General features: G+C 62.9%; 52 protein-coding genes (1 of these 52 running past the window's edge). 22 read left to right on the top strand and 30 right to left on the bottom strand.

The window, feature by feature from the left end:
- The 3 genes from nagZ to NHH88_26305 all read left to right on the top strand — a co-directional run.
- Positions 1 to 714 carry the final stretch of a beta-N-acetylhexosaminidase gene (gene nagZ, locus NHH88_26295; GenBank protein USX13136.1) on the top strand. Its footprint begins 780 nt before the window's first position, so 714 of the gene's 1,494 nt are visible here — the last part of the coding sequence; the start codon falls outside the window, past its left edge; the stop codon is at positions 712 to 714.
- A gap of 18 nt (positions 715 to 732) precedes the next feature.
- Positions 733 to 2,040, top strand: coding sequence for an MFS transporter (locus NHH88_26300; protein USX13137.1), 1,308 nt, complete (start codon positions 733 to 735; stop codon positions 2,038 to 2,040).
- Positions 2,041 to 2,241: 201 nt separating this feature from the next.
- Positions 2,242 to 3,561 carry a hypothetical protein gene (locus NHH88_26305; GenBank protein USX13138.1) on the top strand — a complete coding sequence of 440 codons (1,320 nt, stop codon included), beginning with the start codon at positions 2,242 to 2,244 and terminating at the stop codon, positions 3,559 to 3,561.
- Between the two features lie 62 nt (positions 3,562 to 3,623).
- Here NHH88_26305 and NHH88_26310 read toward each other — a convergent pair whose 3' ends face one another.
- From NHH88_26310 to NHH88_26325, 4 genes are all read right to left on the bottom strand, one after another.
- Entirely contained in the window at positions 3,624 to 4,337 is a 714-nt protein-coding gene (locus tag NHH88_26310; protein USX13139.1) for a PEP-CTERM sorting domain-containing protein, read from the bottom strand.
- A gap of 140 nt (positions 4,338 to 4,477) precedes the next feature.
- The gene (locus NHH88_26315) at positions 4,478 to 5,770 is read right to left on the bottom strand and encodes a glycoside hydrolase family 18 protein (protein USX13140.1); all 1,293 of its coding nucleotides are present in this window, start codon (positions 5,768 to 5,770) and stop codon (positions 4,478 to 4,480) included.
- Between the two features lie 16 nt (positions 5,771 to 5,786).
- The gene (locus tag NHH88_26320; GenBank protein ID USX13141.1) at positions 5,787 to 6,812 is read right to left on the bottom strand and encodes a cupin-like domain-containing protein; all 1,026 of its coding nucleotides are present in this window, start codon (positions 6,810 to 6,812) and stop codon (positions 5,787 to 5,789) included.
- A gap of 65 nt (positions 6,813 to 6,877) precedes the next feature.
- Complete coding sequence (locus NHH88_26325; GenBank protein ID USX13142.1) at positions 6,878 to 9,772, bottom strand: TonB-dependent receptor; 2,895 nt, start codon at positions 9,770 to 9,772, stop codon at positions 6,878 to 6,880.
- A 381-nt stretch (positions 9,773 to 10,153) separates the two neighbouring features.
- Between NHH88_26325 and NHH88_26330 the strand changes: the two genes are divergently transcribed.
- Complete coding sequence (locus NHH88_26330; protein USX13143.1) at positions 10,154 to 10,894, top strand: GntR family transcriptional regulator; 741 nt, start codon at positions 10,154 to 10,156, stop codon at positions 10,892 to 10,894.
- A 189-nt stretch (positions 10,895 to 11,083) separates the two neighbouring features.
- Here NHH88_26330 and NHH88_26335 read toward each other — a convergent pair whose 3' ends face one another.
- The 10 genes from NHH88_26335 to rpsP form a co-directional block, all read right to left on the bottom strand.
- Positions 11,084 to 12,007, bottom strand: coding sequence for an NAD(P)/FAD-dependent oxidoreductase (locus NHH88_26335; GenBank protein USX13144.1), 924 nt, complete (start codon positions 12,005 to 12,007; stop codon positions 11,084 to 11,086).
- On the bottom strand, positions 11,982 to 12,446 hold the full coding sequence (locus NHH88_26340) for an Rrf2 family transcriptional regulator (protein USX13145.1): 465 nt from the start codon (positions 12,444 to 12,446) through the stop codon (positions 11,982 to 11,984). Before NHH88_26340 ends, NHH88_26335 begins: the two co-directional genes overlap by 26 nt.
- A gap of 44 nt (positions 12,447 to 12,490) precedes the next feature.
- Positions 12,491 to 15,268, bottom strand: coding sequence for an insulinase family protein (locus NHH88_26345; protein ID USX13146.1), 2,778 nt, complete (start codon positions 15,266 to 15,268; stop codon positions 12,491 to 12,493).
- 284 nt (positions 15,269 to 15,552) lie between these two features.
- Positions 15,553 to 15,885 carry a DUF3579 domain-containing protein gene (locus NHH88_26350; protein ID USX13147.1) on the bottom strand — a complete coding sequence of 111 codons (333 nt, stop codon included), beginning with the start codon at positions 15,883 to 15,885 and terminating at the stop codon, positions 15,553 to 15,555.
- 236 nt (positions 15,886 to 16,121) lie between these two features.
- Positions 16,122 to 17,090: a CobD/CbiB family protein gene (locus tag NHH88_26355; protein ID USX13148.1), complete on the bottom strand. Its 969-nt coding sequence runs from the start codon at positions 17,088 to 17,090 to the stop codon at positions 16,122 to 16,124.
- 86 nt (positions 17,091 to 17,176) lie between these two features.
- On the bottom strand, positions 17,177 to 17,845 hold the full coding sequence (locus tag NHH88_26360) for a CoA pyrophosphatase (GenBank protein ID USX13149.1): 669 nt from the start codon (positions 17,843 to 17,845) through the stop codon (positions 17,177 to 17,179).
- A 69-nt stretch (positions 17,846 to 17,914) separates the two neighbouring features.
- Positions 17,915 to 18,301, bottom strand: a complete 387-nt coding sequence (rplS, locus tag NHH88_26365) for a 50S ribosomal protein L19 (GenBank protein ID USX13150.1) — start codon at positions 18,299 to 18,301, stop codon at positions 17,915 to 17,917.
- A 120-nt stretch (positions 18,302 to 18,421) separates the two neighbouring features.
- A complete protein-coding gene (gene trmD, locus NHH88_26370) occupies positions 18,422 to 19,168 on the bottom strand; it encodes a tRNA (guanosine(37)-N1)-methyltransferase TrmD (protein ID USX13151.1) in 747 nt (248 codons plus the stop codon).
- 21 nt (positions 19,169 to 19,189) lie between these two features.
- Positions 19,190 to 19,750 (bottom strand): ribosome maturation factor RimM, encoded by a 561-nt coding sequence (rimM, locus tag NHH88_26375; GenBank protein USX13152.1) that lies wholly within the window; start codon positions 19,748 to 19,750, stop codon positions 19,190 to 19,192.
- 14 nt (positions 19,751 to 19,764) lie between these two features.
- Positions 19,765 to 20,010: a 30S ribosomal protein S16 gene (gene rpsP, locus NHH88_26380; GenBank protein USX13153.1), complete on the bottom strand. Its 246-nt coding sequence runs from the start codon at positions 20,008 to 20,010 to the stop codon at positions 19,765 to 19,767.
- A gap of 217 nt (positions 20,011 to 20,227) precedes the next feature.
- Between rpsP and NHH88_26385 the strand changes: the two genes are divergently transcribed.
- The 4 genes from NHH88_26385 to NHH88_26400 all read left to right on the top strand — a co-directional run bounded on the left by NHH88_26385 (position 20,228) and on the right by NHH88_26400 (position 22,600).
- Complete coding sequence (locus NHH88_26385) at positions 20,228 to 20,680, top strand: TM2 domain-containing protein (protein USX13154.1); 453 nt, start codon at positions 20,228 to 20,230, stop codon at positions 20,678 to 20,680.
- A gap of 22 nt (positions 20,681 to 20,702) precedes the next feature.
- Complete coding sequence (locus NHH88_26390; GenBank protein USX13155.1) at positions 20,703 to 21,299, top strand: glycine zipper 2TM domain-containing protein; 597 nt, start codon at positions 20,703 to 20,705, stop codon at positions 21,297 to 21,299.
- 78 nt (positions 21,300 to 21,377) lie between these two features.
- Entirely contained in the window at positions 21,378 to 21,737 is a 360-nt protein-coding gene (locus tag NHH88_26395; GenBank protein USX13156.1) for a transposase, read from the top strand.
- Entirely contained in the window at positions 21,734 to 22,600 is an 867-nt protein-coding gene (locus NHH88_26400; GenBank protein ID USX13157.1) for an IS3 family transposase, read from the top strand. Before NHH88_26395 ends, NHH88_26400 begins: the two co-directional genes overlap by 4 nt.
- 104 nt (positions 22,601 to 22,704) lie before the next feature.
- Here NHH88_26400 and NHH88_26405 read toward each other — a convergent pair whose 3' ends face one another.
- Positions 22,705 to 24,831: a glycoside hydrolase 43 family protein gene (locus NHH88_26405; GenBank protein USX13158.1), complete on the bottom strand. Its 2,127-nt coding sequence runs from the start codon at positions 24,829 to 24,831 to the stop codon at positions 22,705 to 22,707.
- Positions 24,831 to 28,028, bottom strand: coding sequence for a TonB-dependent receptor (locus NHH88_26410; protein ID USX13159.1), 3,198 nt, complete (start codon positions 28,026 to 28,028; stop codon positions 24,831 to 24,833). Before NHH88_26410 ends, NHH88_26405 begins: the two co-directional genes overlap by 1 nt.
- A gap of 354 nt (positions 28,029 to 28,382) precedes the next feature.
- Between NHH88_26410 and NHH88_26415 the strand changes: the two genes are divergently transcribed.
- Positions 28,383 to 29,366, top strand: a complete 984-nt coding sequence (locus NHH88_26415; GenBank protein ID USX13160.1) for a proline dehydrogenase family protein — start codon at positions 28,383 to 28,385, stop codon at positions 29,364 to 29,366.
- A gap of 47 nt (positions 29,367 to 29,413) precedes the next feature.
- Here NHH88_26415 and NHH88_26420 read toward each other — a convergent pair whose 3' ends face one another.
- The 7 genes from NHH88_26420 to ugpQ all read right to left on the bottom strand — a co-directional run bounded on the left by NHH88_26420 (position 29,414) and on the right by ugpQ (position 37,610).
- Positions 29,414 to 29,644 (bottom strand): hypothetical protein, encoded by a 231-nt coding sequence (locus NHH88_26420; GenBank protein USX13161.1) that lies wholly within the window; start codon positions 29,642 to 29,644, stop codon positions 29,414 to 29,416.
- Positions 29,645 to 29,866: 222 nt separating this feature from the next.
- Positions 29,867 to 31,657, bottom strand: coding sequence for an acyl-CoA dehydrogenase (locus NHH88_26425; GenBank protein ID USX13162.1), 1,791 nt, complete (start codon positions 31,655 to 31,657; stop codon positions 29,867 to 29,869).
- 75 nt (positions 31,658 to 31,732) lie between these two features.
- Positions 31,733 to 32,665, bottom strand: coding sequence for an FAD-binding protein (locus NHH88_26430; GenBank protein ID USX13163.1), 933 nt, complete (start codon positions 32,663 to 32,665; stop codon positions 31,733 to 31,735).
- Positions 32,666 to 32,750: 85 nt separating this feature from the next.
- The gene (locus NHH88_26435) at positions 32,751 to 33,500 is read right to left on the bottom strand and encodes an electron transfer flavoprotein subunit beta/FixA family protein (protein USX13164.1); all 750 of its coding nucleotides are present in this window, start codon (positions 33,498 to 33,500) and stop codon (positions 32,751 to 32,753) included.
- Positions 33,501 to 33,685: 185 nt separating this feature from the next.
- Positions 33,686 to 33,913: a sulfurtransferase TusA family protein gene (locus NHH88_26440; protein USX17442.1), complete on the bottom strand. Its 228-nt coding sequence runs from the start codon at positions 33,911 to 33,913 to the stop codon at positions 33,686 to 33,688.
- 246 nt (positions 33,914 to 34,159) lie between these two features.
- Positions 34,160 to 36,778 (bottom strand): alanine--tRNA ligase, encoded by a 2,619-nt coding sequence (gene alaS, locus NHH88_26445; GenBank protein USX13165.1) that lies wholly within the window; start codon positions 36,776 to 36,778, stop codon positions 34,160 to 34,162.
- Positions 36,779 to 36,857: 79 nt separating this feature from the next.
- The gene (gene ugpQ, locus NHH88_26450; protein USX13166.1) at positions 36,858 to 37,610 is read right to left on the bottom strand and encodes a glycerophosphodiester phosphodiesterase; all 753 of its coding nucleotides are present in this window, start codon (positions 37,608 to 37,610) and stop codon (positions 36,858 to 36,860) included.
- 115 nt (positions 37,611 to 37,725) lie between these two features.
- Between ugpQ and NHH88_26455 the strand changes: the two genes are divergently transcribed.
- Both NHH88_26455 and NHH88_26460 read left to right on the top strand, forming a co-directional pair.
- Positions 37,726 to 38,961, top strand: coding sequence for a CoA transferase (locus tag NHH88_26455; GenBank protein USX13167.1), 1,236 nt, complete (start codon positions 37,726 to 37,728; stop codon positions 38,959 to 38,961).
- A 2-nt stretch (positions 38,962 to 38,963) separates the two neighbouring features.
- On the top strand, positions 38,964 to 39,416 hold the full coding sequence (locus NHH88_26460; GenBank protein USX13168.1) for a GNAT family N-acetyltransferase: 453 nt from the start codon (positions 38,964 to 38,966) through the stop codon (positions 39,414 to 39,416).
- A gap of 141 nt (positions 39,417 to 39,557) precedes the next feature.
- Here NHH88_26460 and NHH88_26465 read toward each other — a convergent pair whose 3' ends face one another.
- On the bottom strand, positions 39,558 to 39,887 hold the full coding sequence (locus tag NHH88_26465) for a hypothetical protein (protein USX13169.1): 330 nt from the start codon (positions 39,885 to 39,887) through the stop codon (positions 39,558 to 39,560).
- A gap of 211 nt (positions 39,888 to 40,098) precedes the next feature.
- Between NHH88_26465 and NHH88_26470 the strand changes: the two genes are divergently transcribed.
- From NHH88_26470 to NHH88_26485, 4 genes are all read left to right on the top strand, one after another.
- Complete coding sequence (locus NHH88_26470) at positions 40,099 to 43,335, top strand: EAL domain-containing protein (protein ID USX13170.1); 3,237 nt, start codon at positions 40,099 to 40,101, stop codon at positions 43,333 to 43,335.
- A gap of 39 nt (positions 43,336 to 43,374) precedes the next feature.
- Positions 43,375 to 43,665 (top strand): CopG family ribbon-helix-helix protein, encoded by a 291-nt coding sequence (locus NHH88_26475; protein ID USX13171.1) that lies wholly within the window; start codon positions 43,375 to 43,377, stop codon positions 43,663 to 43,665.
- Positions 43,653 to 43,949 (top strand): type II toxin-antitoxin system RelE/ParE family toxin, encoded by a 297-nt coding sequence (locus tag NHH88_26480; GenBank protein ID USX13172.1) that lies wholly within the window; start codon positions 43,653 to 43,655, stop codon positions 43,947 to 43,949. The genes NHH88_26475 and NHH88_26480 overlap by 13 nt, the downstream gene beginning before the upstream one ends.
- A 375-nt stretch (positions 43,950 to 44,324) precedes the next feature.
- Complete coding sequence (locus tag NHH88_26485) at positions 44,325 to 44,711, top strand: hypothetical protein (protein ID USX13173.1); 387 nt, start codon at positions 44,325 to 44,327, stop codon at positions 44,709 to 44,711.
- Here the strand turns inward: NHH88_26485 and NHH88_26490 are convergent, their stop codons facing one another.
- Positions 44,712 to 45,971, bottom strand: a complete 1,260-nt coding sequence (locus tag NHH88_26490) for an MFS transporter (GenBank protein USX13174.1) — start codon at positions 45,969 to 45,971, stop codon at positions 44,712 to 44,714.
- A gap of 119 nt (positions 45,972 to 46,090) precedes the next feature.
- On the opposite strand from NHH88_26490, the gene NHH88_26495 reads away from it, so the two are divergent.
- The 3 genes from NHH88_26495 to NHH88_26505 all read left to right on the top strand — a co-directional run bounded on the left by NHH88_26495 (position 46,091) and on the right by NHH88_26505 (position 49,164).
- A complete protein-coding gene (locus NHH88_26495; protein ID USX13175.1) occupies positions 46,091 to 46,984 on the top strand; it encodes a LysR family transcriptional regulator in 894 nt (297 codons plus the stop codon).
- Between the two features lie 121 nt (positions 46,985 to 47,105).
- The gene (locus NHH88_26500) at positions 47,106 to 47,690 is read left to right on the top strand and encodes a LysE family translocator (protein ID USX13176.1); all 585 of its coding nucleotides are present in this window, start codon (positions 47,106 to 47,108) and stop codon (positions 47,688 to 47,690) included.
- Between the two features lie 10 nt (positions 47,691 to 47,700).
- Complete coding sequence (locus NHH88_26505; GenBank protein ID USX13177.1) at positions 47,701 to 49,164, top strand: PLP-dependent aminotransferase family protein; 1,464 nt, start codon at positions 47,701 to 47,703, stop codon at positions 49,162 to 49,164.
- Positions 49,165 to 49,167: 3 nt separating this feature from the next.
- On the opposite strand, the gene NHH88_26510 is transcribed toward NHH88_26505, so the two are convergent.
- The 4 genes from NHH88_26510 to NHH88_26525 all read right to left on the bottom strand — a co-directional run bounded on the left by NHH88_26510 (position 49,168) and on the right by NHH88_26525 (position 51,740).
- The gene (locus NHH88_26510; GenBank protein USX13178.1) at positions 49,168 to 50,040 is read right to left on the bottom strand and encodes a hypothetical protein; all 873 of its coding nucleotides are present in this window, start codon (positions 50,038 to 50,040) and stop codon (positions 49,168 to 49,170) included.
- 26 nt (positions 50,041 to 50,066) lie between these two features.
- Complete coding sequence (locus tag NHH88_26515; GenBank protein ID USX13179.1) at positions 50,067 to 50,846, bottom strand: hypothetical protein; 780 nt, start codon at positions 50,844 to 50,846, stop codon at positions 50,067 to 50,069.
- Between the two features lie 3 nt (positions 50,847 to 50,849).
- The gene (locus NHH88_26520; protein ID USX13180.1) at positions 50,850 to 51,347 is read right to left on the bottom strand and encodes a hypothetical protein; all 498 of its coding nucleotides are present in this window, start codon (positions 51,345 to 51,347) and stop codon (positions 50,850 to 50,852) included.
- A gap of 99 nt (positions 51,348 to 51,446) precedes the next feature.
- Positions 51,447 to 51,740, bottom strand: coding sequence for a J domain-containing protein (locus NHH88_26525; GenBank protein USX13181.1), 294 nt, complete (start codon positions 51,738 to 51,740; stop codon positions 51,447 to 51,449).
- Between the two features lie 166 nt (positions 51,741 to 51,906).
- Between NHH88_26525 and NHH88_26530 the strand changes: the two genes are divergently transcribed.
- The 4 genes from NHH88_26530 (at position 51,907) to NHH88_26545 (ending at position 57,202) form a co-directional block, all read left to right on the top strand.
- A complete protein-coding gene (locus NHH88_26530) occupies positions 51,907 to 53,673 on the top strand; it encodes a glutamine--tRNA ligase/YqeY domain fusion protein (protein ID USX13182.1) in 1,767 nt (588 codons plus the stop codon).
- Positions 53,674 to 53,855: 182 nt separating this feature from the next.
- Positions 53,856 to 55,712, top strand: coding sequence for a CHASE domain-containing protein (locus NHH88_26535; GenBank protein ID USX13183.1), 1,857 nt, complete (start codon positions 53,856 to 53,858; stop codon positions 55,710 to 55,712).
- Positions 55,713 to 55,871: 159 nt separating this feature from the next.
- Positions 55,872 to 56,822: a hypothetical protein gene (locus NHH88_26540; GenBank protein USX13184.1), complete on the top strand. Its 951-nt coding sequence runs from the start codon at positions 55,872 to 55,874 to the stop codon at positions 56,820 to 56,822.
- Between the two features lie 179 nt (positions 56,823 to 57,001).
- On the top strand, positions 57,002 to 57,202 hold the full coding sequence (locus NHH88_26545; protein USX13185.1) for a hypothetical protein: 201 nt from the start codon (positions 57,002 to 57,004) through the stop codon (positions 57,200 to 57,202).
- Between the two features lie 94 nt (positions 57,203 to 57,296).
- Here the strand turns inward: NHH88_26545 and NHH88_26550 are convergent, their stop codons facing one another.
- A complete protein-coding gene (locus tag NHH88_26550) occupies positions 57,297 to 57,536 on the bottom strand; it encodes a hypothetical protein (protein ID USX13186.1) in 240 nt (79 codons plus the stop codon).
- Positions 57,537 to 57,671: the final 135 nt, after the last annotated feature.

Below are 57,671 nucleotides of genomic sequence, written 5' to 3' on the forward strand. Positions count from 1 at the left end.
CACGCCATCGCCGGCCGCTACGGCGTGGGCAACGCGGCGGTGCGCGCGCTGACCGCCGGCGCCGACATGGTGATGGCCCTCGGCACGCCGGAAACGCAGGACGAAACGCTGAACTCCATCGCGGCGGCGCTAGCCTCCGGCGAGCTGACATCGCAAGACGTCCAGCAGCGCCTGGACCGCTTGTCGGCGCTGGCGCTGGCCTATCCGTGCAAACCGCGCTCGTACAAGGAAGACGCTGCCGACCGCGACGTCATGGCCGAAGGCTGGTGCCGCGCGCTGACGGCCTACGGCCAGCCGCGCCGCCCCGCCAAGGGCGCGCACGTCCGACTGGTGGTGCGCCAGGACGTCGTCAGCGACGGCGTATCGGAAGCCGGCGTGCCGGCCGAAACGGTGGCCGCCTCGCTGCGCCGCCTGTACGACGTCGAACTGGTGACCTTCGCCGACGCCGAGACCTTCGACTGGAGCGCCCTGCCCCGCGACGGCCGCTTCACGATGCTGGCCTCGACCTCGCGCCTGCGCTACGGCGAGCACGCGCGCGCCACCTGGCGTCCCGACCTGCATCTGGCGTTGTGGAACCCGTACCAGGCGCTCGACATCCAGGCGCCCGCGCTGATGACCTACGGCTTCGCCAAACCGGCGCTGGACGCGGTCAACCTGTGGCTGGCCGACGAACTGCCAGCCACCGGTCGCGCGCCGGTGCCGGGCTTCGAATAAAAATAATCCGGGGACGACGTGGACCACAACAATCAAAACATCCGCAATCCGAAGTTCTGGGTGCCCAGCCTCTATCTGGCGCAAGGCCTGCCGTTCTTCGCGGTGGCCATCGTCGCCAACCAGATGTTAAAGAGCATGGGCATGCCCAATAGCGACATCAATCGCTGGACCGCCTTGATCGGCTTCGCGTGGGTGTTTAAACCGTTGTGGAGTCCCTTCCTCGAACTGGCCAGCAGCAAAAAACTGATCGTGGTCACCTTCCAGATCTTCGGCGGCGTATGTCTCGGCGGCGTCGCGCTGGCGTTGCACGCGCCGTTCTGGTTCGCCGCGTGCATGGCGATGCTTGCGCTGGTGGCCATCTCGGCGGCCACGCACGATATCGCCTGCGATGGCCTGTATATCACCAGCCTCGATGAAAAAGGCCAGGCGCAATACGCCGGCTGGACCGGCACCTTCTTCAACGCCGGGAAGTTCCTCACCACCGGCGGGCTGCTGGTGCTGGCCGGGCACTTCGAGCAAACCATCGGCGTGGTGCCCGCGTGGACCATCTGCTTCCTCATCCTGGCTGCGGTCATGGTCGGCCTCGGGCTTTACAACAGTTGGGCGCTGCCCCAGTCGAAGAACGCGGTAAGCACCGGCACCAACGCCGCCGCCATCGCCCGCACGCTGTGGGAAGTGATCGTCGAGTTCTTCAAAAAGCCCGGCATCTGGGTCTCGATCCTGTTCATCATCCTGTTCCGCGCCGGCGAGGCGCAGGTGCAGTCGATCGGCCCCTTGTTCCTGCGCGAGGCGCGCCACCTTGGCGGCCTTGGCCTCAGCACGGCCGAAGTGGGCGCCGTCTACGGCACGGTGGGAACGGTGGCCTTCCTGGTGGGCAGCATCGCCGGCGGCTACTTCACCTCGTGGCTGAGCCTCAAGCGCGCCATCCTGTGGCTGATCCTCGCCGTCAACCTGCCCAACGCCGCCTTCTATTTGCTGTCTTACTTCCAGCCGACCGACCTGGCGGTGATCGGCGCGGCGCTTAGCATCGAGATGTTCGGCTACGGCTTCGGCTTCGTCGGCCTGATTCTGTACATGATGCAGGTGGTCGCGCCGGGCAAATACCAGACCGCGCACTACGCCTTCGCGACCGGCATCATGCAGCTCGGCTTTGTCCTGTTCAAATTATTCAGCGGCGACATCCAGATAGCGCTCGGCTACCAGCACTTCTTCATCTGGGTGATGCTGTGCGCGATCCCGGTGGCCATCCTGTCGCAGATCATTCCGATGACCGCGCGCGCGCAGCGCGAGCCGGAGCCGGTGGTTGCGCGACCAGCGCACGGTTGAAGCACCCTTGAATAATGCGCATCAACCATGATTTATGTAACAATACGTTGGTTTGGCCGGCAGGCTCTTTTACTTCCCGGAAAGGGATCGTAGAATGTGCGGTTTGCCGGATCGCGCGCAGCGCGGCCTTGAACACTAACTCCAATAGCGACGGCATGGCGCCTCGGCGCCGGCCATCCCATGTCTTTTGAAGGATTAAACATGTCCCATATTCGTCTCGCTCGTATTAGTCTGATCCTGGCCGCCATCGGCCTGAACGCGGTACCGGCCATGCTGGGCGTGACCGCCGCCCACGCGCAGGACAAGGAAAAGGAAAAAGCCGCCGCCGAAGCGCCGAAGGACACCGTACGTCCGGAGATCTTCAAGTTGATCGACCCGGCGCAAACCAAGCCGCTGCTCGACGCCAAGAACTACCAGGAATACCAGACCCGCATCGATAGCGCCGCCGCCGCGCCCAACCTGACCCCTTACGAAGCGTTTGTGCTGAACCAGATGCGCGTGCAACTGGGCCAGGCCTCCGGCAACAATGAGCTGACCCTGAAGGCGCTGGAAGCGATGATCGAGTCGGGCCGTCTGAAACAGGAAGACAAATTGCGCTTCATCGACGCCATCGCCGGCATCTACTACAGCTCCATCAAGGACTACGACAAGGCCATCACCTGGTTCAACCGCTACGGCACCGAATCGGGCGACAACGCCAAGCAGCGCCAGTACATCGTGCGTTCGTACTTCCTGAAGAACGACTTCGCCACCGCCAAGACCGAAGTGCTGAAGGATATCGAAGCGGCCAAAAAAGCCGGCACCGCGCCGACCAAGGACGAACTCAATTTGCTGGGCAACGTCGGCATCAAGCTGAAGGACACCGACCTGTATCTGACGGCGATCGAAGAGCTGGTGCGCTACTACCCGTCGGAAGACTACTGGTTCGACCTGCTGAACCGCACCCGCGGCAAGAAGACCTACGCCGCACGCCTGGACCTGGACATGGCGCGTCTGAAAGGCGTCGCCGCGCCGTCGAAGATGGAGCCTGAGGACTATCTGGAACAGGCCGAACTGGCCGTGCTGGGCGGCTTCTTCACCGAAGGTAAAATCGCGATGGACAAGGCCTACCCTGGCGCCATCCCGGCCGGCAAAGACAAAGCCGCGATCCAGAAGATCCGCGACAGCGCCAACAAGGGCGCCGCCGACGATGCGAAAAACATCGACGCAGGTGTCGCTTCCGCCCAGAAGTCGAAGGATGGTGTCGGCCTGGTCAACCTGGGCTACAACTTCATCACCCTGGGCCAGTTCGACAAGGGTATCGACCTGATGAAGCAAGGTATCGCCAAAGGCGTGTCGAAGAATCCGGAAGACGCGAAACTGCGTCTGGGCTACGCGCTGGCGATGGCCGGCAAGAAGGATGAATCGATCAAGGTGCTGGAAACCATCACCGGCAACGACGGCCGTGGCGACCTGGCGCGCTACTGGATCATGTATCAGAACAAACCAGCGGCAGCCGCACCTGCCGCCGCTGCCAAGTAAGCGCAGCGCGATGTCAAAATGCCGGCTTGAAGCCGGCATTTTTTTTGAGTCTGATCTTTTGCTTATGCCTTCCGGTTGCGTCGCTTCAGGGTAGCGCCGAGCATGAGCAAACCGGCCGCCATCGTCAGGTAACTCTCCGGCTCAGGGACCGGACCGGCATACTGCGTGCCAAGATCGAATCGCAGCTTGTCGAGAGTGACGTACGCGTCCCAGTTTTCGTAGGTGCTGATTTCAGCGACGTTGGTCAGGCCAAGCGTATGGTAAAGGCCAGAGGCGCCGGCGACGGCATAGCCGCTGTAGCTGCCGGAGGTGTTGAAATCCCCCCTTGGGTTGACCGAGGCTTCGACGTGGTTATCGAAACCGTTAACATCGGTAGGATAAAACCGATCATCCACGCCGGAAACGGTACCCGGGTACAAAAAGGTGTTGAGGCTGATTCTGGCAGTGGCGTCCGGCGCGCCGAACGTGCTGCTGCTCGGCCATTGCATCGTTCCCTCGACACCGATCGTCATGGCCCCGTTCAATAAATAGCCCGTTTGCGACACCGCGTAGATCTGGAAACGGTCGCTGCGGTAGGCAGAGGGATAGCCCACTTCCGAATGCATGATAATGTCGAACTCCACCTGGTTGCCAATCACCGTCGGCACGCTATACATCCCCGTGTCGTAGTAATAATCGACGCCCTGACCATGCGCGACCGCGTACTGCGCATGGGCCGATATCGCTACCCAAAACAGCATGCAAAACGCGAGCAATCTTGCTGACACACTTTTCATAATCCCTCCAAAGAAGTTTGACCTTCCAATGCGGCAAAATGCCAAGGGAATTATAAATAGAGTATTTTCAAAAAAGTATTATTGGCTTTATTAAAACCTATTTTAGCAACACCTTGCAGTATGCTCCCCGCCGCGCGCGTTCAACGTTTCATCGCCGACGACAGCGTTTGCAACAGCTGGTGCTCGCCATCGGCTGCCAACTCCCAGAACATCGCCCCGCGCAGTTTCTTCGACCGGATGTAGCTCGCCTTCCCTTTCAGCGATTCCTGGTCCTCGTAGGTGATCCAGATCTGCTCCTTGGCGTTGTACAGGTACGGCACCTTGGCCGACGCGTTCCAATACCGCTTGTAGCCGTTACCGCCCTCGAACGAAGGCGTCAATATCCCCTGCTTCAGCAAATGGCTGAAACCATAGGCGTTGCCGCCATCGGCGCCGCCGGTCGCGCCGCCTTCGCACAGCTGATACTGCCCATCGCCCGCCGGACCCGGCGCGCAACCCTTCCAGCCATACCCGTAAAACGGCACGCCCATCACCAGCTTGTCCGCCGGGATGCCGGCGTCCAGATAGCGCTGCACCGACGCCTGCGCGTACAACCCTTTGTCGACCACCGGATCTTTCGGGTCGCCGCTCAGCGCCGCCAAGTGGCCGGTGGTTTTCTCCCACGGCGCGTGGTAGTCGTAGGTCATGATGTTGATCCAGTCTAGGCTTTGCGCCAGCTCCTTCATCCATCCGCTGCCCGCCGCGCCGTCGTTGACGAAGTTGGCGTTGGCGCCCGACGCGATCGTGATGCTGTAATGCTTGCCGTCCTTCTTGCCGGCCGCGTCGAAGGCGGTACGCAGCTCGCGTACCAGCTTGATGTAGTTCGGCTTGTCCTGCGGCCGCGCGCACACCCTGCCCGCCACGCAGGGCACGCCAACCTCGGTTGGATATTCCCAGTCGATGTCGATGCCGTCCAGACCGAAGCGGCGCATCAGCTTCACCGACGAGGCGACGAAATTGGCGCGCGCGGCGGCCGAATCGGCGACATCGGAAAACCGGTTCGACCAATTCCAGCCCCCGACCGACACTACCACCTTGAACTTCGGATACTGCTTCTTCAACGCCACCAGCGCGCGCAGATTGGCGCCGTCCGAGACCGCGTTGCCGAACACCAGCGCGCCGTTGGCCGACACCGGATCGCCGGCGGCATCCTGGCAGGGCGCCTCGTCATTGATGGAAGGTTCCGGGTTGCCATGCTTGCCGTCCCAGCACATGTCGATGAACGCGTACAGCGCCATCGTCAACTTGTCGGCGCCGACGTTGACGGCGGTGACCGGATACGTCGCCGACTTCCAGCCGGGGTAATAGCCGATCACTTCATCGGCCATGGCGGACGATGACGAAAAAGCTGCGATGACAGTTGCCGCGAACACTGCGCCGGCGTGTAGTTTCATGGTGTCTCCATTCGGATTATTTTTGCAGCTGCGCGATCAAAACTTCTTTGAAGCGGCGCACCTCTTCGGGCGACATCGCGCCCAGCGCGCCGCGCCGCTGCTCGGGAATATGGTCCAACCGCTGCGGGTCGGAATTGAAAACAAAATGCTCGAACATCGCCCGCCAGGCCTGCAGCACCTGCGGCTCCAGATCCTTCATGTTCAACAGGCAGTGCATCAAGGCGTTCGATGGCGACATGCTGCGATCGCTGGCGGTGTGCGATCCGCCCCACCAGTAGTTGACCAGGATGTTCAACTGGCCGATCGACTCGACCTGGTGCCACCAGATCGCGGGAATGTAAATCGCGTCGCCCGGTTCCAGCTCGGCCACCTGCGCGGCCGCCAGCGCGTCGCGAAAGCGCGGGTACTTGTCGAAGTCCGGTTGCGCGCGCGAGGCCATGCTGATCGGCGCGCCGGCCGGCGTGTAGTCGAGCGGGCCGACATACAGGTTGCCGACCTGCTCGGGCGGGAACAAGGTGAAGCGCCGCCGGCCGCTGACGCAGGCCGCGATATTCTGCGCCTCGTCGAAGTGGGCCGGGACCGTGATGTGATTGCCCAGCCAGATGCGCGGTTGCACCTCGGGTCCCAGCAGCGGCAGCCGGTTCTCCGCCAAAAAGCCCGGCAGGCATTCGGCGATGACCGCGCTTTGCGCCGCCAGCGCGGGCGCGCGGACGCCGGCCGGCAGGTAGCGCATCAACTGGTCGATAATGTCGGACATCGGCAGTCGGTTGCGCACGAAGCTGAACGCGCTGACGTCGTCGCTATAGGTCACCAGCCCCTGCGCGGCGGGCGGCGTCATGATGGCGTTGACATCGACGCCGCTGTCGAAGGACTTGAGGTAGCCGCTGACCGCCGCCGGCGATGTCAGCGCGTGCGCGACGACAGGCCAGTCGCGCACCACGCCGCGCATCACGGCGGGACGGTGCAGCGGCAGGATCTGCTCATGGAAGACGCGGGCGTCGACATCGCGCCACTCGGGTATCGGTTGCGGAGTTGGGTGCATCGGCAAAGTATAGCGTTATCCAGGCCGCGCCCGCCCCTTCATGGCGGCGGACGCGGTTGGACTGGTTAGTACTTGACGCGCATCGTCAGGAAGAACTGGCGACCGTTTTTGTAGACCGAACGTGGCTGGTCTTCGTTCAACGCGTAGTACTTCAGCTTCGGATCGTTCAGGTTACGCATGTCCAGCGAGAAGCCGATCTTCTCGTTGTATTTATAACCCAGCGAGGCGTTCATGTAACCCATGCCGACCTGGTTGAACTCCGTGCCGCGATCCAGGCCCACATACGAATCCGAGCGGTAGCTGTACGTCAGGCGGGCGTTGAAACGCTCATCCTCGTAGAACGCGCTGGCGTTGTAGGTGCGCTTCGACGAACCGAGCACCTTGGCGCCGCTGCTGTCGCTGGCGTTGGTGAAGGTGGCGTTGCCGTCGATACCGAAGTAGCCGAACAGCGGCTGCTGGTACGACAGCTCGATGCCCTTGACCTTGCCCTTGCTGTTGATCGGCGAGGAGATCAGGTACTGCGCGTCGAAACCATCCGGATCGGTGATCTTGGTGGCCTCGGTGTAGGTGCGGTAGGTGCCCACACGCGTGCCCTGGCCGATGTAATTGGTCAGGTTCATGTAGTAGACACTGGCCGACACCAGCGAGCGCGGTGCGAAGTAGTATTCCAGCGAAGCGTCGAAGTTGTTCGACGTGATCGGCTTCAGATCCGGGTTACCGCCCGAGCCGGAACCGACGCCGCCCTTGGCCGCCGGCGGCGTCAAGGTGAAGGTGCCGACCAGCGACGAGAAGTCCGGACGCGTCATGGTGCGCGACAGCGCGAAGCGGGCCACCAGGTCCTTGCTCAACTCAAGACGCAGGTTGGCGCTTGGCAGATAGTCGTTGTAGGTGTGTTCGACGGCGGTCGGCTTGAAGATGCCGAATGCCGACGTGTAGATCACGCCCGGCTGGCCAAGCGGCGTATCGCCCGGCATGCCGACATTGCTGACGGCGCGCTCCTTGGTCTGCACATAGCGCACGCCGATGTTACCGCTCCAGCCTTCGCCTTCGAAGTTACCCTGCACGTAGGCGGCGCGGTTCTTTTCCTTCAGGTTGAACTCATTGCCGAAGTCTTCACGCGTGCCGTCGGTGGCGCGGTTGGCGAACAGCTTGGAGAACGCCGCCAGCTGTTCGGCGGTGTAGCGGAAGATCCCGCGCGGGAAATTGCCACCCAGGCCGCTGGCGTAGTTCGACGGATACGATCCGGCGGCCGCCGGCCAATTGGCCGGGTTGTACGGCGAGTTGGCGCCGTTGATGCAGCTGTACTGGCTAGGCAGCGGCGCGGCCCAGAAGAAGCCCGGGCCGCCGTTGGCGTCGGTGCGGGTCGAGCAGGTCGGGCCCTGGCCGACGACGTTGTCCGAATAGCGATCGTGGTCGGCGCCGCGCACGCCGAACTTCAGCAGCTTGAGCGGGCCGGCTTCGAGCTGGAAGTCGCTGTCCAGTTGCAGCCATTTTTCCTTGTCGGTGACGGTGACATTCTGGTCGCCGAACATCCAGCTGAAGCCACTGGTGGCGTCGGTGCCCGGGGTCGCGGCAGGGTTGTTATTGAAGGAGAAGTCGGCCGCCGTGCCGGTGCCGTTCAATTTGTACGAGGCGCCCGTGCCGGTGGCGCCGTTCCAGGCGATGACGTCCTGGACCGGGGTCTTGCCCTCGCCCTTCGAGCTGCCGACCTTGCCGTAGAAGGTCAGGTTTTCGGCGGCGCGCCATTTGCCGTCCAGCGCGATGAATTTGGCGGTCGCTTCCGCGCCCGGGCGCGAGATCTGGTCGTACTCGTTGTAGTTGGTGCCGGCCACCGGCGCGAAGTTCGCGCTGACCAGGGTCTTGACGCCGTTCTGGGTCTTGACCACGTAGCCCGGCAGCGGCGCCTGGCCGTTGCCCTGGTTGATGATGGCGCCGCCGTTGAGCAGGTAGTTGTCGTTGGTGTTCGACGCCTTCAACGTCGAGCTGAAACCGGTCAGGTCGAAGTTCAGGTCGCGGCTCGGCTTGAATTGCAGGTCGATCAAACCGCCCTGGCGCTTACGTTCCTGCTGGAACAGCGAGGCGCCCAGGAAGCCGGGATAGTAGGCGTTGGCCAGGTCCGGATTGGCGATCGCCATCGGGCTGTTGGCCAGGATCTTGTCGTAGGACAGCGCTTCCTGGCCGTCGCGGCGCAGGTGGCGTTCTTCCGAGAACACTTGCAGCAAGGCGCCGAAGGTCTTCTGCTCGTTCTTCCAGTTCAGCAAAGCGCTGAATTGCGGATCGGTCTTCTTCGGCAGATCGGCGTACACCGCGCCCAGCGACACTTCGCCGGTGAAGTTCTCTTTAAATTCCAGCGGCTTGCGGCTGATGATGTTGACCGAGCCGGCCACGCCGCCCTCGACCAGGCTCGCTTCCGAGCTCTTGTGCACAACCACCGAGCCGACCAGCTCCGACGGCACCAAGGTGTAGCTGACGCTGCGGCCGACCTGGGTGGTCTGGTTCAGGATGAACCAGTCGCCGGAAGCCACGTTGTGGCCGTTGAACAGGGTCTGGGTCAGGTTGGGATTGGTGCCGCGCATCGACACGCGGTCGTTCTCGTCGAAGCCGCCTTCGCTGGCGCCGGCGTTGCTGACGTTCACGCCAGGCACGCGCTGCAGGGAGTCGGCGACGTTTTTATCGGGCATCTTGCCGATGTCTTCAGCCGTGATCACCTCCAAGTGGGACTCGGCGTTTTTCTTTTGGTTCAGCGACTGTTGCAGGGCCGCACGAATACCCTGCACCTGGACGGTTTGCATTTCCTCGCCGTCCTTCTTGCCGGCATTGGCCGCTTGCTGAGCTTGGGCTTGCGCTTGCGCCGACCACGACATGCCCAGCACCATCAGGCCCACCGCCGCGGCGATCGGCGTCAATTGCTCGACCGCGCTGCGTGGCATGTTCGTCTTACCTGGCAGATTCTCTTTCATTTACTCCCCCTTGATTGCGGCCTGTTTGTTTTGGAAAGGCCCGTGCTGTTTTAACGTCGATCGATTCCCCGGTTCATCGCCGCCGCGATGTCGTGCAGATCCCTTTTTACAACCTCATACAAAACCAATTCAACGCCAATATACCGCAGTACCAATACCAGAATACTACCAATTGACATATTTTTTTCATATGTTGTGCGAAGTACACATACCAATTTCTGCTTCGTTGCAGGGGAGCATCTATAGAGCGGTGCGGTCCACAGTAAAACCAGTGTGATACCAGCACGGTGGTTCTTTTTGGTATTATCGAAACAGGTATGGCAACAACCGGGTAAAGACCAATTTATGGCGGCCCGGCCCCAGATGAGGGAGACGAAACGGATGACATCGCTTGCAGAGATCATGCACACCTTGGGGCAAGGCAGCAGCCAGCCGCTCTATCAGCGCCTCCAGCGCGCGCTGCGCACGGCCATCGACCAGCGGGTGTTCGGGCCGGACGAGGCCTTGCCGGCCGAGCGTCAACTGGCGGCCGATTTGTCGATCTCGCGCATCACGGTCAGGAAGGCGATCGACGGCTTGGTCGACGAGGGTTTGCTGGTGCGGCGGCCCGGGTCGGGCAATTTCATCAATACGCGGATCGAAAAGAATTTCGCCAAGCTGACGTCGTTTTCGGAAGACATGCGGGCGCGCGGGCGGACGCCGCGCAGCGTGTGGCTCAAGCGGTCGGAGGGGACGGTGACGCCGGAGGAGGCGCTGCGGTTGCGGCTTAGTCCAGGGGCGGCGGTGTACCGGTTTCACCGTATCCGCTACGCCGATGACATACCGATGTGCATCGAGTACGCCACCATTGTCGCGGCGTGTTTGCCGTCGCTGGAATCGGTGCAGGTGTCGATGTACGAGGCGCTGGAGCACGCGCACAACCGGCCGGTGCGCGCGCTGCAGCGACTGAGCGCGCTGCTGCTCGATGAGGAGCAGGCGGCGCTGCTGCAAGCGAAGGCGGGGGACGCCGGCTTGGCGGTGGAGCGCTTGGGCTTTTTGCGCGACGGCCGCGCGGTGGAATTCTGCCGGTCTTATTTTCGCGGGGACTTGTATGATTTCGTGGCGGAGCTGAATGCCGTGTAGGGCCGGAATATGGCCGCTGGCGGCGCGTGGCGGATTACGCTGCGCTAATCCGCCCTACGTGTCTCCGCGTGTGATCGTATTGCGGCGGCCAACGCGAAAGCCACGCCCCGGGACGTTGCATGACCACGGATCCACGTAGGGCGGATTAGCCGGAACGGCGTAATCCGCCATCTTTGAGCCGTCATGGAATCAAGCCGCTGCGGCGGTCGCGCCGAAAATCAGCGATTGATGCGCCGACACGCCCGCGAGCGTCCCATCGGCCGCCGCCAGCGCCACATTGCCAGCCATGCGCGCCGCGTCGCCGCACGCGTACACGCCGGCGACGCTGGTCGCCTTCATCGCGTCGGTGCGAACATACATGCCCATCGGGCCCTGCTCCAGCTCACACCCCAGCTGCTCGGCCATCGGACTGCCGCTATGCGTGCGGCTGACGACGAACAAGCCCGCCATCTCCAGCGACCGCCCATCCTGCAATTCAACCGTCGCCCGACCGGTGATCGCCTTGACCGGCGTACGCTCGATCGCCACGCCGCGCTTCTCCAGCGACGCCAACTGCTCCGCGTCGGGCTCGAAAGCCCCGTTCAGTATCAACGTCACCTGCCCCCAATCGGGCAGCATCATCGCGTGATGCATCGACAACGGCCCGGTGGCCAGCACGCCGATGCACCCCTCCATCAACTCATAGCCGTGGCAGTAAGGACAGTGGAACACCGTGCCGCCCCAGCGCTCGGCCAGGCCCGGCACCGGCGGCAGTTCGTCCACCACGCCGGTGGCCAGCACCAGGCGCAGCGCGTTGTAGGCGCCGCCGTCCTGCAAGGTCACGCGCAAGCCCTGCTCCACTTTCTCCGCCCGCTGCGCCGAGCCCTCGATCCAGCGCACGGTCGGATACTTCATCACCTGCGCGCGACCGTCGGTGGCGATGGCCGCCGCCTCGCGGCCGTCGTGGCCCAGGAAGCCATGCGAATGCGTGGCATAGCGGTTGCGGCGTTGGCCGGCGTCGATCACCAGCACCCGGCGGCGGGCGCGCGCCAGCTGCATCGCTGCGGACAGGCCGGCGTAGCTGCCGCCGATGACGATAACGTCGAATTCAGTGCTCGGATGAGGGATGTGCATGGGAGGCTCCTTTGTGCTTGGCGTATTCGTCGTTGAAGCGGGCCGACAAATCGGCCAGCGTGACGTCCTTGAAACGCTCGATCAGCAAAGCCTCGGCTTCGTCGAAGGCGCTGGAGAGCGCATCGTTGACGGCGCGCTCCACCAGGCACTCGGGTTGCTCGCTGCGGTTCCCCATCGCGAACACCGTGGGCGAACCGACCGCCTCGTAGATGTCGCGCAGGGTCACCTTGCCCAGGTCGCAGGTGATGGTCCAGCCGCCGCCGTGGCCCTTGTCGGAACCGACATAGCCGCGCTCGCGCAAGCCTGCCAGCACGCGGCGCACCAGCACCGGGTTGGTGCCGAGGAAGCCGGCCAGTTCGTCCGAGGTGAACGGCCGGCCGGCGTGCGCCATGTGCAGCAGCACGTGCAGGATGGAAGATAGTTTGCTGTCTCGTCTCATGTAACTAATGATAGTACATAATTCGGGATCGTGCAGGACTACCCTTATTTTTTGGCTTTGGACTCGTCGCCGGCCACCACCACCGTCAGCTTGGCCGGGTCGACGGCTTTGCGGAAGGCGGCGTTGACTTGCGCCAGAGTCGCGGCGCGCAGCTTGTCCTCGTATTCCTTGCTCCAGCTGTAGGTGCGGTTCAGGTACAGGTTGCGTGTCCAGCCGGCGGCCAATACCTCGTCCTTGGAGCGGTTCTGGATACGCTGCTGCAGCAGGCCGGATTTGGCGCCGGCCAGCTCGGCGGCCGTGAAGCCCTCTTTCACCGCCCGGTCCAGCTCTTCCCTGATCGCCGCCTGCAGTTTTTTCAGGTTCTGCGGCGCGGCGATGGCGTTGACGTCGAAGCTGCCGGCGCGGTCGATCTCGCCCGCCTGCAAGCCCGTGCCGCCGCCGTACGACAAGCCGTCCTTCTGGCGGATGCGGTCCATCAGCCTCGACTTCAACCCGCCGTCGCCGAAGATGTAGTTGGCCAGGTCCAGCAGCGGATAGTCAGGATCGTTGACGTTCAAATCGAGGTTCAGGCGCGCGGTGTAGAAGCCGTTTTCCTTTTCCGGCGCGTTGATCATTTTGACGATCGGCGCCTTGTCCACGTTGACGCTGGTGACCGGGGCGTACGAGACTTTGCTGTCCCAGCCCGAGAAACTGTCCTCGATGGTCTTGCTGATCAGGGCCTTGTCGAAATCGCCGACGACGGCGATCTCGCCATGGTTGGCGCCGTAGTACTTGCGGTGGAAGGCCACCACGTCTTCGAGCTTGAGCGCCTTGACCGCCGCCAGTTGCTCGTCCACCGACATCGGCGCGCGCACGTCGCCTTTCGGGTAGTGGTTGAAGTACAGATCCATTTCCGTGCGGGCCAGGGATTGCGGCTCGTTGCGCGACGCCTCGATCCCGACCAGCCATTGCTGGCGCAGCTGCTCGAATTCCGCCGCCGGGAAGCTGGCGTCCTTCAGCACATGCGCGACCAGCCGCAGCGCCCCGTCCAGATTCGGGCCGGTGGTATCGAAGTGATACAGGTCGCCAGAGATTTTCAGCTTGGCGAAGGCGTCGGACAACTGCTCGCGCGTAAACTTGTCGGTGCCGCGCATCAGCATCGCGCTGGCGGCGCCGGAGACGATGGAGGTGTTGAACAGATTTTTCTCGTCGCCCCAGTGCAGCGACATGTTGACCGACACCGCCTCGCCGCGATTTTTCTTCGGCAGCAGCGCCACCCGCAGGCCGCCGATGGTCTTGATCTCGGTGCGGGCGTTGATGTTGTCCTGGCTCGGATCGAATACCTCCGATGTCAGCACGCTGTCCTTGCCCTTGAAGTCTTTCATCACCTCGGCCACGGTCGGCGCGGCGGGGATCTCGGCGCGCTGCGGATTGTCCTCGGGGATGAAGGTGCCGACGGTGCGGTTGTCGCGCTTCAGGTAGCGCGCGGCGGCGGCGCTGACCTGCTCCGGCGTGATCGTCGGCAGCTTGTCGCGGTCCAGGAACAGCAGGCGCCAGTCGCCCAGCGCGATCTCCTCCGACAAGGTCACGCCGACCTTTTGTGGATCGTTGAGCGACTTCTCGATGCCGTTGGCGACGTTGCGGCGCACCCGTTCCATTTCCTCGGCCGTCGGCGGCGTCTTGGCGAAGCTTTCGACCGCCGTGATCAGCGCGTCGCGCACCGGCTCCAGCGGCTCGCCCGCCTTGACCACGGCGCCGATCAATTGCAGGCCGGGCGCGTAGCCGCTCTGGGCGAAGCTGAACACCTGCGCGGCCTTGCCGGTTTCCACCAGCGCCTTGTGCAGGCGGCCGGTCGGCGTGTCGCCGAGGATCTCGGACATGAAACTGAGCGCGTCGCTATCCTCCTGCAGCGCCGACGGGATCTTGTAGCCGAGGACCACCAGCTGCATGTCGCCCTTGCGGCGCACGACGAAACTACGCTCGCCGTCCTGGGTCGGTTCGACCGTCCAGAATGGCGGCAGCACGCGCTTGGGTTTAGGGATCGCGCCGAACGATTTGCTGATCCACGCCAGCGTTTGCGCCGGGTCGAATTTACCGGCCACCAGCAGCACCGCGTTGTCCGGCTGGTAGTAGGTGCGGTAGAAGGCTTGCAGGTTTTCGATCTTGACGTTTTCGATGTCGCTGCGGTTGCCGATGGTGTCGCGGCCGTAGCTGTGCCAGTCGTAGGCGACGCTCTCCATGCGCTTGAGCAGCACGCCGAACGGGCTGTTTTCGCCGCTCTCATACTCGTTGCGCACCACCGTCATTTCGGTGTCCAGGTCCTTGCGGGCGACGAAGGAGTTGACCATGCGGTCGGCTTCCATGTCGAGCGTCCATTTCAGGTTCTCGGGACTGGACTGGAACACTTCGTAGTAGTTGGTGCGGTCGAAGGAGGTGGTGCCGTTGAAGTCCATGCCACGGTTGGCGAATTCCTGCGGGATGCTGCGGTTCTTCGGCGAGCCTTTGAACAGCATGTGTTCGAGCAGGTGGGCCATGCCGGTCTCGCCGTAGTTCTCGTGGCGCGAACCGACCAGGTAGGTGACGTTGACGGTGACCGTCGGCTTGGAGGCGTCGGGGAACAGCAGCACTTTCAAGCCGTTGGGCAGCCGGTATTCGGTGATGCCCTCCACCGATGGTCCCTTGACGACGCCGGCCGGCAGCTTGACGGAGGCGGCGGCGGTGGCCGGCGTCCTGGCGGCGCCGGCGGCGACGGGCGCGGCCCAGGCGGTGCCGGTGGCGGCGAAGGACAGGCCGCACAGCATCATGCTGGCGACGACGGCTTGTTTCAAACGGCTGTTGTTCATGGTGTCTCGCAAAAAACGGATGAACAGGCAGCATAGCCCCACCCCGCCGACGTGGGTAGTGGCAAAAACGAAATTTTTCTGAGGGAGGACTTAAACGGCAGCGGGGGCTCACGGCGTTTGACTACGTCTGAATCACGTAGGGCGGATTAGGCGGAACGCCGTAATCGGCCATGCATGCGCCGCCGATGGCTCACACATGGCCGATTACGCTGCGCTAATCCGCCCTACGTGTCTCCGTGGTGTGCCAAGTCCGCGGCCAGGAACCGGAGATCCCGTGGTGAGCGTTACTTCTCTGGTACCAGACAAGCGTCGACCATTTGCAGGTCGTTATCCTTGGCGAACGAGATCACGAAGTGATACGCCAGCGGCTCCAGGTCGCGCAGCTTGCCGTTGACGACCACCGACTTGACGCCATTGACGACGGTCGGCGTGACGTACGGCGAAAACTGCAAATGCGAGTCGCGTCCGCCGCCGTAGCCTTCCGGCTTGAAGCAGGACATCACGCCGCACAGGCGCTCGGCCCAGTCGCTGGGACGGAACTGCCTGCCATTGCTGGTGAGGCCAAGGATGAAGAACGATTCCTGCTGTTCTGCCGGTTTTTGAACTGACTCTGCCATGGGCGGGGGCTTGTGCGTAGATACTTGTTGGTAACAAGAATGCGTGGAAAGTCCCGGCGAGGTGCGCCGGGCGGATATCATTCTAGAAGAATCTTACGTATTATATCTTATAGAAGACCTAAATACGTAAGTCGTTGATTTCAATCGACCTTTCCTCACGGATAACCAAATTGGTGCAGAAAACTCATCATTCCGCACCAAGGCAATGCCGCTATTGTACCCTGCTCTCGGCCGTTTTAAGGCGTCCCGCCGAGCCAGGCGGCGCCGGAGCACAGCAATAACAACATCATCCACAGCAACAAAGCGCGCCACACCAGGCCCACCGTGCTTTGCAGCGCGCGGATGCCCGGCTCCTCGCCCGGCAGCATGTCCGGCTCCATGTCGCTGACGTCGACGGTCGAGGCGTCGACCAGCACCACCTTGGCCGCGTTCTCTGCCGGCGTGCCCAGGCGCACGCCCATCGCGCCCCCACCGGCCGACAGGATGATGCCGATCGCCTTGTCATTCCAGCGGTGGGCGAAATTGCGCCAGGCGTAGATGGCGTCCTCAAAGTTGCCGACGATGGCAAAGGCCACGGCGGTCAAGCGCACAGGTATCCAGTCGATCCAGTAGAACGCGCGGGCCGCGAACTGGCCGAACGCCTCGTTGCGCATGTGTTCAGGTTCATTCCAGGCGCGTGCCAGGTATTCCGACACGCGGTACATGACGGCGGCGGCCGGGCCGAGCGGCATCAGGAACCAGAAGAACACGCCGAACACGCTGCGGTGCGTGGTGATCAGCGCTTTTTCGACGGCGACGCGGGAAATTTCGCTGACATCCATGCCGACGGTGTCCTGCTTGGTCCACTCGGCCAGCAAGGCGCGCGCGGCGGCGTCGTCGCCGGCGCTCAGATGCAGCTGGATCGAGGTGAAATAGTGGCTGTAATGGCGGAAGCCGAGGGTCAGGTAGACCACCAGCACGTTCCAGGCGAAGGCGGCCAGGAACCAGTCGTAATACTTCAGTACCCAGTAAATCAGCGCGGTCGGCACCATCAGGATGGCCATCATCAGGAACCAGCCGAGGCGGCCGTGGCTCGAATGGCCGGCGTTGAACCAAGTCTCCATCCGCAACGCCAGACTTTTGATCTCGGCGTAAATCGGGTTGTCCGCGCGCAGCGGCTTCATTTGCTCGAGCAGCAGCGCGCACAAAATGGAAAGAAATGTCATTAATGGTCCTTTTTAGGTCGGCGACGCCTTGATGCCCGCTACGATAACCCACCGTGGTGGGAGAATCAAACTTATTAGTTCGGACATCAAGCGCGCAGGAAGTGGAACAGGTTGCGCAGCATGCCGGCGGTGGCGCCCCAGATATAGTATTCGCCGTAGGGCATGGCGTAGAAACTGCGCATGCCGCCGGCAATTTGTGCCGACAGGCGCTGGTGGTTCAGACCGTCCATCAGGAAGGCCAAGGGCACTTCGAAGATCTCGGCCACCTCGGACGGGTCGGCGCGCAGCTCGAACGGCGGCGCGATCAGGCCGACGACGGGCGTGACGCGGTAGCCGGTGCCGGTGTAATAGTCGGGCATGGTGCCGATGACGTCGACATGGGCGCGGTCCAGGCCGATCTCCTCCTCGCACTCGCGCAGAGCGGTGTCGACCGGGCCGGTGTCGTAGGATTCGGCGCGGCCGCCGGGAAAGCTGACCTGGCCGGGATGGTCGGTCAGGTCGGGATTGCGTTGGGTCAGCAGGATGGTCAGGCCGGTCTCGCGCAACACCAGCGGGATCAGTACGGAGGCGGCCGTGGCCGGCGTGCCGTCGGCGCGCTGCAGGTTGCGCTCGTCGGTGCTCTCCGGCGTCCAGTCCGGCTGCTCGGCGAAGCGGCTGCGCAGCCATTGCGGCACCAGGCGCTCGCGGGCGATGGCCGGCTCGCCGGCGATGGCGTCGATCGGCAGCAGTTTCGGATCAAAGAGCGGTTTGGCCAAACGGACCTCCATATAAAAAAAGGGCACCCCTTGATGTGGTGCCCTTTCTTCCAAACACAAGCGCGGCTATTAAGCTGCGGTTGCTTTCGCCGCTGGGCGACGGTTTGGCAGTTTTTCCTTGATACGTGCCGATTTACCGGAACGATCACGCAGGTAGTACAGTTTAGCGCGACGTACGTCACCGCGGCGTTTCACTTCGATCGAAGCGATCAGCGGGGAGTACAGCTGGAACGTACGCTCGACGCCTTCGCCGGACGAGATCTTACGAACGATGAAGTTCGAGTTCAGGCCACGGTTACGACGGGAGATGACGACGCCTTCGTATGCCTGGGCGCGCTTGCGGGTGCCTTCGACGACGTTGACGTTGACGATCACGGTATCGCCAGGGGCGAAATCAGGGATCTTCTTACCCAGACGAGCGATTTCTTCTTGCTCGAGTTGTTGAATCAGATTCATTTTAAGACTCCAAAAACCATCGTGCTGGCGCGCAATGAGTGCTGTTCAAACACTCGCCCAGTAGAGGATGGGGTTAAACAGGCGGACAACATATCCGCAAGCTTCTACAACAACAGGTTTTTATAAACCTGCCAAAAATTTCTCGTCATGCTTGGTCAGCAGGCCGCTGTCGCGCGCCTTGACCAGCAGATCGGGGCGCTTGCGCGCGGTCGCCTCCAGCATGCGCTGGCGGCGCCATTTTTCGATCTCGGCGTGGTTGCCGCCCATCAGTACCGGCGGCACACAAACTCCTTCATACGTTTCCGGCCGCGTGTAGTGCGGCGAATCGAGCAGGCCGTTGACGAAACTGTCTTCGATCGCCGACGCATCCGTGTTCAGCACGCCGGGAATCTGGCGGATCACGGCATCCATCAAGGCCATCGCCGGCAGCTCGCCGCCGGACAGCACGAAATCGCCGAGGCTGATTTCCTCGTCGATGCAACGGTCCAGCAAACGCTGGTCCACCGCCTCGTAGCGGCCGCACAGGATCACCAGACCGGGTTCCTGCTTGAGCGCCATGACACGTTCGTGCGTCAACTGCTTGCCCTGGGGCGACATGAACAGTACGCGGGGCGCGGGCAGACCGGCATCGGTCTGGCGCTGCTTCGCCGCGTTGAGCGTCGCTTCCAGGGGTTTGGCCAGCATCACCATGCCGGGGCCGCCGCCATAAGGGCGGTCATCCACGGTGCGGTGATTGTCGGTGGTGAAATCACGCGGATTCCACAACGACAAGCCACATTTATTCTGTTCGAACGCGCGCCGGGTGACCCCCGACTGCGTCAGTGCGGCGAACATTTCGGGGAACAGGGTCACGACATCGAATTGCATGGCGGGCCGCCCTTATGTTCTTTAGTAATCAAGGCCCCAGTCGACAGTGATCTTTTTCGTCGCCTTGTCCACCTTGATGATGAACGCTTCGACAAATGGGATCAGGCGCTCTTGCGCCGCAACCTCGGGATCAGCCTCTGCGGTCGTCGCTGCCGTGATGCGCAAGATCGACTGCGGACCGTTGCTCATCATGTCAGTCACCGTACCGAGGTGCTCACCTTGCAAATTCTCTACATCCAGACCAATCAACTCGGTCCAGTAAAACTCATCATCGGACAAGGCCGGGAACGAACTGCGCGGAACCGAAACAGCTGCGCCCTTGAGCGCTTCTGCGACGTCCCGATCGGTCACTCCCACCAGCTGTGCGACCACGTCGCCGCCATGCAGTTTGGACTGCTTGACTTCGACATTGTGCAAGCTTGGCTTGTCGATCCACCAGGTTTTCACCGAGAGGAGCGCATCCGCATCTTCCGAGAAAGGACGTATCCTCACCCAGCCAGCGACGCCGTAAGCACCGAAGACAAAGCCTACCTGTGCCAGATCGTCGGGGACTTGCACCCCGGATGCATTCTTATCGGTCAAACCAGCAGCCAGACTTAAACGGCTTTGTTCGACGCTACCAGGCGAGCGACGGTAGGCGACAGTTGTGCGCCAACCGATTGCCAGTGAGCCAGACGGTCAGCGGTGATGCGCAGTGGCACTTCGCCGCCTTGCGCCATCGGGTTGTAGAAACCGATGCGTTCGATGAAACGGCCATCGCGACGATTGCGCGAGTCGGTTGCAACGATGTTGAAGAACGGACGCTTCTTGGCGCCTCCACGAGCTAAACGAATAACGACCATAATATTTCCAAAAAGTGTGCTAGGACGGAAAAAGCCGCAAATTATAGCGCGCTTTGCCGCGAAGCAGCAAGCGTTAATGAAATAATCGGGCGAATTGGGGTAATCGAAGATTATCCCCCGTTCCGGCGCACGGGGCAATAGCCACAGCGATAAAAAGGTGGGCCGGGCCGGTATTATGACCGATACTGCATGCTTTCCGGCTATTTAATCGATAACCATGACGAATCCGCACCACACCGCGCCGCTGGCCACCTCTTCCGCACGCCACAAGAACAAGACCGTCGCCGCCTTGCTGGCCTTCCTGTTCGGCGGGCTCGGCCTGCACCGTTTGTACCTGCGCGGCCCGCGCGATCCGTGGCTGTGGGCGCATCTGGCTTCCCTGCCGCTGGCCTGGATCATCGCCAAGGGGATACCGGACGCGGACGGCTTCTATAAAGTACTGCCAATTATGATCTCCGGACTGGTCGGCTTCCTGGAGGCGTTGGTGCTGGGCTTGATGGACGACGAGAAGTGGGATGCGCGCTTCAACCCGGCGTCGGGCAAGCAATCGGCGTCGCGCTGGCCGCTGGCCATCATCCTGGTGGCCTCGATGATGCTCGGGGCCGCCGGCTTGATTGCCACAATCTCACGATTATTTGACTTACTGTACACTGGGGGCGCTTATGGCTAAGCCAACAATAGGAGACTTACTGATGAATAAACGTTCAATTGTGCTGGCGATCACGCTCGCCGCCCTGACGTCCGCCGCGCAAGCCCAGACTCCAAAGCAACACTACAACGCCGAAACCAAGCGCATCGCCACCCGCTATGCGGAAGACAAGAAGCTGTGCGCCGAGGAAACCGAATCGAGCGCCCGCATGCAATGTCTGCGCGACGCCAAGTCCGAATTCAACAAGTCCAACACGCGGGCAAAGGCCGACTACAAGAGCGCCGGCACGTCCAAGCCGGCCGCCAACTGCGTCGACTGCGGCCGGGTCACCTCGGTCGTGCTGGGCGAAAAGAAGGGTGAAGGCAGCGCCGTCGGCCTGATCGCCGGTGGCGTCGCGGGCGCCCTGCTGGGCAACCAGGTCGGCAGCGGCAGCGGCCGCAAGCTCGCCACCGTGGCGGGCGCCGCCGGTGGCGCCTACGCCGGCAAAAAGGTCGAGGAACACGCGCGGTCGAGCAAGCAATGGACCGTCAACGTCGAATACGAAGACGGCAAGCACGACAGCTACGTCTTCGAAGAAGACCCGGGCATGATGAAGGGCGACCAGGTCAAGCGTTCGAACGGCAGCATCGTCCGCCGCTAACCCCAGCGGGGTCAGGTTGAGATAGCCCGGGTTTCATGGACATCCAAATAGAGGACAATACGTCCTGAGAGGATATTCATGGAAAAGAAACAGTCACCTTCCAAACGAGAGATCATTCCGACATCGGCGGAGCCGGTGCCGAAGCAGCGGGCCGTGTTTACGGATGAATTCAAGCGCGCTGCGATCTCCCGGCTACATGATGACAAGCAGAGCGCGACGGCCTTGGCGTTGGAGCTTGGTTTGCGTCGTAATCAGCTCTACAAATGGGCCAAGCAGCTCGAAGAGCAGCCATCTGGCGGCCAATTGCGCTCGCCAGGTCGTCCTGCGGTCAGTGAATTGAGCGAGGTCGAGCAACTGCGTCGCCAACTGGCCAAGGCCGAACAGGAGCTGGCCATCCTAAAAAAGTTAGATGCGTACTTAACTCGCCTCAAGAAGTGAAGTACGCCGTCATCGACGAGCATCGAAGCGAGTTTTCAGTCAAAGCGCTGTGTCTGGCGCTCGACGTGGGCCGCAGCGGCTACTACGCCTTCAAGACGGCACCGCCGAGCCTGCGAAGCCGGGAAGATCTGGCCATGCGCCAAGAGATCGTCAAGATCCATATGCGCCACCGCTCGGCACCCGGGATATTGAAAACGTGGCGCCTGCTCAATAGCGCAGGCATCTGTTGTGGAAAACACCGCGTGGCCAGGCTGAGAAAGCTGGAGGGCATACAAACTACCCGCGCCAAGCGTTTTCGCGCCAGCAAGGCGAAAGAACGGGTGCTGCCACCAGCGCCGGACTTGGTCAAGCGCGCCTTTCAGGTCGGCGCTCCGAACCAGGTGTGGGTCGGCGATATGACAGTGCTGCGCACTAAAGAGGGATTCTTGCATCTGGCCGTGGTACTGGACTTGTTCGCACGCCGGGTGGTGGGCTGGTCGACGGACACCAGGCAGGCGGCCACGTTACCGATGGCGGCGTTGTCCATGGCGATGGAACACCGGCGACCTGCGCCCGGGATCATCTTCCACAGCGACCAAGGCTCCGTGTACGGCTGCGCCGACTACCGCAACCTGCTAGCCAAACACGGGGCGCTGCCGAGCATGAGTCGCAAAGGCAATTGTTGGGACAATGCCGTGGCGGAAAGCTTCTTTTCAAACCTGAAAAACGAAACCATGCATAGGCAACTCTTTTCAACGAGAGCCGAGGCCCTGGGCGTGGTTCGCGATTACATCGAGGTGTACTACAATCGGATGCGCTTGCATCAGACCTTGGGCTATCAAACGCCTGCATCCTTTGAAGCGCAGTTTCGTGTGCTTCATTAACTGTCCGCGAAACCCGGAACACCTCAGGTCCGACATTCGGACACGAACACAACCAGCGCGTAGTTCAGTCCGTGTCCGAATGTCGGACCTGACCCCCGAGGGTTTTAGTTAGTTGGCTTGGTGTGCGACCAGATGAATCGCACGCCATCGCTGCCGTCCGGCAGCGGTCCCGGGCTGTTTGCGACCACCTCCCCTGTCTTTGGATCGATGCGCAGATAGCGATTGTTCGCGATCGACATCAACACCAATTCTCCCGTCGGCGTTTCCATCCACTGGAAACTTTGCGCCGCGCCGGGTTTGCCGGCCTGCAGGCTGACACCGCCCTCCTTGTCGACCACCAGATAACGCGCGCCGGATGCCAGCGCTACGCGGCCCAGTCCCATATCCTTCACCTTGAACGCGGTCGGCGCGGAAGCGGCCAGCTTTTCTCCCGTGACGGCGAGGCCGGTTTCAGCGTTATAGGACACCAAGCTGATGGCTTTGCCGAACGGAATCGCACGCATCAAGCCGCGCGGCTTCGGCTGCGCGATATCGACGCTGTCGAAATCCACGTATCCCCCATCCGCGCCATTGACGTTGTAATTAAATAGGGCGTAGCGCACCCCTTGGAACGTCGTGAGCTGGAACACCATCGTCCACAGGCCGCCGATATCGAAGAACTGCTTGCCGTCGAGTGAATAACTGAAGCTCGCCTGCTCGCTCAGGAAGTCGCAGTCGGCGCGCAGCCAGATACGCTTGGCGTCCAACGGAAGCCGGGTTGTCTGCCCGCTGCTCTGGTCAAATAGCGCAAGGTTCACGCCTTCGGCGGTTTTTTCGACGCCGAGCGTGGCGTATGGCAGGTTGAGCAGTCCAAGACCGGCGACGTCGCCCTCCTTCATTCCCGCCAGGTCCAGCGCGACCGTCGGTGACGATACCGGCCCGATGGCGCGCTGGGTGAGACTATTGCGCGCGTCCCAAAACGATGTCGCCGGCAGGGCGTGCAGACGCAAGAAACCCGGCCGCTGGGTCAGCGACCATTTGCTTTCCACCGGCACGTGATTCCATTGCCAGACCGGCTTCAACTTCCCGCCGGAAAAGTCGTCGCTGCGCTCGTACGGCACGCGGATCGGCTGCGGAACGGCGGTCTTCGGCTTCACCCACGTGCGCGGGTTGCGTCCCAGATTGCCCGGCAGGCCGAAGTACGGCCAGCCATCGCTCCACGTCACCGGCGACAGACTCAGCAGCCGTCCGACAGAGTTGTAGTCCATCATCGAGAAGCCCCACCACTCGCCCGCCGGCGTCAGCACGATGCCGCCCTGGTGCAGCGACGTGGCATCCTTCGAGGCTGGATTGGGTGGATCGATGACATACGGCGGCTTGTTGTCCTTCAAACGATGGCCGCGCACCATGCCGAAGCCTTCGTCCTTGCTGATCGCCTGGTTGACTTCGTAAGGACCGTAAACACCGTCGGCGCGGGCGGCCGGCATGCGGAATCCGCCCGCATAGTTGGCGCTGAGGATGAAATACTTGCCGTCAATTTTGTAGAAATGCGCGCCCTCCCCCATGCCCTGGCCCTTTTCGAACAACACCTTGTCCGAGCCGGGCACGATGTCGGTCAAGTCCTCGTTGAGCCGGGCGACCTGCAGGGTCTGGTGTCCCCAGACCACATAGACTTTGCCGTCGTCATCGAACAGCACCGACAGGTCATGCAGGCTGCGCCGCATTTCGCGGTGCTTCCACGGCCCGCGCGGATCGGTCGCGGAATAGATCTGGGTACCGCGCCCGTTGACATTGGTGAAGATGTAGAACGTACCGTCATGGAAACGCAGGCTGGGCGCCCAGATGCCTTGCCCGTAGATGCGCTTGCCCTCCTCCAGCCGGTACTCCGGGCCGAAATCCAGCTTCGGCGCGGCGTAGCTCAAGAATTCCCAGTTGACCAGATCCTTGGACCGCATCACCGGCAAACCGGGCATCGCGTGCATGGTGGTGCCGGTCATATAGAACCAGTCGCCGACACGTATCATATCCGGGTCGGAGAACTCGTCGTAGAACAAGGGATTGGTGAAGCTGCCATTGCCGTTGTCGGCGGTCCAGGTCCTGGGCTGGGATTGGACCGGCGCCTTGGCCTGCGCCCTGGCCTGCGACTTGGCCTGCTTTCCGGCCTGCGCCGGAGACAGGCCCGGCGCGGCCGCCAGCAACGCCGCGCAAACGATCCGCGCGATGAGTCGATGGTGCGTGAGCCGGGCCGTCATCAGAACGTCGTCCGCAACGACAAGGTGTATGCCGCGCCGGGCTTGTACTCGTCGGCCACCGCGTTGCTGAACTGCGTGTAGGTGCGGCTGATCGCCTTGTTCGCGTTCCACACGCTCAACGTCAGATCGGTGTTGTAGCGGAAATTGAACAGCTGCTTCAGATTCGCGCCGACCGACAGATCGACCTGCGAACGCTCCGTCGTGTACGCATAAGCGCCGCCGGGGACAGTCAGGCCGGTGCCGGTGTTGACCACGTGGGCCGCCGTGTACTGGCGCGCGACACGCACGTTCAGGCCGTTGCGCTCGTAGTACAAAGTCAGGTTGTTGGTGCGCGGCGGCACGCCAGCCACCGGCGGCGCGTTCCTGGCCTCGTCCTTCTGCTTGGCGTAGGTGAAGTTTGCGGCAAGACCGAAGCCCTTGACCGGCAACATGTCCAGCGGTTGCTGCCAGGTCAGTTCCACTCCACGCACCTTGAGCTTGGTGTCGATGTTGTAGGGTTCGGAAATCTCGATCAGATGCTTGTCGCGCCCGCCGCTGGCGTTGACCGACTGCTGTTGCGCGTCGGTCAGACCGAGCGTGCCGAAGCGCGCATCGAGTTGCGCCAGCGTGTACGTGGTGACGCGCGTCCCCGGCCGGCTGATGATGTCCTTGGCAAAGCCGCTGACTGAAACGTACGCCTCGCGGGTGATGTAGTACTCCAGTCCCAGATCGAGGTTGTTGGCCTCGAACGGCTTCAGATTGGGATTGGTGAGGTTGCCCTGGCGCATACCCTGGTCGCCGACCGTCAGCTGGGTCTGGCGCAGCTCGGCGGGGTTGGCGCGCGTCAGCGATTTCGAGCCCGACAGGCGCGCGATGACCGACGGCGTGAGGTTATAGGCCATGGTCGCGGACGGCAGCGTATTGCTGTAAGTTGTCGATTCGTATGCCCATACGCTGATATTCTCATAAAAGCCACCGTTGCGGAGGTTCGCGTTGCGGGGATCGGCGCCCACGCTCACCGCGCCGATGGTTTGCTTGGTGCGCGCGTAGCGCAAACCGGCGTTGTAGCGCAAGGTGCGACCGAAGATCTGGTTGCGCCCGTTGACTTCGGTGTAAAGCCCGCTGACCGCCTCGCGGATGTAGCCGCCGCTGCCCGTCCCGAAACCTTTGTAGATATTGTCGCGGAAGTATTGATACTCGGTTGCCTGCGCGAACTTCGGCCAGTCGACGGTGATGAAGCCGTTGGCGGACGGATTGGCGTAATTCCTCACGGCGGCGTTCGGCACCACCGAGCCCAGATAGGTCAGCGGCGCGGTCATGCCGCTGGTCGAGCCGGTGCCATAGCCGGGATAAGCCGTGGCCGCGTCGGCGATCGGGCCGGGCGTGCTGCGGCCATCGCAGCCGGGAGTGCGCAGCTGCGTGTTGGGCGCAACGTAGCGCACGCTGACGTTGTTACCACAGGCCACGTTCATCCAGGCGTCGGCCACCGAGAAACTGCGGTAGCGGCGCTTGATGTCGTCGTAGGCGGCGCCGACTTTGATGTTGAAGTCGTTGTCGCCCCAGCTCAGGTTCAGGCGCGTGCCGCGCGTGGTGTTGTTGCGCTCGTACAAGTCCATGCGCAGGCCAGACAAGCCCTGGCCGCCCTGGTACCAGCCGAAGTTGGCCGGGTCGTTGATGTCCAGATTGGCGCTATAGCTGGGCGGCAGGCCGGGCCGGGTGTTGTCGTAGTTGATCACCGAGTTGGGCGAGCGCGTGGCGAACAGCACCGTCGGCATGTCGCGGTAGAAGGTGCTGTTGGTGGCGTTGAAGTGGGCGTCGATGGTCAGCTTGTCGGTCGGCCGGAACTCGAAACCGGGATTGACGCTGTGGAACTTGGTCTTCTCCTCCATAGGCCGGTATTCCAGCGACCAGAAGGTGTTGGCGAAGATCGCCTTGTTGAGCACGCAACCGACGGTGCAATCGCTGCGGTCGAACTCCATGCCGATCGGAATCACCGTGTTGGCGCGGGTGCCGGCGTTCATCGCCTGGTAGGTCATCTTGTTGCGCTTCTGGGCGGCGACCAGGTCCAGGTAGACGTCCCACTTGTCGTTCGGCTGCCACTGCATGCTCAGCACTTCGCCGATGCGCTTGCGCTCGCCCTCGTACACCAGATGGCGGCCCAGCCGGGCCATCAGCGCGTTGTCGATCTGCTGGATGGTGGCGCCGGGATTGAGCGCGAGCAGCATGGCGCGGTCGATCTGCTTGCCCGGCACCAGGATGGAACGGGCATACTCGGGCAAGTCGTTCAGCGCCAGGCCCGACGGCACCGTGTCCGGCGTCGATTGCGAACCGCCGCCGGTGCTGTTGGGATTGTCGGCGGCATTGGCCTGGAACGACTTCAGCTGGAAATTGCGCATGTCGACCGACTGGAAGCCGTCGGTCTTGTACTTGGTGTCGCCGAAGGCCACGCCGCCCAGCAGGCCGAACTTGCCCCAGGCGTTGCTGGTCCAGGTGTTGCTGATCAGGCCGGAGCCGGTCGCGCCCATCTTGCCGTTCTGCTCGCGGTAATTGCCGCTAAGCGTGAACGCCGAGCGGAAGCCGCTCTTGTCGAACGGCCGCACGCTGCGCATGTTGACGGTGCCGGCGATGCCGCCCTCGATCAGGCTGGCCTGCTGGCTTTTGTAGACGCTGGCGCTGCGGAACAACTCGGACGGCAGGAAGTCCATGTCGACTTCGCGGTTGGCGCTGATCGAGCCGCCCCAGCTGCCGGCCGACGCCGACGCCATCGGCGCGCCGTTGAGCAGCACGCGGGTGAAGGCCGAGCCCATGCCGCGGATGGAAATGTTCAGACCCTCGCCGTCGATCTCGGCGCGGCGCACGGTGACGCCCGGCACGCGGGCCAGCGCGTCGGCGATGTTGGGGTCGGGGAATTTGCCGATGTCTTCGGAGAAGACGGTATCGCTCAGGCCGATATTCTCGCGTTTTTCGTTGGCGGACAGCGCCAGCGAGCTGCGGTAACCGTTGACGACCACGGTGGGCCGGACCGGTTGCTGCGGGTCTTTGTCATCGGCCGCCTCGGCGGGGGCCGGAGTCGGAGCCGATGAGGAGGCCGGCGCGGTGGCCGGTGCCGGAGTGGTCTGCGCATGCGCGCTTGAAATGATGCCTGCGACGAAGGTGGCGGCAATGCGCCCGCCCATACCTGGTCCGCGCCGTGGCGCGCCGATCAACTTACTGTCCATACTGTCTCCTCTACTCGGCATTGCTGCCTGTGGGCTCCGCGCCTTGGGCGCATTATTTTTTGTTTTTCCTCTACCAATCCCTATTACTTTAATAGTCTCGTCACCTCCTAACACGAAAAATGTTATACGCAATCATTTTTGGATATTCTGCTTTTATGACAACGTCGTCAATCGTTTAATTTGGATTAAGTTGCCAAAAAAATACAGTAATCGGGGTGTTTTTCGGCGTATATTCGCGCGCCTGCGATTGCGCAATCATCTCGGCCGGGCGCAGACGGAACTACGCCGCGGTTTGGACGAGCCGGCGTCGCTGTGACACAATGTGTTGTTTATTCCATCACCTCAGGAGACGCCGTGTCCGCACCAACCTTCCCCGCCCAATGGCAAGCCCTCGTCGATCAGGCCGCCACGGCGCTGCGCGCGTTGGCGCTCGACGAATCGGCCAAGGAAAAATTCTGCAACGACCCGCTGCTGCGCGCTTACATGCAAAAGGTCTCGCATCGCTACGTGGCGGGACAGACGATCGCGGAGGCGCTGGCGCGCGTCGAAAGCATCATCGCGCAAGGCCACGCGGCCTCGGTCGAATACATGGGCGAGAGCGTGCGCGACGAAGCCTTCGCGATGGCGGAGACGGAAGTGTTCATGGAGCTGACGCGCGCGGTCGGCCAGCGCAACCTGAACTGCTCGATCTCGCTGGACCTTTCGCATGTGGGTTCGATGGTGGATCTGGAGCTGGGCTACAGGAACCTGCGCCGCGTGGCGCTGGCGGCGGCCGAAATCAACCGCGAAGTGATGATCTCGATGGAGGGCGCCGACCGCGCCGACGACATCTACGCCATCTACGCGCGGCTGCACAAGGAGGACGGCTTGCACAACGTCGGCATCACGGTGCCGGCCAAGCGCCACCGCACCGCGCGCGACTTGCCGGAATTGATGAAGATTCCCGGCCGCATCCGGCTGGTCAAAGGCGCGTTCCTGGAATCGGCGGAGATTTCCTACGACCGCAACAGCCCCGAGCTCGCGGCCGCGTATCGCAAATACGCGGGCGAGCTGCTGCTAAGCGGCCACAAGTGCTCCATCGCCACGCACGACCGCGCGATCCAGGCGGACCTTGGCGAACTGATTCTGAAAGAGCGCGTCGATCCGCGCTGGTACGAATTCGAATCGTTGATCGGCCTGGGCGCCGACAACATCGCCGAACTCAAGGCGCGCGGCTTCCCCACCCGCGAATACGTGGTCTTCGGCGAAGAGCATTTCCTCTACGTGCTCAACCGCATCGCCGAAGAACCGGTGCGGGTGTATCAGGCGATTGTAGATGTGATGGGAACGCCGGCCTGATTCGACGCGTGGGACGGCCATCGCATCATGGCAGGAACTCTAGTCCATCAATGAAGGCGGAATTCGACCAGTGGTGAAATGGCCGCTTCGGCCTCGCGTACCGAGCGGGCTGATGGACGCGCGCCGGCGGCCACGGCCCAGGCCAGGACCCAGTGGCCGGCCGTGATTTCCTCGGCCGCGGTTTTTGCTTGCAGCATGCGAAGGGCAGCCTCGTTCATGCGTTGCACGGCATAGGCTTTGCGGGTATTTTTGATGGGGGCGATAACGATGGATTTCATGGCAAACCTCACTGTGAACATCCTCGTTTTACGCAACGCGCACGAAAATGGATTCAATTCCAGTGAAGAGACCGTTGCCACGGTTCCACGTAGGGCGGATTAGGCGGAACGCCGTAATCGGCCATGGATGAGTCGTTAGCGGCGCATCCATGGCCGATTACGCTGCGCTAATCCGCCCTACGTGTCTCAACGTCAAATTTGACGTCAACGAATGATGCGAGCTTAGAACTGGTCCTCGCTCAACGCCAGCACGCCGGCGCTGCCGTCGATGATCGCGGTGCGCAAGCCCGACGATTGCGACAGGATGTGGTCGGCGAAGAAGCGCGCGGTGGCGATCTTGGCTTTGTAGAAGCCGGCGTCGCCGTCGTTGGCGTCCAGCTTCTGCTGCGCGATCACCGCTGCACGCGCCATCTGCCAACCACCCAGCACGATGCCGGCCAGCTTCAGGTACAGCACGCTGCCCGAGAACACGCCCTTGATGTCGCTCTTCATGTTGGCGACGACATACTCCACCACCGCCTCCAGATCCTTGCTGCCAGCCGACAGCTGCGCCAGGATCGCCTTGAAGTCGGCCGAACCACCTGCGGCCAGCTCCGCTTCCGTCGCGCGCACCTGGGCGATGATGCCCTTGGCGACAGCGCCGCCGTCGCGCACGGTCTTGCGGCCGACCAGATCGTTGGCCTGGATCGCCGTCGTGCCCTCGTAGATCGTCAAGATCTTCGCATCGCGATAGTGCTGCGCCGCGCCGGTTTCTTCGATGAAGCCCATGCCGCCATGAACCTGCACGCCATCGCGCGCGACGTCCTGCGACATCTCGGTCGACCAGCCCTTGATGATCGGCACCAGATACTCGTACACCGCCAGATTGGCCTTGCGCGTTTCCGCGTCGGCATGGCTGTGGGCGACATCGCTGATGCCCGCGCCGACGTAGGCCAGCGCGCGCGCCGCCTCGGTCTGCGAACGCATGTTCATCAACATGCGGCGCACGTCCGGATGATGGATGATCGCCACCGGACCGGCCGAGCCGGCCAGGTCGCGCGACTGAACGCGGTCCTTGGCGAACGCCACCGCCTTTTGATACGCGCGCTCGGCCAGGCCGATTCCCTGCAGGCCGACACCGAAACGCGCCGCGTTCATCATGATGAACATGTATTCCAGGCCGCGATTCTCCTCGCCGACCAGGGTACCGATTGCGCCGCCGTGGTCGCCGAATTGCAGCACGGCGGTCGGGCTGGCCTTGATGCCCAGCTTGTGTTCGAGCGAGACGCAATGGGCGTCGTTGCGCGCACCGATCGAGCCGTCCGCGTTGACCATAAACTTCGGCACGATGAACAGCGAGATACCCTTGACGCCAGCCGGCGCATCCGGCGTGCGCGCCAGCACCAGGTGGACGATGTTCTCGGAAAAATCGTGCTCGCCGTAGGTGATGAAGATCTTGGTGCCGAACACCTTGTAGGTGCCGTCGCCCTGCGGCACGGCGCGGGTGCGCACGGCGGCCAGGTCGGAGCCGGCTTGCGGTTCGGTCAGGTTCATGGTGCCGGTCCATTTGCCCGACACCAGGTTTTCCAGATAGATGGCTTTCTGTTCGTCGCTGCCGGCCGTCAGCAGCGCTTCGATCGCGCCATCCGACAGCAATGGGCACAGCGCGAACGAGATGCTGCCCGCGTTGAGCATTTCGATGCACGGCGTCGCCAACAGCTTGGGCAAGCCCTGGCCGCCGAACTCCACCGGATGCTGCACACCCTGCCAGCCGGCCTCGCCGAACGCCTTGAAGGCCTCCTTGAAGCCCTTGGACGTGGTCACCTGGCCATCGTGCCAATAGCTCGGCTCCTTGTCGCTCGGATGGTTCAACGGCGCGATGACGTTGCTGACGAATTTCGCGTTTTCCTCCAGGATGGCTTCGGCCGTGTCCGGGGTCGCGTCTTCGTTGCCCGGCAGCGCGTTGACGCCGGCCAGGTCCGCCAGTTCGTTCATGACGAACAGCATGTCTTTCAGGGGTGCTTGATAGGGCATCTTATGTCTCCAAGAAAAAAGCCACGGCAATCCGGCGGTGCCGGATCAGCGTGGCTCGGGTGCGCTCAGGCTGTATTAGCCCAGTTCTGCGACCAGTTGCGGCACGATTTCGAACAGATCGCCAACGATGCCGTAGTCGGCCACGGAGAAGATCGGTGCTTCCGGATCTTTATTGATCGCGACGATGGTCTTCGAATCCTTCATGCCGGCCAAGTGCTGGATCGCGCCGGAAATACCGACGGCGATGTACAGGGTCGGCGCGACGATCTTGCCGGTCTGGCCCACTTGCCAGTCGTTCGGCACATAGCCGGCGTCGACCGCTGCGCGCGAGGCGCCCATGGCGGCGTTCAGCTTGTCGGCCAACGGCTCCAGGATCTTGAAGGCGTCGCCCGAACCCATGCCGCGGCCACCGGAAACGATGACTTTGGCGGCGGTCAGTTCCGGACGGTCCGACTTGGCCAGCTCGCGGCCGACAAAGCTCGACTTGCCCGAATCGCCGACGGCGGTGACGGTCTCGGTCGCGGCCGAACCACCGGTGGCGGCGGCGGCGTCGAAGCCGGTCGAGCGCACGGTGATGACCTTGATCTTGTCCGACGATTGCACGTAGGCGATGGCGTTACCGGCGTAGATCGGACGTTCGAAGGTGTCGGGCGAATCGACTTTGGTGATTTCCGAAATCTGCGCCACGTCCAGCTTGGCGGCCACGCGCGGCAGGATGTTCTTGCCGTAGGCGGTGGCCGGAGCCAGGATGTGGCTGTACGAGCCGGCCAGCGCCAGCACCTGCTCGGCGACGTTCTCGGCCAGGCCGTCGGCGAAGTGTGCGGCGTCGGCCACGATGACTTTCGACACGCCGGCGATTTGCGCGGCTGCTGCGGCTGCGGCGCCGGCGTTGGAACCTGCGACCAGCACGTGCACGTCGCCGCCGCACTGGGCGGCTGCGGTCACGGTGTGGAGGGTGCTGCCCTTCAGGCTGGCGTTGTCGTGTTCTGCGATGACTAATGCGACCATGATTGTTCCTTTGTTTAACCCCGGTAAGGCGGGGTCGTACCCCGAGGGGTACGACCCCAGGTTTGGCCTGGGGTTGAAAATGTTTTTAGATGACTTTGGCTTCGGTGCGCAGTTTTGCGACCAGGGTGGCGACGTCCGGGACCTTGATGCCGGCCGAGCGCTTGGCAGGCTCGACGACTTTCAGGGTTTTCAGGCGCGGGGTCACATCGACGCCCAGGTCTTCCGGCTTGGTCACGTCCAGCGGCTTTTTCTTCGCCTTCATGATGTTCGGCAGGGTCACATAGCGCGGCTCGTTCAGGCGCAGGTCGGTGGTGACGATCGCCGGCAGGGTCAGCGCCAGGGTTTCCAGGCCGCCGTCCACTTCGCGGGTGACGGTCACTTTGCCGTCTTCCAGCACCACTTTCGACGCGAACGTCGCTTGCGGCCAACCCAGCAGGGCCGCCAGCATCTGGCCGGTCTGGTTGGAGTCGTCGTCGATCGCCTGCTTGCCCAGGATGATCAGCTGCGGCTGTTCCTTGTCGGCCAGCGCTTTGAGCAGCTTGGCGACGGCCAGCGGCTCGAGCTCGACCGAAGTCTCGACCAGGATGCCGCGATCAGCACCGATCGCCATGCCGGTACGCAGGGTTTCCTGGCACTGGGTCACGCCGCACGACACCGCCACCACTTCGGTGACCTTGCCGGCTTCCTTCAGGCGCATCGCCTCTTCCAGCGCGATTTCATCGAAAGGGTTCATCGACATTTTGACGTTGGCGATATCGACGCCAGTGCCGTCGGACTTGACGCGAACCTTGACGTTATAGTCGACCACGCGTTTGACGGGTACCAAGACTTTCATAGCTGTGCCTTTGGGAAAATGTATAAATGTTCGGGACTAAATGTGGGCTAGATTATATGAGAAATCCACCGCGCACAAGAAATTAAAGCACGATCGTGCGATTTTTCGCTAGTAGGAACCGTCTAAAAATCAGTTTTCCTAGACGGTGGCTCTACAGGGAAGAATGCAACGGGGATGGTTGGCGCTTATTTGCGCTGCATCAAAAAGACGAACTCGCGTCCGGTTTGAACATGGGACAGCAGCGCGTTGCCGGTTTGTTTGGCGAACGCCTGGAAGTCGCGCACAGAACCGGGGTCGGTTGCCATAATACGCAGCACTTCGCCGCTTTGCAGCTCGGACAAGGCTTTTTTAGCCTTAAGAATCGGCAGCGGGCAATTTAAGCCGCGCGCGTCGAGTTCTTTATGGAATTCCATGATTTCGTTTTCAAGTATCGTGTCGGTCATCAAGAACCCGCTGGTTTGTTAAGCACTTTCGCAATACTACTCCAATTTGGGAAGCTTGACGCGCTGCACCAAAATAGTTCATTGCGCGTTGCAAGTTCGCAACGGGAACTTGCGATTTTACAATAAGTCTGCTTAAACAACAGCGGCCCGCGCTTGACACGCGGGCCGCTCAGGTGGTGCATTAGCGCCGTGGTTGCAGGCTGATAGCTACCGCGCTTATTTCGAAGCGCGCTCGCCCACCCACGCCGCCACACCGGCCAGCGCCGCCGGCAAGCCGCTCGGATCGGTACCGCCGGCCTGCGCCATATCGGGGCGACCGCCGCCTTTTCCGCCCACTTGTTGTGCAACGAAGTTCACCAGCTCGCCGGCCTTGACCTTGGAGGTGGCGTCCGCCGTCACGCCGGCGATCAGGCTGACCTTGCCGTCGGCGACGCTCGCCAGCACGATGGCGGCCGTCTTCAGCTTGTCCTTGAGCTTATCCATGGTCTCGCGCAGGCGGGCCACGTCGGCGCCGTCCAGCGTTGCCGCCAGCACCTTGATGCCGTTGACGTCCACCGCTTGCGTGACCAGCTCGTCGCCCTGCCCCGAAGCCAGTTTCGACTTCAGCGCGGCCAGTTCCTTCTCCAGCGCCTTGACGTGGTCCTGCACCTGGCCGATACGCGCGGTCAGTTCTTCAGGATTCGATTTCAGCGCGGCCGCCGCTTCCAGCAGGCGGCGGTTCATCGACTGCACCAGCGCCAGCGCGCCCTCGCCGGTCACCGCTTCGACGCGGCGGATACCGGCGGCGACGCCGCTTTCCGAGATGATCTTGAACAGGCCGATATCGCCGGTGCGCTGCACGTGGACGCCGCCGCACAGCTCTTTCGAGGTGCCGATGTCGAGCACGCGCACTTCGTCGCCGTACTTCTCGCCGAACAGCGCCATCGCGCCATGCTTGACGGCGTCGTCGAACGACATGTGCTGCGCCTTGGTCGCGTGGTTTTCCAGGATCTCTTTATTGACCTTGGCTTCCACTTCGGCGATCTGCTCGGCCGTCAGCGGCGCGTTGTGGCTGAAGTCGAAACGGGTCTTGTCCGCGTCGACCAGCGAGCCCTTTTGCGCCACGTGGCCGCCCAGCACTTCGCGCAGGGCTTTGTGCATCAGGTGGGTCGCCGAGTGGTTGCGGATGGTGCGCGCGCGCTTGCCCTGGTCGACGTCGGCGCTGGCCGCGTCGCCCACTTTGAGCGAACCGGCGGCCAGGGTGCCGTGGTGACCGAACACGTCGGCCTGGATTTTGAGCGTGTCGTCGACGTTGAACGCTGCGGTGCCGGCGCTGATGACACCTTGGTCACCGACCTGGCCGCCCGATTCGGCGTAGAACGGCGTGGTGTCCAGCACCACGATGCCCGACTGGCCGGCCGTCAGTTCCTGCACCGAGGTGCCGCCCGCGTACAGCGCGACGATCTTGGCGGTGGCGTGGCTCAGGTTGTCGTAACCGACGAACTTGTTTTTCTCGCCCGAGTATTCGACCTTGCTGTCCTTGATGGACTTGCCGCCTTTGCGCGACAGTTCCTGGCTTTCCTTCAGGGCGGCGTCATAGCCTTCCTGGTCGAAGCTGATGTTGCGTTCGCGGCAGATGTCGGCCGTCAGGTCCGGTGGGAAGCCGTAGGTTTCGTACAGGGTGAAGGCGGTGGCGCCGTCGATGCCGGTGCTGTCCTTGGCCAGCTGGGCTTCCAGCACTTTCATGCCGGTTTCCAGCGTTTCGCCGAAGCGTTCTTCCTCGGCCTTCAACATTTGCGCGACGCGGTCCTTGGCTTCTTCCAGCTCCGGATAAGCGCCGCCCATCTCGATCGCCAGGTCGGCCACCAGCTTGTAGAAGAACGGCTTGGTCTGGCCCAGCTTGTGGCCGTGGCGCAGCGCGCGGCGGATGATGCGGCGCAGAACGTAGGCGCGGCCTTCGCTGCCCGGAATCACGCCGTCGACGATCATGAACGCCGAAGCGCGGATGTGGTCGGCGATCACGCGCAGCGACTTGTTTTCCAGGTCGGTGGCGCCGGTTTCGCGCGCGGCGGCCTTGATCAGCGCCTGGAACAGGTCGATCTCGTAGTTCGAATGCACGTGCTGCAGCACGGCGGCCAGGCGCTCCATGCCCATGCCGGTATCGACGCACGGCTTCGGCAGTTTGTGCATCACGCCCGCTTCGTCGCGGTTGAACTGCATGAACACCAGGTTCCAGATTTCGATGAAGCGGTCGCCGTCCTCGTCCGGCGAGCCTGGCGGGCCGCCCGGAATATCGGCGCCGTGGTCGTAGAAGATCTCGGTGCACGGGCCGCATGGGCCGGTGTCAGCCATCTGCCAGAAGTTATCCGAAGCGTAACGCGAACCCTTGTTGTCGCCGATGCGGATGATGCGCTCTTTCGGCACGCCCACTTCGTTGGCCCAGATATCGTAGGCCTCGTCGTCTTCCATGTAGACGGTGACGGTCAACTTGTCCGCCGGCAGGCCATAGACCTTGGTCAGCAATTCCCAGGCGAAGTTGATGGCGTCGCGCTTGAAATAGTCGCCGAAGCTGAAGTTGCCCAGCATTTCGAAGAAGGTGTGGTGACGGGCCGTGTAGCCGACGTTTTCCAGATCGTTGTGCTTGCCGCCGGCGCGCACGCAGCGCTGCACGGAGGTGGCGCGGGTGTACGGACGGCTATCGGTGCCGGTGAACACGTCCTTGAATTGCACCATGCCGCTGTTGGTCAGCAGCAAGGTCGGGTCGTTGCCAGGTACCAGGGAGCTGGAACGGACAATCGAATGACCCTTGGATTCAAAAAACTTGAGGAATTTCTCGCGGATTTCAGTTGATTTCATGTCGTGAGCAGGGTAGCTGGCAAATGCAAAGGGTTGATTATATATGACCCCGCCAGGGGAAGGGTTGCCAGGCTGGCTGTCAGGCAAACGTTGGCCCGATCAAATCGATGCGGTCGGTGCAAAAGCCGTCCACGCCCCAGGACAGGATCTCCCTGCCCCGCTCGGGGTCGTTGACGGTGTAGCAAAACAAGCCATAACCGGCGGCCTTGATCGCCCGCGCCAGCTCGGCGGTCAAATGCTTGTGGTTGGTGTGGATGGCGACCGCGCCCAATTCCCGCGCCTGCGCCTGCCAGTCGTCGGGAATCCGGTCCAGCAGGTAGCCGCGCGGCAAGTCCGGGGCGGCGTCGCGGGCGGCCGCCAAGGCGTCGAAGCTGAACGACGACAACAAGGGGACGGCGGCCGGGTCGCCTGCGGCGATCTCGTCGGCGTAGCTGTCGCGGGTCACCCTGGCCACCCAGCGGCCCGTTTCCACTTCAAAACCGTCGGCCGGCTTGATTTCCACGTTCATCCAGATGCGCTGGGCCTGGCAGTAGTCGATGAACTGCGTGTAGTACGGCACCGGTTCGTCCTTGAACTGCTGGCCGAACCAGGCGCCCGCGTCCATCGAGGCCAGGTCGACGGCGTCCGTCTCCGGCACGCTGCCCCGCCCGGCCACCGTGCGGCCGAAGTCGGCGTCGTGCATCACCATGCCGATGCCGTCGCGCGACAGCATCACGTCGAACTCGACGGCATGGAAGCCGTAGGCCAGGCCGGCGCGCAGGCCGGCGACGGTGTTTTCCGGCGCCAGCGTCCCGCCGCCGCGATGTGCAACAATTTTAGGATACGGCCACATAGCTCTGCCTCCAGCGGAAAATATTTGTTATAAAACCAACTCCCACCCTATCACGAATGCTGCGCAGACACTACACTGGCGGCCTGATAGGATTACTCAAAAGGTTAGACATATCATGACAGCTCAAAAAGCGTTAAGCCACATCCGCGTGCTCGATCTGAGCCGGGTATTGGCCGGACCGTGGTGCTCGCAGAATCTGGCCGACCTGGGCGCCGACGTCATCAAGATCGAACGTCCCGGCGCCGGCGACGACACGCGCGCCTGGGGTCCGCCCTACGCCAGGGACGCCGACGGCAACGACACCACCGAGGCCGCCTACTACCTGGCCGCCAACCGCGGCAAGCGCTCGGTGACGATGGACATCGCCAGCGCCGAGGGCCAGGCGCTGCTGCGCGAGCTGGTCAAGCATTGCGACGTGGTGCTGGAGAACTACAAGGTCGGCCAGCTCAAACGCTACGGCCTCGATTACGACTCGCTCCAGGCGATCAAGCCGGACCTGGTCTATTGCTCGGTGACCGGTTTCGGCCAGGACGGCCCGTACGCGCACCGCGCCGGCTACGACTTCCTGATCCAGGGCATGGGCGGGCTGATGTCGGTGACCGGCGAGCGCGACGACCTGCCCGGCGGCGGCCCGCAAAAAGCCGGCGTTGCGCTGACCGACCTGATGACCGGCATGTACGCCACCATCGCCATCCTCGCCGCGCTGACCCAGCGCGACCGCGACGGCGGCGGCCAGTACATCGACATGGCGCTGCTCGACGTGCAGGTGGCGATGCTGGCCAACATGGGCAGCAACTACCTGAACAGCGGCAAGCCGCCCAAGCGCTGGGGCAACGCGCATCCGAACATCGTGCCGTATCAAACCTTCGCCTGCTCGGACGGCTACATCATCGTCGCCACCGGCAACGACGGCCAGTATCAAAAGTTTGTCGAAGTGGGCGGGCGCGGCGACCTGGCCTTCCACGAGCGCTACGCCACCAATCCGCTGCGCGTGAAAAACCGCGACGAGCTGGTGCCGCTGCTGGCCGCCATGGTGCTGGCGCACAGCCGCGATTTCTGGATCGATAAACTGGAAGCGGTCGGCGTGCCCTGCGGCCCGATCAACAACCTCGACGATGTCTATAAAAATCCGCAGGTGCTGGCGCGCGAACTGGTGATGGAAGTGCCGCACCCGACCGCCGGTAGGGTCAAGCTGGTGCGCAGCCCGATGCGCATGTCCGGCGCGCCGGCCGACGACGCGTCGACCCTGCCACCGCCGCTGCTGGGCCAGCACACCGACGAGGTGCTGCGCGATTTGCTCGGCCACAGCGACGCTGACATCACCACCTTGCGCAACAAAGGAGTTCTTTAAGCATGAGCAGTAACGTCACTTTGGAAGAAATTACCGGTCACAACTTCGAAGCCTTCATGGAGATGGAGCTGCCCGACCACCAGCGCGATTTCATCGCCAGCAATGCCTTCTCGATCGCGCAGGCCAAGTTCTACGCCGATTACATCCCGCGCGGCATCTACTGCGACGGCGAGCCGGCCGGCTTCCTGCTGTACGACCGCCAGTCGAACGACAATCCGGGCGAGTATGGCATCTACCGCTTCATGGTGGATTTCCCCCGCCAGGGCAAAGGCATCGGCCGACGCGCGATGGCACTGCTGCTCGACGAGCTCAAGGCCAAGCCGGACGTCAAGCTGATCACGATCTGCTACAAGCCTGGCAACGTCGCCGCGCGCACGTTCTACCAAAGCTTCGGCTTCGAGGAAACCGGCCTCGACGAGATCGGCGAGATGATCGCGGTGATACGGGTAGCCTGAAAAAACCGTGTAGACACGTAGGGCGGATTAGCGCAGCGTAATCGGCCATTCCTGCGCCGCCGACGGCACATGCATGGCCGATTACGCCTTCGGCTAATCCGCCCTACGTGGAACACGGCGGTTCGTGCGCCCCGGGCCTCTTCACATCAACGCATCCCGCTTCAACTCCATGATCTGGCTGTGCATGTACGTGACCGAGCCCTTCATCTGCGCGGACAACTGCGGAATGTTGACGCACACCCGCTTGGCGCGCTCGGCCATCAACTCCATATCGCGGATCAATTTGTGGATGCGCTGGGCGTCCTGCGACAGCAAGACTTCGCGCGCCGTGTCCGACAGCCGGTCCACGCGCTGGATACTGTCGCGCAGCTCGCTCGGAAGATTGGGCTCGGCGGAACTCGCCTGCGCCGCCTGCCCTATCGCTTGCTCTAGTAAATGAAACCGGTACCCGATGTCGTTCGTTTGCAGCATGGTAACTCCTCCCCTGTAGGATCAGGCACAGGCGTGCCAGTGCAGATTCGACCCTCGGGCATACCGCCAGTTGCAGGCCCCGCGACCGCTCATTGACGCAGGTCAGAGCGCCATCGAAATCACCACCCTAGCCGGATGAGCCAGCTGTGCTACGCACGCCCGGCCGCATCTGTTAGTATTAATTAACAAAGCCCGCCCCTCCAGAACGGACATGGACAGTCACCAGTATTCCGCACACCTCCGCGACACCGAACCCCAGCCGTTGGAGCATTTTTTCGCCGACAGTCCCTACTTCGCTTTTTCGATCGACGAGGCTGGCGACCTGCTGTGGTTCAACGACCACACCCGCTCGGCGCTAGGCCCCATCGCCGACGAGGCGCCGGCCGCTTCGCTATACGCGACCTGGTCGGTGCCCATGCTCAAGGACGAGGCGCTGCCGACGGCGCGCGCGCGCGGCTACTGGCGCGGCGAACTGGAGCTGGTCGGCGCCGGCGGCGTGCCGCACATGGTCACGCAGACGGTGGAATGGCGCCGCGCCACGCCGCAGCAACCGGGCCACTACCTGTGCCTGTCGTACCCGCTCGACGACTACGACGTGTTCGAGTCGCGGCTGCGCTTCAAGCACCTGTTCGAAGCCCATCCGCAACCGATGTGGGTGTATGACTTGCAAACGCTACAGTTCCTGGTCGTCAACGCCGCCGCCGTGGCCCACTACGGCTACACGGAGGCCGAATTCCTGCAGATGACGATCAAGGACATCCGCCCGCCCGAACAGCTCGAACGTCTCGCGCGCAACCTGGCCGCCGCGCCCGGCAAAGGGGCCGAGCGCGCCGGCAGCTGGACCCACATCAAGCGCGACGGCAGCCATATCGAAGTGGAGATCTCGTCGCATTCGGTGACCATCGCCGGCCATCCATCGCGCTTCGTCGTCGTCCACGACGTCACCGAACAATTGCAGATGGCGGCGGAACTGCACGCCTCGCGCGAGCTGAAAAACCTGGTCATCAACCAGATCCCGCACCAGATTTTCTGGAAGGGACTCGACGGCAACTATCTCGGCGGCAACGAAGTGTTCGCGCGCGCCGCCGGACTCGCTAGTACGACGCAAGTGTCCGGCAAGCGCGACGAGCAAATGCCGTGGGCGCACAACGCCGAGGCCATCCGTGCCGAGGATGCCGCCATCGTCGCCAGCGGCCGGCCGCAGCTGGACTACCAGGACCACATGACCTTGGCCGATGGCTCGGTGCACTGGTTCCTGATCAGCAAGCTGCCGTTCCACGACCAGTACGGCAACATCATCGGCGTGCTGGGCATGATCGAGGACATCACCGAGCGCAAACAGAACGAGATGATGCTGCAATTGCGCGGCCGCGCGCTCGACGCCAGCGTCAACGCCATCGTCATCACCGCCCACGGCCCGGACGGCGACCTGATCGAGTACGCCAACCCGGCCTTCGCCCGCCTGTTCGGCCACAGCGACGCGGACGCCAACGGCCGGCGCCTGGAACTGATGCTCGGCCACGACCAGCACAGCGACGACGGCGAGGCGCTGCGCGCGGCACTGCAATCGCGCCAGGAGGTGACGTTGCTGATGGGCGCGCAGCATCGCGACGGCATGCCGCTGTGGACCCAGCTGCACCTGGCGCCGGTGCACACCGGCGCGGAGATCACCCACCACGTCTGCGTGCTCACCGACCTGACCGAAACCATCAACTACCAGGAACAGCTGGAGCACCAGGCCAGCCACGACGCGCTGACCGGCCTGCCCAACCGCGCCCTGTTCGGCGACCGCATGGCGCAGGCCATCAGCTACGCCCAACGCTACGGCCACGGCGTGTGGGTCGCGTTCATCGACCTCGACAACTTCAAGCTGGTCAACGACAGCGAAGGCCACCAGGCCGGCGACGAGCTGCTGTGCACCATCGGCGCGCGCCTGAGCGCCTGCCTCGACACGAGCGACACCGTCGCCCGGCTCGGCGGCGACGAATTCCTGCTGCTGATGCCGGACGCCGACGGCCGCGCCATGTCCATCCTGCTCGAGCGCGTGCTCGACGCCGTCAGCGCGCCGGTCGCGCTGGGCAAGCAATTGTTCACGGTCACCTGCAGCATCGGCGTCAGCGTCTACCCCAACGATGGCGCCGAGCCGCAGCAACTGCTCAAGCACGCCGACATCGCCATGTACCGCGCCAAGGAGGCCGGCCGCAACCAGATCCAGTTCTACGAGGCGGCCATGCACACCCGCATCGCCGAGCGCACGATGATCGAGGCCGAGCTGCGCCACGCGCTGCCGCGCAACGAGCTCAGTTTGCAGTACCAGCCCAAGGTCGATTTGCGCAGCGGCGCCGTGGTGGGCATGGAGGCGCTGCTGCGCTGGCGCCATCCGACGATGGGCATGGTGTCGCCGGCGCGCTTCATCGGCGTGGCCGAGGAGACCGGCATGATCGTGGCGATCGGCCGCTGGGTGCTGCGCGCCGCCTGCGCGCAGAACAAGGCCTGGCAAGCGGCCGGGCTAACGCCGTTGCGGGTGGCCGTCAACCTGTCGGCGCGCCAGTTCCGCGATCCGGCGCTGACCGGCGAGATCCTGGCGGCCCTGTCGGACAGCGGCCTGGAGGCGCAATACCTGGAGCTGGAGCTGACCGAGAGCCTGATGATGCACAACGTCGGCGAGGCGGTGGCGGTGGTCGAGCAGCTCAAGCGGCTCGGCATTGCGCTGTCGATCGACGACTTCGGCACCGGCTATTCGAGCCTGGCCTACCTGAAGCAATTCCCGGTCGACTACCTGAAGATCGACCAGTCGTTCACGCGCGAGATGCTGACCGAGCCGAAGGTGGCCGCGATCGTGCGCTCGGTGCTGGCGCTCGGCCATAGCCTTGGGTTCAAGGTGATTGCCGAGGGCGTCGAAACCGAGGCGCAACTGGCCTACCTGCGGCGCCATGGCTGCGACGAGATGCAGGGTTACTTCTTCAGCCGGCCGCTGCTGCCGGGCGACTTCGCCGAGCTGCTGCGGCAGGAGCGCGCCCTGGCGCCGCAGCTGAGCGCGGTGCAGCGCCAACAACAAACCTTGCTGCTGCTGGACGACGAATCGTCGATCCGCTCGTCGCTGAAAAGGCTGTTCCGCGTCGACGGCTACCATATCCTCAGCGCCGAGACGGCCGAGCAGGCATTCGACATGCTGGCCATGAACGAGGTGCAGGTGGTCATCAGCGACCAGCGCATGCCGGGCATGAACGGCACCGAGTTCCTCAGCCGGGTCAAGAACATGTACCCGGGCACGATACGCATCATCCTGTCCGGCTACGCCGATCTGGAATCGGTGCTCAACGCCATCAACCGGGGCGAGATCTACCGCTTCTACACCAAGCCGTGGGACGACCAGACCTTGCGCGACAACATACAGGAAGCCTTCGAATACCACCGGCTGCTGCATGCCGATTTGGGAAAGGTATGATAAGGTATTACTTATCACTAACGCACAGGGAGCGCTCTTATGGCCGCTGCTATTGCCCGCCCAATGTCGGTCAAGCTTGACCCGGATACCCGCGCCCGTCTTGAACACCTGGCGCAATCGCGCCGCAGGACTCCGCACTGGATGTTGCGCGAGGCCATCGCACAGTATGTCGAGCGTGAGGAAAAGCGCGAAACATTCAAACAAGATACGTTAAAGGCGTGGGAGGAGTATCAAACCGCCGGGTTGCATGTCACCGCCGACCAGGCCGACGCCTGGCTGGCGCAGCTGGCCGATGGAAACGACATCGATCCGCCTGAATGTCACGACTGATCTGGTCGCCGCGCGCGTTGCGTGACGTCCAGCGACGTTATCGTTTTCTGGCGGGTAACAATCCGGGCGCCGCGACGCGCGCCGTGCACGCCATCAGACACGGCGTCACGATGCTTGGGCATCGTCCAGAAATTGGGCGGCCGGTTGAGGACATGGAGGAAGCGTTCAGGGAATGGTCAATTGATTTTGGCGACAGTGGCTATGTAGCGCGCTACCGAGTCGAACCCGATACCGATACCGTCGTAATCTTGGCGGTACGTCATCAGAAAGAAGCGGGCCAGTAAACGCTGCATCGCCGTGCGCGAAGCGCGGGATTAGACCATCGGGATCGCGCGGCGATACTTGCGATTGAGTTGCAATTAAGATAAATCGCAGTCTACGGCACGGCTACAATGCCGACCATGACATTACACCGCCAAGACCGTTGGCCTGGCTTGCTGATGACCGGCGTGGCGCACGTCGCGGCCCTTTATTTCCTCTTGCAAAGCCAGCTTATGACGGATACGCCTCGCGCGCCGCGCGACGCGATTCAATGGCTGCTGCCTTGGCCGAAAGTGGAAGCTCAGAGTGTGGCGCCACCGCAGGCGCCCCGCGTCAAAAGGCAACCCGCCGCGCACCGACGAATTTCGCCAAGTGCCGAACCCGAGCCGGCAGCGCCAATGGCGGTGAGCGCGGGCGCACCAGCGCCAGCTCCCTACGATCCCTTCGCACCAACACCGGCCGGGCCACAGCCGCCCAACACCGACAGCATGCTGGCGCAGGCCAAGCGCGACGCCGGCAAGATCGACAAGGAGTTGCGCAAGACCTTCCCCATCGCCGAACCGCTGCCGCCGCCCGACAGCAAACAGGCCAGGCTGCAACGCGGGTTCGACGCCGCCCGCGAGGCGGTGCCGCCGAAGTGGTATCAGGGTGCCAGAATGGTGGAACTCAGCACGCCGGACGGCGAAAACAAGACCCGTACCTACAAGATCATCACCGCCCTGCTGACCTACTGCATTAACATCTATCCGGACGGCAGGAAGAGCTACACCGAGTGTCCGCGTTGATTATTTTTCCGCCGCGCCCAGCGGCGCCAGACGCCGCAGGCGTAGCGCCACCGCCATCGCCAGCAACAGCGCCAGGCCCAACACCACCACCACGCCGGGCCAGCCGTCGCGGCCCCACATGACGCCGGTGGCCGAACCGATCACGCTCGAACCAAGGTAATAGAAGAACAGGTACAGCGCCGACGCCAGCGCCTTGCCGGTGGTCGCGCGCCGTCCGACCCAGCTGCTGGCGACCGAGTGCGTGGCGAAGAAACCGTAGGTGAACAGGGCCACGCCGGCCACGATCAACGGCAGCCAGTTGGACAAGGTCAGCAACAAGCCGACGATCATGATGGCCATCACCGCCCACAGCACATGGCGGCGGCCGAAGCGGTCGGCCAGGCGCCCGGCCCAGACCGAGCTGTAGATCCCCAGCAGATACAGGAACGACACGGCGCCGACCAGGCTATGGTTCAAGCCGAACGGCGCGCCCAGCAGGCGATAGCCGATGTAGTTGTACAGGCTGACGAACGCGCCCATCAGCAGGAAGGCCAGCGCGAACAGCCACGGCATGCCCGGATCGGACAAATGAAGTTTGAAACCGGAGGCCATCGAGCGCACGCCGCCGCCGGAGGGCACGAAATGACGCGAGGCCGGCAGGCTGCGCCAGAATTCCCACGCCGCCAGCACGCCGGCCACCCCGACCGCGCCTATCGCCAGCCGCCACGAAAAATGGTCGCTCAGCACCGACGTGATGACCCGCCCGGCCATGCCGCCGAAGGCGCTGCCGCTGATGTATAGGCCCATCGACAGCCCCAGCGAGGTCGGCTCGATCTCCTCGCCGAGATACGCCATGGCGATGGCCGGCATGCCGCCCAGCGCGACGCCCAGCAACGCGCGCATCGCCAGCAGTTGCGGATAGCTGTGGGCGAAGGCGCTCAGTATCGTCATCAGCGCGGCGATCGCCATCGCCGCCACCATCAGCGGCTTGCGGCCGAGGCGTTCGGACATCGCGCTCGACGCCACCAGCGACAGGGCCAGCGCGGCGGTCGAGACCGACAACACCATGCTGCTCTGCGCGGCGCTCAGGGCGAATTCGTGCGACAGCAAGGGCATCAGCGGCTGCACGCAGTACAGCAGCGCGAAACAGGAAAAGCCGCCGAAGAACATGGCGCGGTTGCTGCGCTTGAATTCCGCGCTGCCGGCGGCGATACGTGCCGTTGGGGCGTACGGTACCGGTGGGATGGGTAGAGAGGATGCCGAAGCTGTGCTTGAAGACATGTTGGTGTTCCGATGCAAAACTCGATGAGGTCATCTTAGGATTGCACTGTACGACTGTCCAATATATATTTAAGGCGTTAGTCATACTTTAAAAAGATAACAAAAAAGGAGCCTCGGCTTTGGAATTACGTCATTTGCGCTACTTCGTCGCCGTCGCCGAGGAGCTGAGCTTTACCCGCGCCGCCGAGCGCCTGCACATCGGCCAGCCGCCGCTGAGCCACCAGATCCAGATGCTGGAAGCCGAAGTGGGCGCTCAGTTACTGGAACGCAGCAAGCGCTGGGTGCGCCTGACGGAAGCGGGAAAACTGTTCCTGGACGATGCGCGCCGCGTGCTGTCGCTGTCGGAGCAGGCGGTGCAGACGGCGCGCCGGGCCGAGCGTGGCGAGGCTGGCGAATTGCGGGTCGGCTTCACGTTTTCGACGCCGCTGACGCCGCTGTTCGCAACCGTCATCAACCGTTACCGCCAGCGCTATCCGGGCGTCACCTTGACCTTGCATGAGCGATCGACCTTGGCGCAGATCAACGCGCTGGCCAGCCGCGAGCTCGATCTGGGGCTGGTGCGGCCGCCGGAGTCGACGCTGCCCGAAGCGGTGATGACAACGGAGTTGCGGCGCGATCCGCTGGTGATGGTGCTGCCGGAGGAGCATCCGTTGGCGGCCAGGGAAACCTTGCGGATCAGCGATCTGGAGGGGCAGCCGCTGGTGATGTATCCGAAGACGGCCGGCACCGGCATCCACCCGCAGATTTTCCGGCTGTGCCGTGCGGCCGGGTTCGAGCCGACCATCGCGATGGAGGCCGGCGAGGCGTCGACGATGGCGGGGCTGGTGGCGGCGGGGTTCGGGATCGCGGTGCTGCCGAGTTCGTTCGACATCATCCGCTTGAGCGGGGTGCTGTACCGGCCGCTGGCCGACAAGGACGCCACCACCGCCCTGCTGCTGGCGCAGCGAAAAGATGAGATATCGCCGCTGGTGGCGGCGTTCAGGGCGATCGCGCTGGAGGCGGCGAAAGCATGACTAGCCGCTGTAGCAGTCGTTCGACTGATACAGCATGTGCTTGTACCTGACCGCTTGTGCCTTGTCCCGCCCGCGCCGCGCTTCTAGACTGGGAGCCTTCTCCACGTTGCGACTCCACACCATGACCGAACTCCTGCCCCTGATGAGCTATTGCTTTGTGATGTCCGCCACGCCCGGGCCGAACAACGTCATGCTGGCCACCACCGGCGCCAACTTCGGCTATCGGGGCGCGCTGCCGGTGATCCTCGGCATCCAGGTCGGCATCTTTGTGCAGACCATGCTCATGTGCGTGGGGCTGGGCAGCGTGTTCATCGCCTACCCGATGGCGCAGCAGGTGTTGCGGATCGCGGGCGCGCTATACCTGATGTTTTTGGCGTGGAAGCTTGCCGGCGCCTCGGTGGCGGGAGCCGGCGCACCGAAGGCCGTATCGTTTGCGCAGGCGGCGCTGTTCCAGGCGCTGAACCCCAAGAGCTGGCTCAAGGCGATCACCATGGCGTCGGTCTTCATGCCTTCGCAGAGCAATATGCTGGCCGGCGCGCTGCTCGTGTCCGTGGTCGGCACCGTGGTGGGCACGCCGTGCAACGCCATGTGGGCGCTGTTTGGCGTCTCGATCCGCAGCGTGTTGAAACCGCCACGCAACCAGCGCCTATTCAATCTGGCGATGGGCGCCATCCTGCTGGTCCTCGCCGTGACGTTTTTACGCTAGACTTCCACCCATGTTCGCCATCGACCGCTCCTCGCCCATCGCCCTGTCCAGGCAGATCGAGGCCGCATTGCGCCAGCAGATCGCGCAACGCGTCCTGCCTGGCGGGACCAGGCTGCCGTCGATCCGCCAGCTCGCCATGCAGCTGGCGGTCAGCACGAACACCGTGGTGGTGGCTTACGACAGACTGGTGGCAGCGGGCGTCATCGATACGCACGGCACGGCGGGCTTCTTCGTCTGCGCACCAACCGACGCCAGCCGCGCCGTTCCCGACGAGGTGGCGCTGGAAGCGGGCCAGGAGCAGGAGCCGGTCTGGCTGATCCAGCAAGTGAACGACCAGCGGCCGGGCGTGCTGCTGGCCAGCAGCGGCGCCCTGCCCCCCACCTGGCTGCAGGATGCGCTGCCGGCCGCCGCCGTGCAACGCGGCCTGGCGCGGAGCGCGGCTGGCATGGCCTCGCGTTGTCCGCCCCAAGGGCTGGCCGAGCTGCGCGAGCAGATCGCCCTGCTGTTGCGCGGCATCGGCATCGCTGCGGACGCCAGCCACATCCTCACCACGTTCGGGGCCACCCATGCAATCGATCTGATCTGCCGCACGTTTCTACAGCCCGGCGATACGGTGCTGGTGGAAGATCCCGGATATTTCCTGATGTTCGGCAGGCTGCGCCAGGACGGCGCGCGCCTGGTGCCCATCAAGCGCCGCCCCGACGGCCTCGACCTGGACGAACTGGAAGCCGCCTGTCGCGCGCACCGTCCGCGCCTGCTGTTCGTGCAGACGGCTTTGCACAATCCCACCGGGTGGAGCAGCAGCGCCGCCAACCTGCACAAGGTGCTGATCATGGCGCAGCAGTATGGCTTTCTGATCGCCGAGGACGACGTGCACGGCCATTTCCAGCAGGGTCACAGCACGCGGCTGGCTTCGCTGGCCGAACTGGACGGCGTGATCTACTACTCCAGCCTGTGCAAGGCGCTCAGCCCGGCCTTGCGCATGGGCTACCTGGCCGCCGCGCCCGCCCTGCTCAAGCCACTGATGCGCACCAAGATCCACGCCATCATGACCTTGCCCGCGCTGAACGAATACATTCTGCTGGAAGTGCTCAAGGCCGGCAACCTGCGCAAGCACCTGGAGCGGCTGCAACGCAAGATCATGGTGGCGCGCAACGCCAGCGCGCTGCAACTGAACGCGGCAGGCGTAGTGTTCGAGCAGCCCGGCGACGCCGGCATTTTCCTGTGGGGCTCCATCCCCGAGGGGGTGGACGTGGACTTGCTGGTGCAGGATGCCTACCGCAACAAGATCCTGCTGATGCGCGGCGCGGCGTTCTCGGCCAACGACACGCCCGACCAGCATATCCGCTTCAACGTCGCCTTCAGCCAGCATCCCCGCGTGAGCGCCTATCTCGAAGAACGCCTGCGCGCGGTGGCGGACGCGCGCTCAAGCCTGGCGCGCGCCAGCCTTTGCCAGGTCAAGCCGGGCCGGTAAAAATCATGAGTAGTCGGCGTCCAATTCGGAGCCGGCATAGTTCTCCAACTCGGCGAACAAGGTCTTCATCGCGGTGCGGCCCTTGATATGCTGAATCACGGTACAGGTCTGGCGATAACTCTCGATCCGGTCCAACAACACCGGATGATGCTGCACCGGCACCTTGGCCACCAGCGCCGCCCAACCTTCCTCGTAATCGGGCTTGTTCTTGCGCACCGATTTGACGAACCGCTCGAACTCTTTCTGCCCGGTGCGCGCCACCACCCTGCCCCCGCCCTCGATCGCGAAGATGATCGCCAGCGCGATCACGCCCTCGGCATTCAAATCCGTATCGCTGACCGGGCCCTCGGTGTTGTGGCGGCGCAGCCAACCCGCCAGGCGCACGATCGCCTGCACTTCCTTGCGCTGCTTCAGCATGACCGAATACCGATCCCCGCCGTTCCAGTTCTGGTTCGGGTCGGTCTGGCACAGCTCGATGAACAGATCGCGCAAGCGCCGCGCCGAATACACCGGATCGGTATCGTACTCGCCGACCAGGGTATCCTCCGGCAAGGCCGACAATTCCTTGATCATGCGGAAGCCGATCTGGAACGCGTGCTCGGCACCGTGCTCGATCAGGTAGTCGAGCGCCGCCAGATCCGTGTCGTTCGGGATCACGTGGTCGAGCCCCAGCGACACGCCGCCCACCGTCAGCTGCAGCGCCTTCTGGATGCCCTCGGCGGTGCGGTCGTTGGTGAACTTCTCGGCCACCATCGCCGTGATGCCGGTCAACTCGTCGGCCAGCGCATAGGCGGCCTCGTCATCGGGATGGGTCGCCAGTTGCTGGATCGCCCGCGTCAGGCGCGGCAAATTCTCTACTACTAGTGCTGGCAGCATCGCTTCGGTATCCTTCGAAGATTCCATCAAGAGAAGATGCCGGTGCCGACGCTGCGGCGCGACCCCGCCTTGGCGCTGCGCGTCGACGGTACCTGCTTGCGCAAGCGGTACAGCAATTCCTTGGTCGAACGCTGCAGGAAGGTCGGTTCGTCGTCCGGGTCGTCGCTGAACTCGGCGTCGGCCAGGTCGGCGCTGTGGCGGAACTCGGGGAACAGCTCGAACAGCGAGCGGTCCCAGCCGTCCTCCGACGCTTGCGCCAAGGCGATCGCCAGCGGCACGACGTCGTTGTCGGACGAGGTCTGGCCGGTCAGATATGGCCCCTTGGCGATGATCTCGCCGGCCACCTCCAGGATTTCCTTCGGCGCCATCGAGAACAGGATGGCGAAGATGGTGGCGCCGTGGTCGGTCGCCGACGCGGCCTGCAGCAGCTCGCTGCGGCGCTCCTCGTCGTCGGTCGAGAACACCACGCCGTGCACGTGCGCGAACAGCGATTCGGCGATGCGCTCCGGGTCGTCCTCGATCAGGTCGTCCTGCCAGGTCGCGGCGAAGAAGGCCAGGCTGTCGGCCCAGGCCTTGGGCGGCACCAGCAGGGTCGCCAGCGACATCTTGCCGCCGTCGAAACCGGCCATGTGCAGCGCCGTCACTTGCGGCGGGATGTTGCTCAATACTTCCACCACCGCCAGGTCGCCGAACTGGTCGGCCGCTTCGGCGAAGGCTAGTTCGGCGTGGCCCAGCGAGCCGGCCAGCACCAGTTCGGTCACTTGCTTGCTCAGCGCGGGCAGATTGCTTTTGTTTTCGTCGGACATGGTTTAATCCTCCTTGTCGAACATTTGGGCGAAGTCGTCGGTCGCGTTGTCTTCATCCTCGATATCGTCGCCGTCGTCGTTGGCCGACAGTTGTTCCAGCGATTGGTCGTCGTCGTCCCACTTGCGCGGATGCTTGAACAGGAAGGCGGTGATGATGGCCTGGCGCGCCAGTTCCGGCAGGTTTTCTTGCAGCGCCGCGTACATCTGTTGCGCCGCCTCGCCTTTGCACGAGGCCATCGCGAAGACGCGGGCCGGGTCGCCGAACTCGTAGTCCTGGGCTTCGGCCAGCAGGCCTTTGGGGTCGCTGAACTCGATGTGGTCGACCAGGGCGAAGGCCAGCATGTTGACATCCTCGATGCCGCCGCCGCTGGCGTACTCGGACACCAGCGCGTCGATCATGCGCTGGTAGTTCTTGCGGTCGGGCGGATCGCCCAGAATGCCTTCGATCTGGCCTTCCAGTTCGCGCGATTGATAGGCGAATTCGGGGTGTACTTTTCTCATTGCTTGCTTTCGTTTTTCTTGCTGTCTATATATTTGAGCCGCTGGCGGCGCTTGGCGGATTACGGCGTGCCGCCTAATCCGCCCTACGTGTTTCCGTGGTCACGCTGGCGGCAGGACGGTGCCGTGCAGATTGAACACCGAGCGCCATAACTGGTACGCTTCGGCTTCCGAATCGATGATGATGCGGTGGTTGACGCTTTGGTTGTATTCCTCGCGCTTGACCGGGTCCGACAGGATCTCGTAGGCTTTGGTGATGCTTTTGAAGCGCGCCTCGGCGCCGGGCGCCTGGTTGCGGTCCGGGTGGAAGCGCATCGCCAGCGAACGGTATATCTTTTTGATCTCGTCTTCGGTGGCGTTGGGCGCGATCCCCAGCGTGTTGTAGTGATTTTCCATTTTGGAAACTCCGCGGCCATGTGCCGAAACAATTAAAGGCGAATTATACCCGTCGCACCAGCAGCTATCCCGGCCGGGCCGCCGCGTCGCAGCATTTCCCCTCAGCCCACGGAGGGGATACGGTAAAATGCCCTTTACACGAACTCTTGCAAAGCCCACTTTTCAGATGAGCAACGAAAAAAACAGCCCCGCACCCGCCCTGCCTTCGAATTTCCTGCGCGCGATCGTGGAACACGATCTGGCCGCCGGCGCCCATGTGCGCGAAGGCATGCCCAGCGTCATCACCCGCTTCCCGCCGGAGCCGAACGGCTACCTGCACATCGGCCACGCCAAGTCGATTTGCGTCAACTTCGGCCTGGCGCGCGACTACCAGGGCCGCTGCAACCTGCGCTTCGACGACACCAACCCGGCCAAGGAAGAGCAGGAATACGTCGACACCATTATCGACAGCGTCAAGTGGCTGGGGTTCAACTACGACTACCCGACACCGGACGGCGGCGTCGAGCACCACCTGCACTACGCCAGCGACTACTTCGACCAGCTGTACGCGATGGCCGAGTACCTGATCGGCAAGGGCTACGCCTACGTGGACAGCCAGTCGGCCGAGGATATGGCGGCCAATCGCGGCAATTTCAACACGCCGGGCAAGAATTCGCCGTTCCGCGACCGTCCGCGCGAGGAATCGCTGAAGATCTTCCGCGACATGAAAGCCGGCAAATACGCCGACGGCGAGCACATCCTGCGCGCCAAGATCAGCGAGGACGCGATGTCCTCGCCGAACATGAACATGCGCGACCCGGCCATCTACCGCATCCGCCACGCGCACCACGTGCGCACCGGCGACGCCTGGTGCATCTACCCGATGTACGACTACACGCATCCGATCTCGGACGCGCTGGAAAACATCACCCATTCGCTGTGCACGCTGGAATTCCAGGATCACCGCCCGTTCTACGACTGGCTGCTGGAAACCCTGGCCGAGGGCGGCTTCTTCACCTTGCCGCTGCCGCGCCAGTACGAGTTCTCGCGCCTGAACCTGACGTACGTGGTCACCAGCAAGCGCAAGCTGCGCCAGCTGGTCGAGGACGGCATCGTCAGCGGCTGGGACGATCCGCGCATGCCGACCATCGTCGGCCTGCGCCGGCGCGGCTACACGCCGGAGGCGATCCAGCTGTTCTGCGAGCGCATCGGCGTGACCAAGTCCGACGGTTGGATCGACATGAGCACCCTGGAAGGCTGCCTGCGCGAGGATCTCGATCCGAAGGCGCCGCGCGCCACCGCCGTGCTGCGTCCGCTCAAGCTGATCATCGACAACTATCCCGAAGGCCAGAGCGAGGAATGCACGTCGCCGGTCCACCCGCACCACCCGGAAATGGGCGTGCGCACCTTCCCGATCACGCGCGAGCTGTGGATCGAGGAAGAGGACTTCATGGAAGTGCCGAGCAAGGGCTATTTCCGCTACTACCCGCCGATCGACGACAAGCCGGGCAGCCGCGTGCGCCTGCGCCACGGTTACGTGACCGAGTGCACCGGGTTCGACAAGGATGAAAACGGCAAAGTCGTCGCCGTCCACGTCAATTACTTCCCGGACTCCAAATCGGGCACCCCTGGTTCGGACAACTACAAGGTCAAGGGCAACATCCACTGGGTGTCCGCCGCCACCGCGCTGCAGGCCGAGGTGCGCCTGTTCGACCGCCTGTTCACCGACGCCCAGCCGGACGCCGGCGGCAAGGAATTCCTGTCGCTGCTCAATCCGAACGCCAAGGAAGTGGTCACCGCCTATCTGGAGCCGGGCATGAGCGCCGCCCAGGCGGACCAGCGCTTCCAGTTTGAGCGGCACGGCTACTTCGTCGCCGACCGCGTCGACTCGAGCGCCGGCAAACCGGTGTTCAACCGCATCGTGACGCTAAAAGACAGCTTCGTCGCCAAATAAGGCGTTTAGCCTCCATGAAACCGGTGCACCCCGCGAGGAGGCACCGGTTTTTTTCATCCCCACGCGTGAACAACGTCCTGGACAAATGGCGTTTTTAATAAAATTACTTGACTCGCATGAGTAATATTTTCTATATTCAGGCAGGGCGAAATATGACAGAAGTTGCTTGAAAGGCAAACGCAATGGAGGTACTGCTGGCACAGCGACAAATGTTTTCCCCGCCCAAATCCGTCTGGTGGGCGGGCATCATGCTGTCCCTGGGCGTGGGTGCGCTGTGCTATGTGGCCGCCTATAAAATGGTCGAGTACGACGCCGGCGAACGCTTCATGCACCAGGCGCGCAACGCGCAGTACCACATCAGCTCCCGCATCGACACCTATGCCGACGTGCTGCGCGCCACGGCCAGCTATTTCGACGCCAGCGACAAGGTCGAACGCGAAGACTTCCACCGCTTTGTGCGCGGACTGAAACTGTCGACCCAGTTTCCCGCGCTCGTCAGCATCAACTTCGCGGAGTACATCACCGAAGCGCAGCGCGAGAATTTCGAAAAGGTATCGCGGCACAGCGGCGACGGCACCCCCAACGGCTATCCCGACTATGTCATCCAGCCGACCGGCCGCCGCGCCGACTATTCCGTCATCACGATGATCGAGCCGATCGCGGCGTTCCGCTGGCGGGTCGGCCTGGACATCACGCACAAGCCGCCGGTGGCGCAGGCCCTGGCCAACGCGCGCGACACCGGCGAGATCAGCACCTCCGGCAAGCAGATCGACATGGACAGCTTCGGCCAGGGCGGCGGCATGGCGATCCGCCTGCCGCTATACCGCAAGGATATGCCGCTGACCAATGTCCAGGAGCGCCGCGCCGCCTACCGGGGTTCGGTCGGCATCGGTTTCAGCGTGCCGCGCCTGGTGCAATTGGCGATGGACCAGATGCAGGTGCGCGACGTGCGCCTGCGCCTGTACGACGGCGGCGAGAGCAGCGACCGTTCCTCGGCCTCGTCGGCGCCCACTTTATTATTCGACAACAAGGTCAACGGCGGCGAGAACGTGCGTGCGGCCGACCAGTTCGGCATCGTGCTGCCGCTGATGTTCAACGGCCGCCAGTGGCATGCCCACTTCAGCGCGCCCAAGGCGGCCTGGTCGAGCCGCTTCGACCTGTTCCTGCCGTGGCTGGCCATGTTGAGCGGTTTTATCGGCTCGCTGCTGTTCTACCTGCTGATCCACACGCTGTCGTCGTCGCGCATGCGGGCGATCAAGATGGCCAAGGTCATGACCAAGGAATTGCGCGACAGCCAGGCCAAGCTGCAGCAGTCGCACCACAAGCTGCGCCGGCTGGCCGCGCACGCCGACCAGATCAAGGAGCAGGAACGCAAGCGCATCGCCCGTGAAATCCATGACGACCTGGGCCAGAACCTGCTGGTGCTGCGCATCGAGGCGGACATGCTGGCCACCCGTACCCGCCACCGCCATCCGCGCCTGCACGCCCGCGCGAAAAGCACGCTCAGCCAGATCGACAGCACCATCAAAAGCGTGCGCCACATCATCAACGACCTGCGTCCGAACGTGCTGGACCTGGGCCTGAACGCCGCCGTCGAATGGCAAATCGCCCAGTTCCGCCAGCGCTCCGGCATGGTGTGCGAGCTGATCGAGCACCAGCGCGACATCCGCATCGACGACCATTGCGCCACCGCCTTCTTCCGCGTGCTGCAGGAATCGCTGAGCAACATCGTCCAGCACGCGCACGCCAGCCTGGTGCGGGTGGAATTGCGGCAGGCCGGCGGCATGCTGAGCATGACCATTACCGACAACGGCGTCGGCATGCGGGCGAGCAATCGCAACAAGGTGGGTTCGTTCGGCCTGGTCGGCATCGAGGAACGCATCAGCTTGCTCGGAGGCGTCTGCTCCATCATCGGCAGCCCGAACGCCGGCACCACGGTCGCCATCTCGGTGCCGATCGACCACGTTCCCCCGCCTTCCAACGACGATATCAACGACATCAACGACGCCGGTCACCTGACCGCCAACGTCATCGCCTGATCCCCCTCCGGTTTACCCCGTGGCTGGCTAGGACAAGTCAGCGACTTGTAGGAATTTCCTCAGCAACATTGATAAATATCAAATGTGAAGAAGCAAAGTTAGGCAAAAATCAATTTGCTCGCAATGTTTCTTAACCCGTATCAATTAGAGGAGATGTCCATGAACGTCATCAACGCCCTGGATCTGGACCCCATCAAGGTCAAGCTGATGCATAAAGAATCCGGCGAAGGCTGGTCGCTGGAACATGTTAACGCTATCGAGTTGGAATATCGCCGGTTCCTGACGCTGATGAAAAAATACCCCCACGAACAGACCTCGCCGCTGGTCGACGTGGACACGTTCTGGCACTACCACATCCTCGATACGATGAAGTACGCCGCCGATTGCGAGGCCGTGTTCGGCTACTTCCTGCACCACTTCCCGTACGTCGGCATGCGCGGCGAGGAAGACGAAGCGGCGCTGGCGCGCATCGGGCAGCGGATGAAGGAACTGTACGAAGCGGAATTCGGCGAGGCCTATGTGCGTCCGGCCAAGCGTGCCTTCGAAGGCGCCACCCAAGCCAACGCCTTCTGCGGCTCGCCTGAAAAGCAGGCCAACGCCTTCTGCGGTTCGCCTGAAAAGCAGGCCAACGCCTTCTGCGGCTCCCCTGAGAAACAGGCCAACGCCTTCTGCGGCTCCCCTGAAAAGCAGGCCAACGCCTTCTGCGGCTCCCCTGAGAAACAGGCCAACGCCTTCTGCGGCTCGCCTGAAAAGCAGGCCAACGCGTTTTGTGGCTCGCCAGAAAAGCAGGCAAACGCCTTCTGCGGCTCGCCAGAGAAACAAGCGAACGCGTTTTGTGGCAGCCCAGAAAAACAAGCCAACGCATTTTGTGGCTCGCCAGAAAAGCAGGCCAACGCGTTTTGTGGAAGCCCAGAGAAGCAAGCCAATGCGTTTTGCGGCTCTCCTGAGAAGCAAGCCAACGCATTTTGCGGTTCGCCTGAGAAGCAAGCCAACGCGTTTTGCGGCTCTCCCGAAGAGAAAGTCGCTTTTTGCGGCAGCCCAGAGAAGGCAGTAGCCGCCAAAGTCCCGAACCAGTCCGGCCTGTTCAGCGGCCGTCCAACCCTGAGCTAAGACAACCTGCGACCACAAAGCCAAGCGTCATCTAAACCACGTAGGGCGGATTAGCGAAGCGTAATCCGCCATCTGTGGCCCCCCGATGACGCGCGCGGTCACCAAAAACAAGCAACACCAGCAGGCGGCATGATTAAATAAGTGGCATACTCTGAACTCCACCGTCCTGGGAGCTCATCATGGCCGTCAATTCAGTCGCCTCAAACAGCGCCGCAGTCCAATCAACGCCACCGCCGCGTCAAGCGGAGCCGGTGCAGGCCGCGCCAAAGCCTGCCGAGCAAGCGGCGCCACCGGCACCGCCGCCACAGCAAGCGGCACCCGCTCCAACCGTGAACAGCAACGGCCAGCGCATCGGCACGACGATCAACACGACAGCGTAAGCAAAACCAAGCGGGCCGACCAAAACCGGACCCACCAAAGAAAACGGCGCGTTACCGAGAGGTGCGCGCCGTTGTCTTTTTTGTTGGTCGCCTATCAGGCCGCCATCAGTTCGCGCAGCTCGCGGATGCTGAAATCGCTGATCTCGTGCATACGGATCAGGATGGTTGCACCAATCGGGAGGGTATTGTGGCGAATTTTGCTGATGACTGGAGGTGCTACTTCCAGGGCGCGCGACAACGCAGCATCGTTTTTCAGTTGCAGCTTTTCGATGATGGCGTCGAGGACGCGGTTCGGATTGTAGGTTGGGGATGCGGTGATTTCTTTGATAGACATAATGTTTAAGTAGGTTCGTGGCCGCTTTCGCAAAAAAACGACACATGGGTAAATAAAATTTTTAGCTCAATTACCAGTGAAGCACTACAAAACGCGAACGTTTATGCCGGTTTTTAGTGCCTAGCCGCGATAATA

The sequence above is a fragment of the Oxalobacteraceae bacterium OTU3CAMAD1 genome (assembly GCA_024123915.1).
Taxonomy (GTDB): Bacteria; Pseudomonadota; Gammaproteobacteria; order Burkholderiales; family Burkholderiaceae_D; genus Rugamonas.

Coding starts and splice junctions, on each gene's coding strand:
- NHH88_26350 (USX13147.1), bottom strand. CDS start 15,885: ATGGCAGAGTCAGTTCAAAAACCGGCAGAACAGCAGGAATCGTTCTTC.
- NHH88_26425 (USX13162.1), bottom strand. CDS start 31,657: ATGCCCTATCAAGCACCCCTGAAAGACATGCTGTTCGTCATGAACGAA.
- NHH88_26540 (USX13184.1), top strand. CDS start 55,872: ATGAACGTCATCAACGCCCTGGATCTGGACCCCATCAAGGTCAAGCTG.
- NHH88_26340 (USX13145.1), bottom strand. CDS start 12,446: ATGAGACGAGACAGCAAACTATCTTCCATCCTGCACGTGCTGCTGCAC.
- NHH88_26330 (USX13143.1), top strand. CDS start 10,154: ATGACATCGCTTGCAGAGATCATGCACACCTTGGGGCAAGGCAGCAGC.
- NHH88_26535 (USX13183.1), top strand. CDS start 53,856: ATGGAGGTACTGCTGGCACAGCGACAAATGTTTTCCCCGCCCAAATCC.
- rpsP (USX13153.1), bottom strand. CDS start 20,010: ATGGTCGTTATTCGTTTAGCTCGTGGAGGCGCCAAGAAGCGTCCGTTC.
- NHH88_26385 (USX13154.1), top strand. CDS start 20,228: ATGACGAATCCGCACCACACCGCGCCGCTGGCCACCTCTTCCGCACGC.
- NHH88_26545 (USX13185.1), top strand. CDS start 57,002: ATGGCCGTCAATTCAGTCGCCTCAAACAGCGCCGCAGTCCAATCAACG.
- NHH88_26325 (USX13142.1), bottom strand. CDS start 9,772: ATGAAAGAGAATCTGCCAGGTAAGACGAACATGCCACGCAGCGCGGTC.
- NHH88_26355 (USX13148.1), bottom strand. CDS start 17,090: ATGACATTTCTTTCCATTTTGTGCGCGCTGCTGCTCGAGCAAATGAAG.
- NHH88_26455 (USX13167.1), top strand. CDS start 37,726: ATGACAGCTCAAAAAGCGTTAAGCCACATCCGCGTGCTCGATCTGAGC.
- NHH88_26465 (USX13169.1), bottom strand. CDS start 39,887: ATGCTGCAAACGAACGACATCGGGTACCGGTTTCATTTACTAGAGCAA.
- NHH88_26485 (USX13173.1), top strand. CDS start 44,325: ATGGCGGTGAGCGCGGGCGCACCAGCGCCAGCTCCCTACGATCCCTTC.
- NHH88_26490 (USX13174.1), bottom strand. CDS start 45,971: ATGTCTTCAAGCACAGCTTCGGCATCCTCTCTACCCATCCCACCGGTA.
- NHH88_26475 (USX13171.1), top strand. CDS start 43,375: ATGGCCGCTGCTATTGCCCGCCCAATGTCGGTCAAGCTTGACCCGGAT.
- NHH88_26460 (USX13168.1), top strand. CDS start 38,964: ATGAGCAGTAACGTCACTTTGGAAGAAATTACCGGTCACAACTTCGAA.
- NHH88_26530 (USX13182.1), top strand. CDS start 51,907: ATGAGCAACGAAAAAAACAGCCCCGCACCCGCCCTGCCTTCGAATTTC.
- NHH88_26550 (USX13186.1), bottom strand. CDS start 57,536: ATGTCTATCAAAGAAATCACCGCATCCCCAACCTACAATCCGAACCGC.
- NHH88_26420 (USX13161.1), bottom strand. CDS start 29,644: ATGAAATCCATCGTTATCGCCCCCATCAAAAATACCCGCAAAGCCTAT.
- NHH88_26480 (USX13172.1), top strand. CDS start 43,653: ATGTCACGACTGATCTGGTCGCCGCGCGCGTTGCGTGACGTCCAGCGA.
- NHH88_26310 (USX13139.1), bottom strand. CDS start 4,337: ATGAAAAGTGTGTCAGCAAGATTGCTCGCGTTTTGCATGCTGTTTTGG.
- NHH88_26520 (USX13180.1), bottom strand. CDS start 51,347: ATGAGAAAAGTACACCCCGAATTCGCCTATCAATCGCGCGAACTGGAA.
- NHH88_26435 (USX13164.1), bottom strand. CDS start 33,500: ATGAAAGTCTTGGTACCCGTCAAACGCGTGGTCGACTATAACGTCAAG.
- NHH88_26390 (USX13155.1), top strand. CDS start 20,703: ATGAATAAACGTTCAATTGTGCTGGCGATCACGCTCGCCGCCCTGACG.
- NHH88_26505 (USX13177.1), top strand. CDS start 47,701: ATGTTCGCCATCGACCGCTCCTCGCCCATCGCCCTGTCCAGGCAGATC.
- NHH88_26515 (USX13179.1), bottom strand. CDS start 50,846: ATGTCCGACGAAAACAAAAGCAATCTGCCCGCGCTGAGCAAGCAAGTG.
- NHH88_26410 (USX13159.1), bottom strand. CDS start 28,028: ATGGACAGTAAGTTGATCGGCGCGCCACGGCGCGGACCAGGTATGGGC.
- rplS (USX13150.1), bottom strand. CDS start 18,301: ATGAATCTGATTCAACAACTCGAGCAAGAAGAAATCGCTCGTCTGGGT.
- NHH88_26335 (USX13144.1), bottom strand. CDS start 12,007: ATGCACATCCCTCATCCGAGCACTGAATTCGACGTTATCGTCATCGGC.
- NHH88_26345 (USX13146.1), bottom strand. CDS start 15,268: ATGAACAACAGCCGTTTGAAACAAGCCGTCGTCGCCAGCATGATGCTG.
- NHH88_26395 (USX13156.1), top strand. CDS start 21,378: ATGGAAAAGAAACAGTCACCTTCCAAACGAGAGATCATTCCGACATCG.
- NHH88_26440 (USX17442.1), bottom strand. CDS start 33,913: ATGGAATTCCATAAAGAACTCGACGCGCGCGGCTTAAATTGCCCGCTG.
- trmD (USX13151.1), bottom strand. CDS start 19,168: ATGCAATTCGATGTCGTGACCCTGTTCCCCGAAATGTTCGCCGCACTG.
- NHH88_26305 (USX13138.1), top strand. CDS start 2,242: ATGTCCCATATTCGTCTCGCTCGTATTAGTCTGATCCTGGCCGCCATC.
- NHH88_26470 (USX13170.1), top strand. CDS start 40,099: ATGGACAGTCACCAGTATTCCGCACACCTCCGCGACACCGAACCCCAG.
- NHH88_26525 (USX13181.1), bottom strand. CDS start 51,740: ATGGAAAATCACTACAACACGCTGGGGATCGCGCCCAACGCCACCGAA.
- NHH88_26315 (USX13140.1), bottom strand. CDS start 5,770: ATGAAACTACACGCCGGCGCAGTGTTCGCGGCAACTGTCATCGCAGCT.
- NHH88_26320 (USX13141.1), bottom strand. CDS start 6,812: ATGCACCCAACTCCGCAACCGATACCCGAGTGGCGCGATGTCGACGCC.
- NHH88_26405 (USX13158.1), bottom strand. CDS start 24,831: ATGACGGCCCGGCTCACGCACCATCGACTCATCGCGCGGATCGTTTGC.
- NHH88_26510 (USX13178.1), bottom strand. CDS start 50,040: ATGCTGCCAGCACTAGTAGTAGAGAATTTGCCGCGCCTGACGCGGGCG.
- NHH88_26500 (USX13176.1), top strand. CDS start 47,106: ATGACCGAACTCCTGCCCCTGATGAGCTATTGCTTTGTGATGTCCGCC.
- NHH88_26430 (USX13163.1), bottom strand. CDS start 32,665: ATGGTCGCATTAGTCATCGCAGAACACGACAACGCCAGCCTGAAGGGC.
- alaS (USX13165.1), bottom strand. CDS start 36,778: ATGAAATCAACTGAAATCCGCGAGAAATTCCTCAAGTTTTTTGAATCC.
- ugpQ (USX13166.1), bottom strand. CDS start 37,610: ATGTGGCCGTATCCTAAAATTGTTGCACATCGCGGCGGCGGGACGCTG.